The sequence below is a fragment of the Paenibacillus sp. MSJ-34 genome (genome assembly GCF_018918005.1).
Lineage (GTDB): Bacteria > Bacillota > Bacilli > Paenibacillales > Paenibacillaceae > MSJ-34.
In genome coordinates this window covers 1-57,671 of the sequence record NZ_JAHLPR010000040.1, presented here as the reverse complement: position 1 = coordinate 57,671, position 57,671 = coordinate 1, and the positions used below count along the sequence as shown (strand labels likewise).

General features: G+C 50.3%; 46 protein-coding genes and 1 other annotated feature (1 of these 47 running past the window's edge). Of the genes, 6 read left to right on the top strand and 40 right to left on the bottom strand.

The features are described from left to right. From KQI79_RS20025 to KQI79_RS20015, 3 genes are all read right to left on the bottom strand, one after another. Positions 1–18, bottom strand: partial view of a phage head-tail connector protein gene (locus KQI79_RS20025; RefSeq protein ID WP_483311402.1) — the beginning only. Its footprint begins 546 nt before the window's first position; only the first 18 of its 564 coding nucleotides appear in the window; the start codon lies at positions 16–18; its stop codon lies off the left edge, out of view. Positions 19–256: 238 nt separating this feature from the next. Continuing rightward, complete coding sequence (locus tag KQI79_RS20020) at positions 257–1,114, bottom strand: MurR/RpiR family transcriptional regulator (RefSeq protein WP_216540073.1); 858 nt, start codon at positions 1,112–1,114, stop codon at positions 257–259. A gap of 103 nt (positions 1,115–1,217) precedes the next feature. Then, positions 1,218–2,411 (bottom strand): anhydro-N-acetylmuramic acid kinase, encoded by a 1,194-nt coding sequence (locus tag KQI79_RS20015; protein ID WP_216540072.1) that lies wholly within the window; start codon positions 2,409–2,411, stop codon positions 1,218–1,220. A gap of 212 nt (positions 2,412–2,623) precedes the next feature. Here KQI79_RS20015 and murQ point away from each other — a divergent pair, with 212 nt between their 5' ends. Beyond that, a complete protein-coding gene (murQ, locus tag KQI79_RS20010) occupies positions 2,624–3,589 on the top strand; it encodes an N-acetylmuramic acid 6-phosphate etherase (RefSeq protein WP_216540071.1) in 966 nt (321 codons plus the stop codon). A 108-nt stretch (positions 3,590–3,697) separates the two neighbouring features. Here the strand turns inward: murQ and KQI79_RS20005 are convergent, their stop codons facing one another. The 6 genes from KQI79_RS20005 to gpr form a co-directional block, all read right to left on the bottom strand. Further along, entirely contained in the window at positions 3,698–9,373 is a 5,676-nt protein-coding gene (locus KQI79_RS20005) for a family 10 glycosylhydrolase (protein ID WP_216540070.1), read from the bottom strand. A gap of 920 nt (positions 9,374–10,293) precedes the next feature. Continuing rightward, positions 10,294–11,496, bottom strand: a complete 1,203-nt coding sequence (gene hemW, locus KQI79_RS20000; protein ID WP_216540069.1) for a radical SAM family heme chaperone HemW — start codon at positions 11,494–11,496, stop codon at positions 10,294–10,296. 48 nt (positions 11,497–11,544) lie between these two features. Beyond that, positions 11,545–13,362, bottom strand: a complete 1,818-nt coding sequence (gene lepA / locus KQI79_RS19995; protein ID WP_216540068.1) for a translation elongation factor 4 — start codon at positions 13,360–13,362, stop codon at positions 11,545–11,547. 102 nt (positions 13,363–13,464) lie between these two features. Next, complete coding sequence (locus tag KQI79_RS19990) at positions 13,465–13,944, bottom strand: hypothetical protein (protein WP_216540067.1); 480 nt, start codon at positions 13,942–13,944, stop codon at positions 13,465–13,467. A 7-nt stretch (positions 13,945–13,951) separates the two neighbouring features. After that, positions 13,952–15,199 carry a stage II sporulation protein P gene (locus tag KQI79_RS19985; protein WP_216540066.1) on the bottom strand — a complete coding sequence of 416 codons (1,248 nt, stop codon included), beginning with the start codon at positions 15,197–15,199 and terminating at the stop codon, positions 13,952–13,954. A gap of 235 nt (positions 15,200–15,434) precedes the next feature. Continuing rightward, entirely contained in the window at positions 15,435–16,436 is a 1,002-nt protein-coding gene (gene gpr / locus KQI79_RS19980; RefSeq protein WP_216540065.1) for a GPR endopeptidase, read from the bottom strand. A 196-nt stretch (positions 16,437–16,632) separates the two neighbouring features. On the opposite strand from gpr, the gene rpsT reads away from it, so the two are divergent. Continuing rightward, entirely contained in the window at positions 16,633–16,905 is a 273-nt protein-coding gene (gene rpsT, locus KQI79_RS19975; protein ID WP_216540064.1) for a 30S ribosomal protein S20, read from the top strand. A gap of 65 nt (positions 16,906–16,970) precedes the next feature. On the opposite strand, the gene holA is transcribed toward rpsT, so the two are convergent. The 6 genes from holA to KQI79_RS19945 all read right to left on the bottom strand — a co-directional run bounded on the left by holA (position 16,971) and on the right by KQI79_RS19945 (position 23,940). Then, positions 16,971–17,990, bottom strand: a complete 1,020-nt coding sequence (gene holA, locus KQI79_RS19970; RefSeq protein WP_216540063.1) for a DNA polymerase III subunit delta — start codon at positions 17,988–17,990, stop codon at positions 16,971–16,973. 246 nt (positions 17,991–18,236) lie between these two features. Further along, the gene (locus tag KQI79_RS19965; protein ID WP_301287951.1) at positions 18,237–19,262 is read right to left on the bottom strand and encodes a zf-HC2 domain-containing protein; all 1,026 of its coding nucleotides are present in this window, start codon (positions 19,260–19,262) and stop codon (positions 18,237–18,239) included. A 14-nt stretch (positions 19,263–19,276) separates the two neighbouring features. Next, positions 19,277–19,825, bottom strand: coding sequence for an RNA polymerase sigma factor (locus KQI79_RS19960; RefSeq protein WP_216540061.1), 549 nt, complete (start codon positions 19,823–19,825; stop codon positions 19,277–19,279). Positions 19,826–20,017: 192 nt separating this feature from the next. Continuing rightward, positions 20,018–22,612, bottom strand: coding sequence for a ComEC/Rec2 family competence protein (locus KQI79_RS19955; protein ID WP_216540060.1), 2,595 nt, complete (start codon positions 22,610–22,612; stop codon positions 20,018–20,020). Positions 22,613–22,740: 128 nt separating this feature from the next. Then, a complete protein-coding gene (locus KQI79_RS19950) occupies positions 22,741–23,247 on the bottom strand; it encodes a deoxycytidylate deaminase (RefSeq protein ID WP_216540059.1) in 507 nt (168 codons plus the stop codon). A gap of 108 nt (positions 23,248–23,355) precedes the next feature. Further along, positions 23,356–23,940, bottom strand: a complete 585-nt coding sequence (locus KQI79_RS19945; RefSeq protein ID WP_230192388.1) for a ComEA family DNA-binding protein — start codon at positions 23,938–23,940, stop codon at positions 23,356–23,358. Positions 23,941–24,130: 190 nt separating this feature from the next. On the opposite strand from KQI79_RS19945, the gene comER reads away from it, so the two are divergent. After that, positions 24,131–24,976 carry a late competence protein ComER gene (comER, locus tag KQI79_RS19940; RefSeq protein ID WP_216540057.1) on the top strand — a complete coding sequence of 282 codons (846 nt, stop codon included), beginning with the start codon at positions 24,131–24,133 and terminating at the stop codon, positions 24,974–24,976. On the opposite strand, the gene leuS is transcribed toward comER, so the two are convergent. The 18 genes from leuS to KQI79_RS19850 all read right to left on the bottom strand — a co-directional run bounded on the left by leuS (position 24,957) and on the right by KQI79_RS19850 (position 42,815). Continuing rightward, a complete protein-coding gene (gene leuS / locus KQI79_RS19935) occupies positions 24,957–27,398 on the bottom strand; it encodes a leucine--tRNA ligase (protein WP_216540056.1) in 2,442 nt (813 codons plus the stop codon). The two genes, comER and leuS, sit on opposite strands and share 20 nt — an antisense overlap. Before the next feature lie 118 nt (positions 27,399–27,516). Continuing rightward, positions 27,517–27,777 (bottom strand) — a binding site (T-box leader). A gap of 107 nt (positions 27,778–27,884) precedes the next feature. Beyond that, entirely contained in the window at positions 27,885–28,664 is a 780-nt protein-coding gene (locus KQI79_RS19930; protein ID WP_216540055.1) for a class I SAM-dependent DNA methyltransferase, read from the bottom strand. Positions 28,665–28,675: 11 nt separating this feature from the next. Beyond that, positions 28,676–29,584, bottom strand: a complete 909-nt coding sequence (locus tag KQI79_RS19925) for a CvfB family protein (RefSeq protein WP_216540054.1) — start codon at positions 29,582–29,584, stop codon at positions 28,676–28,678. Continuing rightward, positions 29,581–29,928, bottom strand: a complete 348-nt coding sequence (rsfS, locus tag KQI79_RS19920) for a ribosome silencing factor (protein ID WP_216540053.1) — start codon at positions 29,926–29,928, stop codon at positions 29,581–29,583. The genes KQI79_RS19925 and rsfS overlap by 4 nt, the downstream gene beginning before the upstream one ends. A gap of 3 nt (positions 29,929–29,931) precedes the next feature. Then, positions 29,932–30,498 (bottom strand): bis(5'-nucleosyl)-tetraphosphatase (symmetrical) YqeK, encoded by a 567-nt coding sequence (yqeK, locus tag KQI79_RS19915; RefSeq protein ID WP_216540052.1) that lies wholly within the window; start codon positions 30,496–30,498, stop codon positions 29,932–29,934. Then, entirely contained in the window at positions 30,476–31,105 is a 630-nt protein-coding gene (gene nadD, locus KQI79_RS19910) for a nicotinate-nucleotide adenylyltransferase (protein WP_216540051.1), read from the bottom strand. Before nadD ends, yqeK begins: the two co-directional genes overlap by 23 nt. A gap of 39 nt (positions 31,106–31,144) precedes the next feature. After that, complete coding sequence (gene yhbY, locus KQI79_RS19905) at positions 31,145–31,435, bottom strand: ribosome assembly RNA-binding protein YhbY (protein WP_216540050.1); 291 nt, start codon at positions 31,433–31,435, stop codon at positions 31,145–31,147. A 45-nt stretch (positions 31,436–31,480) separates the two neighbouring features. Then, positions 31,481–32,335, bottom strand: a complete 855-nt coding sequence (gene aroE / locus KQI79_RS19900) for a shikimate dehydrogenase (RefSeq protein ID WP_216540049.1) — start codon at positions 32,333–32,335, stop codon at positions 31,481–31,483. Positions 32,336–32,362: 27 nt separating this feature from the next. Next, the gene (yqeH, locus tag KQI79_RS19895; RefSeq protein ID WP_216540048.1) at positions 32,363–33,496 is read right to left on the bottom strand and encodes a ribosome biogenesis GTPase YqeH; all 1,134 of its coding nucleotides are present in this window, start codon (positions 33,494–33,496) and stop codon (positions 32,363–32,365) included. A 21-nt stretch (positions 33,497–33,517) separates the two neighbouring features. After that, positions 33,518–34,024: a YqeG family HAD IIIA-type phosphatase gene (locus tag KQI79_RS19890; RefSeq protein WP_483311401.1), complete on the bottom strand. Its 507-nt coding sequence runs from the start codon at positions 34,022–34,024 to the stop codon at positions 33,518–33,520. A 169-nt stretch (positions 34,025–34,193) separates the two neighbouring features. Then, positions 34,194–36,413 carry a transglutaminase TgpA family protein gene (locus KQI79_RS19885; protein ID WP_216540047.1) on the bottom strand — a complete coding sequence of 740 codons (2,220 nt, stop codon included), beginning with the start codon at positions 36,411–36,413 and terminating at the stop codon, positions 34,194–34,196. Between the two features lie 2 nt (positions 36,414–36,415). After that, on the bottom strand, positions 36,416–37,648 hold the full coding sequence (locus KQI79_RS19880; RefSeq protein WP_216540046.1) for a DUF58 domain-containing protein: 1,233 nt from the start codon (positions 37,646–37,648) through the stop codon (positions 36,416–36,418). A 3-nt stretch (positions 37,649–37,651) separates the two neighbouring features. Further along, positions 37,652–38,608: an AAA family ATPase gene (locus KQI79_RS19875; RefSeq protein WP_216540045.1), complete on the bottom strand. Its 957-nt coding sequence runs from the start codon at positions 38,606–38,608 to the stop codon at positions 37,652–37,654. Positions 38,609–38,750: 142 nt separating this feature from the next. Continuing rightward, on the bottom strand, positions 38,751–39,101 hold the full coding sequence (gene spoVAE / locus KQI79_RS19870) for a stage V sporulation protein AE (protein WP_216540044.1): 351 nt from the start codon (positions 39,099–39,101) through the stop codon (positions 38,751–38,753). A 352-nt stretch (positions 39,102–39,453) separates the two neighbouring features. Beyond that, the gene (gene sigK / locus KQI79_RS19865; protein ID WP_216540043.1) at positions 39,454–39,990 is read right to left on the bottom strand and encodes an RNA polymerase sporulation sigma factor SigK; all 537 of its coding nucleotides are present in this window, start codon (positions 39,988–39,990) and stop codon (positions 39,454–39,456) included. Further along, on the bottom strand, positions 39,944–41,587 hold the full coding sequence (locus KQI79_RS19860) for a recombinase family protein (RefSeq protein WP_216540042.1): 1,644 nt from the start codon (positions 41,585–41,587) through the stop codon (positions 39,944–39,946). The genes sigK and KQI79_RS19860 overlap by 47 nt, the downstream gene beginning before the upstream one ends. Before the next feature lie 270 nt (positions 41,588–41,857). After that, positions 41,858–42,619, bottom strand: a complete 762-nt coding sequence (locus KQI79_RS19855) for a hypothetical protein (protein ID WP_216540041.1) — start codon at positions 42,617–42,619, stop codon at positions 41,858–41,860. Positions 42,620–42,641: 22 nt separating this feature from the next. Next, complete coding sequence (locus KQI79_RS19850; protein ID WP_156124784.1) at positions 42,642–42,815, bottom strand: hypothetical protein; 174 nt, start codon at positions 42,813–42,815, stop codon at positions 42,642–42,644. Positions 42,816–42,890: 75 nt separating this feature from the next. Here KQI79_RS19850 and KQI79_RS19845 point away from each other — a divergent pair, with 75 nt between their 5' ends. The 3 genes from KQI79_RS19845 to KQI79_RS19835 are packed head-to-tail and all read left to right on the top strand — an operon-like array spanning position 42,891 to position 46,484. Beyond that, a complete protein-coding gene (locus KQI79_RS19845) occupies positions 42,891–44,408 on the top strand; it encodes a tyrosine-type recombinase/integrase (protein WP_216540040.1) in 1,518 nt (505 codons plus the stop codon). 10 nt (positions 44,409–44,418) lie between these two features. Beyond that, on the top strand, positions 44,419–45,546 hold the full coding sequence (locus KQI79_RS19840; protein ID WP_036715666.1) for a tyrosine-type recombinase/integrase: 1,128 nt from the start codon (positions 44,419–44,421) through the stop codon (positions 45,544–45,546). Next, complete coding sequence (locus tag KQI79_RS19835) at positions 45,543–46,484, top strand: tyrosine-type recombinase/integrase (RefSeq protein ID WP_216540039.1); 942 nt, start codon at positions 45,543–45,545, stop codon at positions 46,482–46,484. Before KQI79_RS19840 ends, KQI79_RS19835 begins: the two co-directional genes overlap by 4 nt. Positions 46,485–46,782: 298 nt before the next feature. Here the strand turns inward: KQI79_RS19835 and KQI79_RS19830 are convergent, their stop codons facing one another. From KQI79_RS19830 to KQI79_RS19800, 7 genes are all read right to left on the bottom strand, one after another. Next, a complete protein-coding gene (locus KQI79_RS19830) occupies positions 46,783–48,150 on the bottom strand; it encodes a 5-methylcytosine restriction system specificity protein McrC (RefSeq protein ID WP_216540038.1) in 1,368 nt (455 codons plus the stop codon). Further along, positions 48,147–49,940, bottom strand: a complete 1,794-nt coding sequence (locus tag KQI79_RS19825; RefSeq protein ID WP_216540037.1) for an McrB family protein — start codon at positions 49,938–49,940, stop codon at positions 48,147–48,149. Before KQI79_RS19825 ends, KQI79_RS19830 begins: the two co-directional genes overlap by 4 nt. 52 nt (positions 49,941–49,992) lie before the next feature. Next, positions 49,993–50,580, bottom strand: coding sequence for a hypothetical protein (locus tag KQI79_RS19820; RefSeq protein WP_216540036.1), 588 nt, complete (start codon positions 50,578–50,580; stop codon positions 49,993–49,995). 309 nt (positions 50,581–50,889) lie between these two features. Further along, a complete protein-coding gene (locus tag KQI79_RS19815; protein ID WP_216540035.1) occupies positions 50,890–51,351 on the bottom strand; it encodes an NERD domain-containing protein in 462 nt (153 codons plus the stop codon). A gap of 21 nt (positions 51,352–51,372) precedes the next feature. Continuing rightward, the gene (locus tag KQI79_RS19810; RefSeq protein WP_253298279.1) at positions 51,373–53,916 is read right to left on the bottom strand and encodes a DEAD/DEAH box helicase; all 2,544 of its coding nucleotides are present in this window, start codon (positions 53,914–53,916) and stop codon (positions 51,373–51,375) included. Between the two features lie 224 nt (positions 53,917–54,140). After that, on the bottom strand, positions 54,141–56,825 hold the full coding sequence (locus tag KQI79_RS19805) for a DEAD/DEAH box helicase (protein WP_216540033.1): 2,685 nt from the start codon (positions 56,823–56,825) through the stop codon (positions 54,141–54,143). Between the two features lie 234 nt (positions 56,826–57,059). Then, positions 57,060–57,569 (bottom strand): AAA family ATPase, encoded by a 510-nt coding sequence (locus KQI79_RS19800; protein WP_216540032.1) that lies wholly within the window; start codon positions 57,567–57,569, stop codon positions 57,060–57,062. Between the last annotated feature and the right edge of the window lie 102 nt (positions 57,570–57,671).

Genomic DNA, 57,671 nt, shown 5'->3' with positions numbered 1-57,671 from the left:
CGATAGCGTAGTAAGAATCTCGTATCACCTCTTTTTCCGCACGGCAAAAAGGCCGCCTTTTATCTAAAAGACAGCCTTTGCCGTGCATCGTATTTAGGATGGAGCCCAAACGAATCAAACAACCCGATTCCTCTGTGCTCCATTCTCTATGCTATTACAATATCACGATTACGAACAAATGTTCTTATTCTATTCTTTGTTTTCTCTTATATTTTTCTTTGAGCAGGCCCGGGCGGGGCGGACGAGGGCTTAGCATTTACTCGTATCGCTTCGATATTTTTACCGCTTGCCGCGTTTTTTCGAGCGACATAATGTTTTCCTCGTAATTGTTCCGCGCCACGCCGACGAACAGAATATCGATTACGTTCAACTGCGCGATCCGCGAAGCCATCGCTCCGCTGCGGATGCTTTGCTCGAGCGAGCTCGTGAATAACCGGATGTCGGCCAGTTCCGACACGGGATTGCTGCCGAATTTGGTAAGCGAAACAATCGTCGTGCCCGATTCCTTGGCGATCGTTAGCGATTGGACGATATCTTCCGTCCGCCCCGAATACGAAATGCCGAACGCGACATCCCCTTCCCGCAAATTGGCGGCGATGGTCGCTTGCGAATCAAAGTCGTACGCGCTCTCGCACCAACGGTTGATCCGCGTCAGCTTCTGTTTGAAATCTTGCGCGATGACGGCGGAAGCGCCTACGCCGAACAAGGCGATTTTGCCCGCATGCGTCAAATGTTCGATCGCCCGTTCCACCTGATCCGCTTGCAAGACCGACAGCGTGTCTTGAATCGACCGCATATTGTTATGCGAAACCGAGTCGATCAAGGAAGCGACCGGCCCTTCCATTTGTATTTCTTGGTACGTATCTTTCAATTCCTTATTGCGGGCCAAATCCGCCGCGATTTTCAGCTTCAATTCCTGAAAACCTCTGTAATGCAGAGATTGAGCCAGCCGTACGATCGTCGCTTCGCTGACCTCGGCCAACTCTGCCAATTTCTGCACGGATAGATGAACGACTTCGCTCGGATGCTGCAATATGTATTCCGCGACTTTCCGTTCCATCGGTTTCAACGATTGGAGCGCTTCGCGCAAACTGACGATTCCACCGGCAATCATGGATTCACCTCTTCAAATATTGTGAAAGCGTTGCGAAACTCGGCTTTCCAATATTATATCAATACGCCTCAGGCTTCTGCTAGGTTTTTCATGATATGCCCCGTCAATTCGGCAGCGCCAGCTTTCCCATCACGATATCGCGCGAGGCCCCCGTTGCGGAAGACAAATGATTCGGCAGCCCGAACATATAATGATCGGCAAACACCGCAAACGCAATCGCTTCCTTCGCATCGCCGTCGATCCCCCATTCTTCGGACGCCGTAAGTTTGCATCCTGCCGGCAGTTCCTCCTCGATCATCTTCATTAGCGTGCGGTTATGAGCTCCGCCCCCGGAAACGATAATTTCTTCAATGCGATAAGAGGGAAAAATAAAATCGCGATAATTGCGAACGATGGATTGTGCGGTAAAGGCGGTAAACGTTGCGACAATATCTTCGGGAGCAAGCGCGGCGGACTGAGCTTCTTCAAGCCATTGCTCGGCATAGAAAGCGCCGAACGCTTCTCTTCCCGTCGTCTTGGGCGGACGGATTGCAAAAAAGGGATGCTCCAACATGCGGTCGAGCAAAACTTGATTCGCCTTCCCTCGCTCCGCCCAAGCGCCGCCTTCGTCGTAACTCCGCTCGCCGCCCGACAGCCTGTATACCGCCTGATCGATCAGCATATTGCCCGGACCCGTATCGAAAGCGAAAATCCCGTTGGACGAAGCGCCGGCGGGAATAACGGTGCAGTTGCCGATTCCCCCGATATTTTGCGCAATTCTCCCTTTGGACGGATGCCGCAGAAACATATAATCGAAATAAGGAACGAGCGGCGCTCCCTGCCCGCCGACGGCCATATCCGCCGTTCGGAAATCGCCGACGACCGGAATGCCCGTTTCTTTGGCGATCACCGATATATCGCCAATCTGCAGCGTTGAAGGAACTTCCCACCACCTCTCCTCGCTCGCGGCAGGAATATGCCACACCGTCTGGCCGTGCGAGCCGATCAAATCGATTTCGTCCGGCGCAATGCCGGCCAGTGCAGCCAACCGGCGCACGGCATCGGCAAACAAGCGGCCCAAATAAAAATTTATTCCGCATAACATCGCCGCGCTGGAATGCTCGAGACTGCAAGCCTGTTTCAATTTCTCGCGGACTTCGCCGCTATACGGAACGGTTGTAAAAGCCGCCAACTCGATGTCCGCGTCAAGCCCCTGTCCGCCAATCCGCACAAGGGCGGCGTCGATGCCGTCGAGCGACGTTCCGGACATTAAACCGACGACGAAACGGCTATTTTTATGAATATACGTTTCCAACATGCTATCCTCTCCCGCTATAAAGTAACTTTCTTTCATTATTTCAATTCATATGCAGTAAGCGCTTCATCATTTTCGACCTATTATACCGTTTTTGAAATAAAATTTCAATTAAATATCAAATTACTTAAATTTTATTTTACAAATAATCGTTTATGCTTTATACTTAAAAGTGGAAAATAGTGGGATAAATACTGAAAAAGGAGAGAGACGTCATGCTGAATTTGTTGGGCGAATTAACGACAGAACAGTTGAATCCGCGCACAGCGCATATTGACGGGCTGGAAACCGAACAGATTATTCGCTTGATCCACGAAGAAGATCGGCAAATCGCCGATTCCATCCGCGCAGCAATTCCGCAAATCGCGGCCGGCGCCGATATGATCGTCCATTCGCTGCAAAACGGAGGCAGACTGTTCTATGTCGGTGCGGGAACGAGCGGTCGGCTCGGTATCCTTGACGCCTCCGAATGTCCGCCGACATACGGGATCAATCCCTCGCAGGTCCAGGGCATCATTGCGGGAGGCATGCGGGCGGTAACGGAATCGGTCGAAAGCGCCGAAGACGACGAGCAATTGGGCATTCGCGATATCGAAGAGCGGGACGTATGCGCCCAAGATTGCGTCATCGGCATCGCGGCGAGCGGCCGAACTCCATACGTGCTCGCCGCCATGAAGCGTTCGGCGGAGCTCGGGGCAAGCGTGATCGGTTTATGCAATAACCGGAACACGCCGATGAAGCAATTCGCCCGGCTCGTTATCGAAGCGGTTACCGGACCGGAAGTCATCCTCGGCTCGACGAGAATGAAGGCCGGCACATCGCAGAAACAAATCCTGAATATGTTGACGACGACCGCGATGATTCGCCTGGGCAAAGTATTCGGCAATTTAATGGTGGATTTGCAGCCTTCCAACGAGAAACTGCTCCATCGCGCCAAGCGGATCGTTCAAATCGCCACGAGCGGCACCGATGCCGAAGTGAACGAAGCGTTCGCCGCTTCCGGCGGCAATGTGAAGCTCGCCATCGTCATGATGCTGGCCGGACTGGACCGCGGCGCCGCGGAACAATTGCTCGCACAGTCGAACGGATTCGTCCGCGAGGCGTTAAGGAGGGCAGGCAGCGATGCCGATTCGCTTCAAGCCGGCGATTCCGAAGCTGCGGCAGCAGACGGTCCGGCGTAACGCGATATGTATCGCCCGCGGATGCAATTATCCATCATATCCTTGTTAACGGGAGCATCCCGTCCCACGATATCCGTGAGACGGGATGCTTTTTGTGTTCGCCCGATTCTAATGGTTCTCGTAATCCAACAACGCCAAGATCAACACGACCGCTTCGGCGCGGGTGGTGAAATCGTTCGGCGCGAACGAATTGCCTCCTCGGCCTTTCATCAGCCCCGCTTCTGCGGCAGCCGCAATATAGCCGCGCGACCACTTCGGCGCGCTGTCGGCATCGGCAAACGTCAAGGCCGCATCGGGATCCGGCTGCAGCGAGACGGCGCGAACGGCCATCGCGGCGATTTCCGCGCGGGAAATCCGCTGTTTCGGACGGAACGTATTGTCGTCATAGCCGGTGACGATGCCCGCCTCGACCGCTTGCATGACAAAGCTTCGAGCCCATGCCGGAATGCTCGCCGAATCGGCAAAATCGATCTCCCCGCCCGCTCCGGCCGCGAGATCCGCTTGCGCGAGCGCGCGCATCAGCATGGTCACAAACTCGGCGCGGGTTACTTGGCCTTGCGGCCTGAACGTGCCGTCCTCGTAACCGGTGACGAAACCGAGTTCGACGGCTCGCAGTATCGCGTCTTTGGCCCAATGTTCGGATATATCCGTCAGTTGCACGGCAGGCGCCGGCTTCTCGCCCGGCTTCCGGCCCGGCTCTTCTCCGCCGCCGTCCGGTTCTTCAGGCTTCTTGTCATCCGGCTTCTTCTCGCCGACGGGACTCGTGACGCTTCCACCGCCGCCTCCTCCGCCGCCGCTGCCCGGGCCGGTCGACGCCCGCTTCACCACGAGACGGTAGTCGGCCGTTAAATTGCCGACCGTCGCCGTAATAACGGTTTCGCCGGCCGCTCGCGCCGTAACGGCGCCTTGCTCGTCAACGGCCGCCACGGAATCGTCGCTGCTAAGGAAGCCGATGCCCGCCTTCAGTTCCGCAGTGTCGCCATTGCTGTATTTTCCATATACGCGCACTTGGTCTTTCCCGCCGACCGGCAGTTCCCCGGCTCCCGCAATCGACAGGCTCGTTACGACAGGAGCGTCCAAATCCGCAATGCTCATATCGGCATAATAAGCGTTCAATATTCGATCGTATGCCCAGCCTTCCTTCGCCAGCATTTGCGCACCGTACTGGCTCATGCCGACGCCATGCCCGTTGCCGCCGCCGTAGAAGGTGACACGCTCGATGTCGCCCGCTTCCCCTTTCTCGATATCGAACGTGAAGAACGCGGAATAGAGAATGCTCGGATTTTTCAACGTCTGCGCAAGATCGTAATCGCTCGATCCGCCTTTCGCGCGGTAAGCGAGAATATCGGTTTCGCTGCCTGTATCGGTTTTATTCGGACGAATCGTAAACCGGATGTTGAATTCCTTGACCAGCTTATAAGTGCCTGTGCTGCCCTCTACGATCAATTCGGTCATGTTGCCGCCCGCTCCGCGTTTGGCGACGACGAGGTTTTGCAGCGTCCCGATTCCTTCGTCCGGTATCGGCAGATTGGCGAAGCTGCCGTCAGCCTGTTTCGTCAAAATAAAATTCGGATCGGCCGCATGCCGCAGCTTAATATTTTTACTAATCGTCTTTTCCAATTCGGCGCGGCTTAATCCTACTTTCCAACGGAAGTACAGCGAATCGGAATCGTATCCCGTCAGCGACAAATCGCGATAGAACGCCGCGACGGCTTGTTCGTCGGCCGTATCGATTTCAAGCATGCTGCCGCTGTTGTTCGGATCGTACGTATAGCTTCGCGCCGTTAAATACGGAACCGCCGTTCCAGGGAATCGTTGCGTTTCCGCATCCGACCATACTTCATGCTTGGACGCTCCGTAGCCGCCCGACGTCGAGTAGAATCTGGCGTCTACCAGCAAGCCGCCGCTAAGCATGATCTTGCCCGCGGTCTCGTCGACCGCTTGATGGGTCAAACTATTCTCCGCTTGGTTGTTGTACACCTGGCTAAGCGTGCTGTCGTCGATATGAAAGCCTTCATCGGCGAAACGGCTGATGAAATAATCGCTGAGCGCGTACGTCCGGGCTGCGACCGCCTGCGCTTTCAACGCCTCCAAGCCGAAGGAAGCCGGCATTTCGCTAGGAACGACTTGGTATAAATATTGCTCGATTCCGACCTCATTGATCAAGCGCAGCGTGCCCGGAACGGGGGATAGGAACACTTCGAACTCGCCGCGATATTTCGGCACCCCATGCGCTCGCTTGAGCGAAGAGATTTCCAGTAACGAGCTTGCATTGCTCGGGGCTACATAAATGCGGTTCGTCGTCCGGTACAGTTCCTCGCCGTTCTGCTCGATGCGAATCCGTCCGTCCGCTGCCGTCAGCGCGATCGCAGCGTTCCGCGCGATATCGAACTGCTTGCCGCCGATTTTATCGGTAAGACGAAACGGCTGATCGGAACGGATCTCGATCCGGTTATGGTTCAGCTGCGTCATATCCGTAATATCGGCGATATCGTAACGTATGCCGACGCGCATCCGATCGCGCGGCGTCTCGCCGTTCAACACGATCTTTGCTATTTCGCCGCTGCCGTTCAGATGAATGTCCGCGTTGTTTGCGCCGACCATCACTTCATTAAGCGTTCGCTGGACGATGCGGCCGTCCAAATCTTGCTCTACCGTCAAGTTGTCCGCCAGTCTCAATACGCCCGCGTATTCCAGCTCCAGCGTTCGGTCGGCGGCGTTTTTGGCCATGATCTTCTCGGTCAGCAAGTTGCCGGGGCCTTCGCTGTCCGCTGTCATCGCATTGCTCGGAGCGCTCTCGTTATGCACCCGATCGACTGCCGTGACAACATAGGTATATGCTTGCCCGCGAAGCGCCGTCCGGTCAACGTAAGATTGCTGCGCTTCGCCTTGCGTTTTTCGGACCGTCGTCAATAATTGGGCCGGGTCGGACATATCCGGCGCGTCTTTCCCCTCATGACGGTAAATCGCATAATAGGCCGCGTCTTCGTTCTGTGAGGCGTCCTCCCACCGCAATTCGACTCCGTCTGCCCGGGCCGATACGGCAAACTTCAATACCGGCGCGCTTGGAGCTTCATTATCCAGCCACGTGAGCGCTGGCGGCAAAGCCGGATAGCGGTAGAAATCAGACGCCAGTCTGTCCTTCATGCCTCTCGGATTCGAGAGCACATCCTTGGCGCTGAAAAACATGCTGCCGCCAACCGCAGATGCGAAATTGCGATTATATGTTACCTGATTTGCCAGTTCCTCAGGATCGGACCATTCGTTTACGCGATAGACCGCCTGCCCGATGTAAAGATGCACATCGCTCCCTTCCGTTACCTTTTTCCACCAATCAAGCACCTTCTCATAAGCGGCAGGTCCGTTTCCGAAGTGCCAATAAATTTGCGGCGCGATATAGTCGAGCCATTCTTCTTCCACCCATTTCTTCGTATCGGCGTACAAAGCGTCGTAACTTTGCAGGCCGTTCGTATCCGAACCGGCCGGATCGGTTCCCTTGTTGCGCCAAATGCCGAACGGGCTGATGCCGAATTGGACATAAGGCTTGCTCGCTTTGATTTTGTGCGACAAGGTCTCGATCAGCGTATCGACGTTATTTCTGCGCCAATCTTCTTTTTTCGCAAAGCCCGCTCCGTACTTCCGGAATTCCTCCTCATCGGGAAAATCCACACCGGTCACCGGATACGGATAGAAATAATCGTCGAAATGAACGGCGTCGATATCGTAGCGATCCACCACTTCCATGACGCTGCCGATGAAGAAATCTCTCGCTTCCGGCACGCCGGGGTTGTAATACAGCTTACCTCCATATTCTTCCACCCAATCGGGATGCAGCTTCGCCGGATGATTAGCCACTAATTTGTCTTTATCATTATGCATGCTGATCCGATACGGGTTGAACCACGCATGGAACTCCATATTGCGCTTATGCGCTTCCTCAAGCATAAATGCAAGCGGATCGTATCCCGGGTCTTTCCCTTGCACCCCGGTCAGCCATTCCGACCACGGGCCGTAATCGGACGGATAGAACGCGTCCGCCGTCGGTTTAATTTGGACGATGACCGCATTGATGCCCGTCGCTTCCAGTTCGTCCAATAAAGCGACGAAATCTTTCTTTTGCTGTTCGGCGGTCGTCACGCCTCTTTGCGGCCAGTCGATATTTTCGACCGAGGCGATCCACGCCGCGCGCAACTCGCGTTTGGGCGGCTGCGATTGCGGCGAATGAACAATGAGCAAATAATCGACGAGCTTGCCTTCGAAAGTCGCCCTGATTTTCGCCGTACCGGCCGCTTTAGCCGTCACCAACCCGCTCGCGCTTACTTCGGCCACGCCCGGATCGCTGCTCTGGAACGCGGCCGTCTCGGTCACGTCCTGCTCTTCCGTCAGCAGCGTATACGTCGCAAGCACGCGCGCCTGCTTCTCTTCGCCTACCGTCATCGGCGCCAAGTCCGCGATGCGGATGCTCTGCAGTACCGGAACCGGCTTGACGACCGTTAACGTATAAGAGAACGATTTGCCTTCATACGAGGCAGCAATGATCGTCTCTCCTTCGCTGAGCGCCGTAACGACTCCGTCATTCGCAATCGCGGCGACTTCCGGTTTGCTGCTGCTAAATTCGACGCCCGACTCGATCGCTGACGGCTCCGAACTCCCCTCATAGAACGCCAATGCCTTCACCCGTTCCTGTGAGCCGACATCCAATCCTGTGCTGCCCTCAAGCTCGATGGCGGCTATTTCCGCCGCCGCATCCCCTACCGTCAATTCATATACTGCCTCCCAGACGCCGTATTGCGCCGTAATTGTCGTCATGCCTCCCGCGACGGCTCGCACTAGACCGGTTTCGTCAACCGAGGCGATCTCCGCGGAACTGCTGGTGAACGTAGAGCCGGCGGTCACGTCCTGCACGTCCGTGCTTCCGCTATTGGTAGCGAACACCTTGGCTTGCAAGCTGTCGCCTGCCCGCATCTGTCTAAGCCCGGTAATTTCAACGTTCGCCGGATCGGAGCTTGTGTAAATCGCAGATATCTGGTCGAAATATACCGTCCCGCCGTTTTTGTTATTATCGCTCGCTTCCACGATATAGATTTGATTTAACTTGATCGGAGTCTGCAAACCGTTCGGTACCGAAGCGGTCACATACTTCCAACCGACCCAATTGAATGCGCCGGAATTCGTGAAATCAAGTGTCGGCTTCGTTCCCGCCGCATCCTGCAATTGTCCGCGCAGCCAATGATTATTGCCGTCGCCGTACACCCATGCGCCTATTTTCTTCGGATATCCTTCCAGCAAACGTCCCTGCGCTCCGCCGGCATCCTTGAAGTTCATATAAGCCGCCGAAGTGCCGGATGTCCCGGTAAAATCGTAAGTGAGTTTGCCCGAAGCATGTCCGTATTTCACCGGTCCGGGTCTGACATTCCTTTCGAGCTTGGTGGAGCCCGGCACCGTGCGAATTTCGGAAACTTGAATATCCGAAATATCTTCAAAATCTTCGATTAACTTCGCAAATGACGATGCCAACGCGTCCGCAACGGGAAAATCCATCTCTTGCGGTACGGGCGGATCCGGCAATCCCGGCTCGCCGTACACGTCATCCGTTACATTGCCGGCATTCTCCTCCTCGCCAAACACCGGTACATCGCCGTCCTTCGTGCCGCTATTTTCTGCGTAAGCATACTGTGAAGCGCTTTCAATACTAATAAAACTTGTAAATAGCGTTCCCAACAAAACGATGATCGCAATGATTGCAGCCGCGCTTTTTCTAACTCTGTGTATACGACGGAACACGGTTCTCACTTCCTTTTGCCAGTTTTAATCGATTCGCGATCTGAAACTTCTTGCGCAAGGCAACACCACCCTTTTCTTTTTCTTCTGAACGATTGATTTGAGCGCCACTGCGGATAAAACTTCAACTCAGTGTTTGAAATATTATTTCATACACTTCCAATTTCAGAGTATAAATTTTTCACAGGGATTTGTATATCATGCAAATAGTCCTGATTTTTCACGACCAAAAAAGAATCCTAACGGACTAGCCTGCGACAAAATCAGGCATCGTTTTCTAAGTGGAAAGTCCTGCCTATTCCTATCCATGCATCCGATTATGCATCCTTTTGTCGAAATCCCGTTCGTTCAGGTTAGAGATGATTGATCTTGAGCATATTGTACACGCGCCTCTTAAAGGCTTTCGACATCAGAATGGTTAGTAGGAAATTCGCACCGGTCATCGGCGATCGATCGTTGGTGTACAATGACTTCGATGTGACGGATCCAATGGGTCAAAGCGAAATCTAATGCAGACATGCACGTGATATAACTGCAAAAATCCAGTTGCATCACCCGATTTGGAGGGATATTGCCTTACTAACTGCAGTTCTCCATTTACTCCTGCCTGAATAGCTCCAAAATGAGAAAAACGAGCTTTATTAAATGGATTTTTGCAGTTATATTGCTTACAAAAGCCGGTTTTGCGCGAAATAGATGGATTTTTGTGGTTACTGCGAGGGGGAACTGGAAACAACGTCTAATCTTACTTGGTTATTAGTAACTTTGGGATGAATGGGAAATTCTGGTGGCGCAAAAAAAGCTTCCCTCTGGGAAGCGAATTGATTATGATTTTTATTCAATTTCCCACTGAACGAGAGGGATATCGACAAAAGGAACGAAGGAGCGGAGAAGCCGCCCTCGCTCTCCATTCCGAGCGCTGCTTACTCTATGATCTCCCCGGATACTGTCATTGCGCCGATAAATTCACCAAATACGTCGTTTCCGAACAAGATGCCGCGTTCGCTAAGGCGGTAGCCATGCTCGGTCGCCGTCAAAAAGCCGGCCTGCACCAATTTGCGCAGCGGAGCGGCGAACACATCGTCCATCTCGGCGCCGAACTGTTCGCGGAATCGGGCGCGGCTCGCGCCTTCAAGCATGCGAAGGCCTACCATCATAAAATCTTCCATCGCTTCCTCACGGCTGACCTCATAGCTTTCCAGCCGCGGCAGCCCTTTGCCGGCAGCCGTATTGTACGGTTGAACTCCCTTAATGTTCGCATGCCTCGTCCGGTTCGCATACCCGTGCGCGCCCGCGCCCAAACCGTAATAATCTTCATTGCGCCAGTACGTCATATTGTGCCGGCTGGCAAATCCGGGCTTGGCGAAATTGCTGATTTCATACTGCTCGTATCCGGCTTGTTTCATGCGCGACATAATATGCAAATACATCTCCAGCTCATCGTCCTCATGCGGCAGCGGGAGCTCGTTTTTTTGGTACATCGTATGGAAGAGCGTATTCTCCTCCACTTTCAGGCTGTAGATCGAATAATGCGGCAAGTCGAGCTCCAGCGCCTTCGTGACGCTATGGGCCAGCATTTCCGTCGTTTGATTCGGCAGCCCGAACATCAGGTCGATCGAGATGTTGTCGAATCCCGCCTTGCGGGCGTTCTCGATGCTGCGGTACACATCGTCGGTGTCATGAATCCGTCCGATCCCTTTCAGCAGATCGTTGTTGAACGATTGGACCCCGAAGCTGATCCGGTTCACGCCGCCCTCTCTCATGACGTGCAGCTTTTCCAAATCGGTCGTGCCCGGATTGGCTTCCATCGAGAATTCGATTTGCGCATGGCGATTAGGGAAATAGGTGCGGATCGACCGCAAAAAATAGTCCATCTGATCGGGCAGCAGCACCGTCGGCGTTCCGCCGCCCACAAAAATCGTATCGATTCTCTCCGGCGGATGAAGCTTCACCGTCTGTTCCATTTCCCGCTCCAATGCTTGCAAATACTCCATCACCGGCTGGCCTTTGAGCACATACGAATTGAAGTCGCAGTAAAAACATTTATTCGTGCAAAAAGGGATATGAATATAAACCGCCTTCGGCGCCCGAATCGTTGCCGCCGTCTCCCGTTCCCGTCCTGTCATCGTCGCTTCTCCCCCCTCTATGCGAAAAGGAAGCGCAAGGCTTCCTTGTTAATTGTCGTCGATTTTCAATACGGCCATAAAGGCTTCTTGCGGCACTTCCACGCTGCCGACCTGCTTCATCCGCTTCTTGCCTTCCTTCTGTTTCTCAAGAAGCTTGCGCTTCCGGCTAATATCGCCGCCGTAACATTTGGCGAGTACGTTCTTGCGCATCGCCTTCACCGTTTCGCGCGCGATGACTTTCGTCCCGATCGACGCTTGTACCGGCACCTCGAACATTTGGCGCGGAATCAATTCGCGCAATTTCTCGCAGATGAGGCGGCCGCGATGATACGCGCGTTCCCGGTGGACGATGAAGGAAAGCGCATCGACCTGCTCGCCGTTAAGCAGAATGTCCATCTTGACGAGGTTCGATTTGCGGTAGCCGGACAATTCGTAATCGAACGAAGCGTATCCTTTCGTGCTCGATTTCAATTGATCGAAGAAATCGTACACGATTTCCGCCAGCGGAATATTGTAAATAATGGTCACCCGATTCGTATCCAAATATTCCATATTCACGAATTCGCCGCGCTTGTTCTGGCATAATTCCATGATCGCGCCGACATAATCGTTCGGTACGATAATCGATGCCTTCACATACGGCTCTTCGACAAAGTCGATTTTGCCCACTTCCGGATAGTTCGACGGGTTATCGATTTCGATAACTTCTCCGTTCGTCAGCGTCACTTTATAGATAACGCTCGGCGCCGTCGTAATCAGCGGAATGTTGAATTCCCGCTCGATCCGCTCCTGGATGATCTCCATATGCAGCAAGCCGAGAAAACCGCAGCGGAAACCGAAGCCGAGCGCGCTCGACGTCTCCGGTTCGAAACGCAAAGAGGCGTCGTTCAATTCCAGCTTTTCCAGCGCTTCGCGCAAATCGTTGTAATCGGACGTATCGATCGGGTATAAGCCGCAGAATACCATCGGATTAATTTTGCGATAGCCAGGGAGCGGTTCCGGCGTCGGACGTTTCGCATCGGTCACCGTATCCCCGACGCGCGTATCCTTGACGTTTTTAATTCCCGCGACGATAAAGCCGACATCGCCGACCGTAAGCTCGTCCACGATGGTCATGCGCGGTTTGAACGCTCCTACCTCAATGACTTCGAACGTCTTGTCCGTCGCCATCATTTTAATTTTCGAACCGGCTTTGATCGTTCCGTCGACGACGCGTACGTAGACGATTACGCCTTTGTACGGATCGTAATGCGAATCGAATATAAGCGCCTTTAACGGCTGGTCCGGATCGCCGTTCGGAGCGGGCACTTTCTGCACGACCTGCTCCAAAATTTCTTTAATGCCGATGCCCGCTTTCGCCGACGCAAGCACCGCTTCGCTGGCGTCAAGACCGATGACGTCTTCGATCTCCTGCTTCACCCGCTCCGGCTCGGCGCTCGGCAAATCGATCTTGTTGATGACCGGCAATATTTCCAAATTATTGTCCAATGCCAAATAAACGTTTGCAAGCGTCTGCGCTTCGATGCCTTGAGCCGCGTCGACGACGAGCAGCGCGCCCTCGCAAGCCGCGAGGCTGCGGGAAACTTCGTACGTAAAGTCGACATGTCCCGGCGTATCGATCAAATTAAGCAAATATTCTTCGCCGTCGTCGGCGCGATACGTTAAACGAACGGCTTGCAGCTTAATCGTAATGCCGCGTTCGCGTTCCAGGTCCATCTTATCAAGCACCTGATCCTGCATTTCACGCGAAGTCAGGGCGCCCGTATACTCCAAAATGCGATCCGCGAGTGTCGATTTCCCGTGATCTATATGAGCGATAATGCTGAAATTGCGTATTTTCTTTTGTCGAGCATGAATATCCGTCATTCCTTACCCCCACCACGATTGCCAAAATGAAAACCAATAATTAATTATATCAGTTGTTAGATAAGGCTTCAATGCTCGAACGCGAATCCGGGCGAATCTTTGTTATTCGGCGATCGATCCGAACAGCGATACGACAAAACGAATGCCGCCGCGCGACAAAGTTTGCAGCAGGCCTGCCGTCTTGTCAGCCAGCCTGTCGACGGGCGCCTGTTTCACCGGAACATCGAGAACCGGCTGGAACGGCTGCTCCGATTGCGGCACCGGAACGTATGCCCACGGCGATTGAACAGGCTGCTGTACTCCCGTCTGCGGCCACCCCCATTGCGGCGTCTGCGCTTGCTGCGGCATTTGCTGCGGTTGCTCGCCCGTCTGCGGCGCTTGTCCGTACTGCGGATACGTTGGCTGCTGCGGATATTGCAATTGCTGCGGCGGGATCGTTTGCGTCCAGACGGGGGGCGCCGTTTGGCCTTGCACCGGCCCTTGAATCCGTTCGATGCCCGACGAAGCCAAGTCCAGCGCGTACATGATGCCAAGCGTAATGAAAGCGCCGATAATCAATATTCTTTTCATTAGTTTCGACATGGCTTCGTCACTCCGTTTCTTGCGGATCGGCATCTGCGCTCGCCTTCTCCGCGTCCCAATACAGCTCGGCAATCAAGCCGGCCAGCACATCCGCCGTACGATACGATTCCTCAAGCGTGTTGTCGATGCCGCCCACTTCGATCAAAATGCTGTTGCTCGATAAAGATTGGTTATATTCTCCGTTGCCGGTCTTGGCCGATTTCCCCCATATGCCGCGGGATAAGCCGGGATAGCGCTTCTCCAGTTCCGTATGAATTTCGTTAGCCAATTTTTCGTTTTCGCGCCAATTCTCGTTGCCGTGCCCGATAATGAAATAGACTTGCGCGTACGATTTGCCGTCGATCGTTACGGTCGTTTTGTCATGCCGCTGCGAATCCCGGTGAATATCGATAAAATATTGCAAATCTTTATGGACCGCCATCGCTTCTTTCACGGTCGTGCGCGAATATTTGTACGAATAATTCCAATTATAATTTTTGACCGTCGATGCGTAGTCTTGATCCGAATGAACGACACCTACGCCGAGTTGCTCCAGTTTCGACGCCATCCGTTTGCCGACGAGCGTAATATTTTTCGTGGCGCTGGAAGGGTCCTTCACGTCTTTTTGCAGCACCGGGTTCCACGACTCGCGGTTATGCGAATGATAGATGAACACCGACTTTTTATCGGCGTTTGGCGTTTCCGCCGGCTTGTTCCCCGGATTGTCTTCCGGATGTTCGGCCGTATGATCGGAGCCGTTATTCGGTTCGCCTTCCGGTACCGCCTCGCCGTTCGGATCCGGCTCCCCGCCCGGCGCCGGCAATCCCGGGCCCTGATGGTAATCTTCCGGGGCCGTCAGCGCCTCGTTGCCTTTGCCGACCCGCAGCGGAACCGCTTCATCGCCGCCCAAACCGGGCACTTCGCTGGCGACCAGCGTTTTCGGATCGAGCGGATTGACGCCGGTCAACATCCGGAATAGAAACATTCCGACATTCTGCCGCGCAAATTCGGAATGAGGCGCGGAAACGTTCAAATGCGGCACCTCCATTCCTATCATATCCATAAAGAAGTAGCTTGAAACGGCGGCGGCCAATCCTTTCATCGAAGCAACCGGCGATGTGTTCACGTTTTTTTGCACCATTCCGCCGAGCCCGAGCAATATAAAAAAGAACATCGAACATAACGCGAGAATGACGAACATTCTCCCTGTCGCTAAACCGTGTAACAATTTTTGTTTCATTCTAGGCACGTGAATCGCCTGAAACGTCGCTTTCATGGATCGTCCTCCCCATCGTTCGTATAGACGGAACTTGAGCTGCGCTGCTTCGCTTTCGGTGTCCCGCCTCTTAATCTATGTATTTCAAATCTATGAGGACAATCTAGTAAATAGAACCAAAACATAATTGAACATTTTAGTAGGATCAGCCTAAAAGGCGCCCCCCGACGACGGCCAAACAGCAAAAAACGCCCCTAAGCCAATGTTCTTGACTTGGGGCGGGCCCTAGACGCGGTCAATGCGTATAAGCGGCGACATTATCCGTGTCGATCGCTTCGTGCAAAGCGGCGTTTAAACCGCTGGCGATAATGTTGGCGATATCTTCGATAAATTCGTCGATTTCTTTCGGCGTTACGATCAAATCATGGCCCAGCGGCTGCAAAATTTCTCTGACCAGCGCGAGCCGGTCCTGTTCATGGATATCGTCCAGCAATCCCATAATTTGCTTCGTTTCGGTCGTTTCCTTCGCGAAATGCTCCCGCATCAGTTCGATCGCGTTGTTGACGATCGTCGAGGCGTAACAAACGGTCGGGACGCCGATAGCGAGGCACGGAACTCCCAGCGTCTCCTTCGTTAGTCCTTTGCGTTTGTTGCCGATTCCGGAGCCGGGATGAATGCCGATATCGGCGATTTGGATCGTCGTGTTAATCCTCTCCAGCGCTTTCGATGCCAGCGCGTCGATGGCGATAATCAGATCCGGCTTCGTCTTCTCTACGATGCCTTGCACGATCTCGCTCGATTCAATGCCGGTAATGCCCAGCACGCCGGGAGCTACGGCGCTGACTTGCCGGTAGCCGGGATTCACTTGATCGGGCATAATTTCGAAATAATGGCGGGTCACCATAATATTTTCCACTACAATCGGCCCCAAGGCGTCGGGCGTTACATTCCAGTTGCCGAGTCCGACGACGAGTGCCTTGGCAACCCGGCTGACGCCGATTTTTTCCAGGAAAGCTTCGAATTCCTTGGCAAACTTGGTCGCAACGCGGTCCTGCAAATCGGAATCCTTCTTCCGGAGCTGCGGCACCTCCAGCGTGACGTAATGCCCTTGAATGCGGCCGAGCGCTCTCGCCCCTTCCTCCGTTTCCACGTCGATCCGCGTAATTTTAATCCCATCCTCTTCTTCGACGTTTTCCGCCACGCCGGGGATCGCTCCGCCATGGACAGCCTCGGCCATCTCCTTCGCTTCCAGAGCCAAATCCGTTCGCACCGAATAGCGCTGCAAATCCAGTTCCATTCTGCAAAACTCCTTCCAAACCGCTTTTTTGTATATTGTGCGAGACGTGCCTCCCGTTTATGCAGGCGGCTTTCGAAAAGTGGCCGAAAAGCAATTGTCTTGCAATTTGCCTAGTCACATGATAGAATATTTTAAGTTGTGGGATCTATATCGATTCTAGTTATGCAATACTTATGCCTTACAGGAGGTGAATGCAATGCCGAATATTAAATCCGCTGTGAAACGTGTAAAAACGAACGAAAAACGCCGTTTATTAAACGCATCCCAAAAATCTGCGCTTCGTACAGCCGTTAAAGCCGCAGATGTCGCGATCGCTAATAACGAAGTGGAAACTGCGAAGGCCGCTTTGATCGTTGCTTCCAAAAAGCTGGACAAAGCCGTAACGAAAGGTTTGCTCCACAAAAATGCAGCAGCCCGCAAAAAATCTCGTTTGGCGAAAAAATTAAACGCTCTTACCGCGCAAGCGTAAGCAAGCGCTTATACATGAAACAAAGTCCTGAGCTATGGAAGCTTCAGGACTTTTTGTTATGCGCATCAAGCGGCCAGCCGCAGCAGGAACAGCTCGATGCCCAATATTTTGTCGACGCGACCGCTTTTCATTTCATAATCCAATTGAGCCAGATCGGCCAAAATCCGGCTAAGACGGCCCGCGTCGAATTGCTTCGCCTGTTCCGCCGCCAGCTTCACCGCATAGGGATGCAATCCCAGCGAGGACGCCATCTGCTGCTGCGAATAGCTTTGCCGCGCCAATTCCTTCACCTGCAGCATAATCCGGAATTGCCGCGCGATTAAAGCGACGATTTTAATCGGCTCCTCCCGCTGCTTCAACAGGTCGTAGAAAATGCCCAGCGCCTTTTCCAATTTCAATTGCGCGATTTGCTCGATCAAAACGAATATATTTTGCTCGCTGCTCCGGGCGACGAGCTGTTCCACCGTTTCCGGTTCGATGACGCCGCCATCCCCGGCAAACAAGCAAAGTTTCTCGATTTCCGACGCCAGCGTCTGCAAATTCGTCCCCGCGCAGGCAACGAGCGCCTCCGCAGTGCCGGCGGCAAGATCGCAGCGGCGTTCGCGCGCTTGCTTCTTAATCCATTGCAGCAATTCCTCGGCGCCGAGCGGCGCAAACGAAATGACCGCTCCGCATTCCTTCGCTTTTTTCACCGTTTTTTTGCGCTCGTCCAGCTTCTCGTTCTGCACGAAAAAGACGATCACGCTGTAATCGGCGGGATTATCCATATATTTCAGCAGCCGGTCCGTTTTATGATCGATTTTGTTCGTATCTTTGCCTGCCGCGAACACCGTGGAATCGCTAACTAGGATCACTTTGCGCGGCACAAGAAACGGAAGCGTCTCCGCTTCTTCGACGACCGCTTCGATCGGCGTTTCGTTCAAGTCGAATTTCGTCAACGCCAAATCGCGGTTTTCCTGCCCGATCACATGGGAAGATAAAAAGTGGATAAATTCCCGGATACGGTATTTTTCCGTCCCATAGCAGACGTAAATCGGTTTCACCATACCTTTTTGTATTTCTTTGGCAGCCGTTTTATAATCCACATTCGTCCCTCCTTCGCTGTATTCGATTGTAGCAAAATCGGGGCGCGGCAACAACAAAAAGACTGCGCACCCGCGCGCAGCCTTTTTGTTTGAACATCTATATAAACATCCGCGAAGAAGTCCTAGGCTCTTCTCGCGGACGGTCATCCGACGCAAGGGGCGTCGATGACTTCTCGTTTATATAATATACGATCGCATGCGTCAATGTGTGCATGCGTTCGTGCCCCGACTTTCGTCTGCCGCCGCCTATTTCTTGGCGAATTCGCTGGCAGCGACGGTCTCCGTCACCGTCTCGCCGCCGTCTTGCGACCATTCGTAAGTCAGCGTCTTGCCGTCTTGGGACCATTCGATTCGATGAACCGAACCGTTCGGCAGTTCCTTCTCGTATACCACTTTGTTGTCGGTATCCGTGACCTTCAATAGGCCGGATTCAAAAAACGCAGTGAAGCGAAGATCGGGCGAAGGCGATTCAAGGCGAGTCGTCTTCGCGATTCCCATTCTCATATCCATGGCAGGATCTTCTACACCCGCCTCAGGACTCGCTGCTTCCCCTTGGGAAGCAATGCCTGCATTCTCGGGAGCGAATCCTTGCGCAATGTTATCCTGAGAACCGGTCCCTTCGTTTGCGTCGCCGGACTTATGCACTTCTTGCGGCGCTGCTCCCGCCGCCGGCTCGTCTCCTTTGTTGCTCGCGGGCGCTTCCTTCTCCTTCGGACCGTTTGCTTCCGGTTTTGAATCCGCCTTCTTGTCGGGTTGCGCGCTTTCCGTCGTTACTTTGGACATGTCCTTCGCTTCGTCCCCGGGCATATCCGCCGCGAACGTATCCTGCGATGCCGCAACTCCCGCTTGATTCGCGGTAGACATCAGTTCCATATCCGCTTGCTGCGACACTTCCGGTTTATACAACACCATAAACAAACCGACAACGAAGCCGGCTGCCACAACGCCGCCGATCGCCCGGAGAGGAAAGCGCTCGCGCCAACTCCGCTTCACGGGCGCTGCCGTGATGGAGGCAGCCCCGCCTTCAAGCTGTCCGTCCTCCGGCGATTGTTCCTTCGCGGCAGCCAGATCGATGTTTTCCAATTGCGGCAGAATGGTATCTACGATGCTGAATTTCGGCATGACTTTCGGCAAACTTTCCAGCTCGGCGGACAAACGCTTCAACCGCTCGAACATGACTTGACATGAAGAGCATTCCCGCAAATGCTCGTTCAGGTGGTTGATTTCGCTCTCGCTCAGATCGTGATCCATATATCTGTTCATTAATTCCATCACCTCTGGACATGTCATCCTCGAACACCACCCTTCTGATAATCTTGAAGTAACGTTTGCAGTTGCTGTCTCGCTCGAAACAGATACGATTTCACCGTATTGAGCGGCAAGTTTAGCGAATCTGCAATTTCATTATAGGAAAAATCCTGTAAATATCTCAAAACGACTACGGCCCGATGATGGTCGGGAAGTTTATCGATCGCTTCATGAATATCTTGCGCCACATAAGTTGCCATAACCTCGTTCTCCACACTATGATCCCCCGTAAAAACGAGATTATGTTCCTCGATGGAAACGGAAGGTTTATTGCGGCGAAACTTATCGATGCAAATATTGGTAACGATTCTTTGCACCCATGTTTTAAATTGCGCTTTTTCCTCGTATGATTGAATTTTCGAATAAATCCGAATGAGCGCCTCTTGCGAAGCGTCTAACGCATCTTGTTCGTTATTCAACAAATAAAAGGCCGTACGGTAAACATGGGTTTCAATTTTACGCAACAGAGATATTAGAGCGTCGCGATCGCCCGATTGAGCAGCTCTTATGAGTTCTTGCTCTACCACCAGGATCCCCCTCTCTTGCAACATTACAGACGTGATTTCCCGTTATTTTGTTGCACTGATTATTATATTAAATTAGACTGTTCTTTCCATAGAAAATTGACACGGACAAATGCTCTTGTTTTAGAATACCAGAAAAAAAATAGACCGTATACCTGAAACTTCTGAGAAAGCGATGCCATGAAAAAGATAGTTTCACATCGCTTCCTCTATAAGCTTCGTACGAACATAAATCCCGTCGCGGCGCACCTGCATCTGTACTTCTCCGTTCTTGTCGGTGCGCAGCGTCGATACTCCGAACGCTTTGAGCCGATCCAGCACTTGCGCGGTCGGATGGCCGTAGAAGTTCGCGGCGCCGACGGAAATGACGGCCGTTTTCGGCTGCCACAGCCGCAGCCAATCGTCGGTCGTCGACGTCTTGCTGCCATGATGCGCCACTTTCATGACGTCCACCGGACGAAAGGCGTCCGTTCGCGCATATTTGTCGACGACCGCAAGTTCCGCCTTGCGCTCCATATCTCCTGTGAATAAAAAGGTCGATTCCTTCATTTTCATGACAAATGCGACAGAGCGGTCGTTTTGTTCTTTCGTAATCGTTATACGCGGTTGCTGCGAAAATGTCGCAGACGGATAGATAAATTTTATTTCGGTATCTTTATCCAGCGTTAGCGTTTGGCCGTCGACCGCCGCGTATAGCGGAATCCGCTTTTCATTCGCCGTGCGAAACAGCTTCGCCGCCGCATCGCCCGGTTTCAGCGTTCCGTTGAAAATGACCGCTCGCGTCGGAATTTGTTCGAGCACCGCTTGCAATCCGCCGATATGATCTTGATCCTGATGGGTCGCAATCACAGCGTCAAGCTTATGCACGCCGCGCTGCTTCAACAGCGGAACAAGCAATTTTTGCCCGACTTCGAACGGATCTTTCCGCTCCTTCCATTCGTCGCCCGGCTTGCGGAACCGTACCGTTCCTCCTCCATCGACCAATAGCGTCTTGCCGTGCGGGGTACGGATCAGAATGCTGTCGCCCTGGCCGACGTCCAAAAATTGGACCGACCCGTTGCGATCCCATAATGCGGGTTGATACATGTGGGCAAGCAGTCCGCCCCATAAGCAGAAGACGGCGCATAACGGGATCCATCTGCGAAGCGGGAGCGATCCGGCAGCGCTGCCGCCGCCCGCGAAGCCGGCCAAAGGAACGGTCTCGTCTTCGTCGGGGCCCCCCGCGGATCGCGCCGCGGCCTCGCCCGCCGCATGCCGGCGCGAATGGAGTTGTCCGGCCAAATAGGCGAACGCGACGAGCAGGGCATAGTACAGCATGACTTGCCAAATCGCCGGCTTGGGCCAAATCAATAGGAAAGCGTCCGGCCCGTTCATCCATGAAACGATGCGGAAAACCGGCTCGGTCAATCGCTCGGCCGTCCATGCCGCGAATTGCCCGAGAGGCGTGTAGATGATGCCGAGCGATAAGGTTGCCATGCCGAGCGGCAAGATGATTAGGCTGATGAATGAGACAAGCACGATATTGGCCGCAATCGACAATAAAGAATATTGATGAAAGTAATAGATCGACATCGGAAACGAAACGAGTTCGGCGACGGCATTCAGGCTGATCAAAGCCGCGGCCTTCTTCGACCGGAGCGGGAGCCATCTCTGCATGCGGGGCACGCCGAGAATTAATCCCGCCGTCACGATAAACGACAACTGAAAGCTGACGTTCACCAAATAATAAGGATCCCACCATAACATCAGAAGCGCGGCGATGCACAATATATGCAGCCCGTCCTTCAGCACCTGTTGACGCGCGGCGTACAACGCGACGATCGCCATCATTCCGGCGCGGACGACGGAAGGCGACGCTCCCGACAGCAGCACGTAGAACGGAATCAACGCCATAACAAGCAGTTGGCTCGTTTCTTTCGTCAGTCCGAGCTTGCGGAATATCCAGAAGAAACAACCGATAAACACGGCGACATGAAGCCCGGAAATGGCCAGAACATGCGTCAGCCCCAATTTGGCGAACTCGCGAAACCGCTCGGGGTCCAAATCGTCGCGCATGCCGATGACAAGCCCCTTCATAAATCCCGCATAACGTTCCGCAAACAATTCGTCCAGTTTGTCCCCCAGCTTCGCGCGCAGCCTGTCGTTCCAGCGCAGCAGATGCCCCCGGTTCCATCGCTTTCGCCCCTCCGGCTTGACGACGACCGAATCCGTTCCTTTTACGGCTGCGATCCAATGAATGCGCTGCGTACGCAAATATGCGCCGTAATCGAAGGCGCCGAAATTCCGCGCGCCGGCGGGCCGCTTCAACATTCCTTCCAATTCGACCCGGTCTCCCCGCTCCCATCGTCCCGCAATTTGCTGCCCGCTCTTTTCCGTCAATCGCACTTGAACAAGCAATGTCTCGTTGATCGAAATATGCTCATTCGTATCGGCAAATCGCACCCATTGGCCGCGCAAGCGAAAATCGGCGCGATCCCCGTCCACGTCGACCGGCGAATCGATCGTCCCGGCCAGCCGCACTTCGCGCTCGTCCAGGTTGCGCATGTCATCCGCCAAGCCGCTCGCATTGCGCATATCATTCCAATGCCAATACAGGGCAGCCGCACAAAAAGCAGCCCAACACAACAGCGCCAACCTAACCGATACGGCGCGATAATAGACGAGAATCGGTATGAAGCATAATGCCGCGGCGCAGAGCGCCGGCAAATGAATTCCGTTCCACAGGCATGCGGCGCCGCTGCCCGCGATCCAACTGATTGCAAACCATACGACCGGCCGTCGATCCGCCATCCGTTCATCCCCCTTATTCCATACAAAAAAACCTCTGCCGTTCCATCGATAGTGGATTGCAGAGGTTCTTCCTCATTTCCCGAACGATTCGATCATCCGGTTGTCTATTCGGTTATTAGACTTAACAATTAATCGGTAACGTCCATGATCGTCTCCCGCGGAGGCTGATAGCTCTCCAAACGGCGGAATACGATTCCTTTCTGCCGCATCATCGCTTCGACCTTCTCGCTATCCTTCGGATAAGGCCTGTCGTATACGATTTCGGCGATTCCGCTGTTGGCAAGCATATTCGCACATGTCCAACAAGGCTGATCGGTAACGTACACGGTCGAGCCTTCGCGGTCGATCCGATCGGTAAACAGCAGCAAATTTTGTTCCGCATGGATCGTGCGCACGCAGCGCTGCTTTTTGACCATTTCCTCGCGCCCGTCCACAATCGTCATTTCATATTCCTCCGCGACCATACAGCCTGCGTCCGTACAGTCGTCCACCCCCATCGGCGCGCCGTTGTATGCGGTACCGAGCAGTTTCTTCCCTTGCACCAGCACCGCTCCCACATGGCGGCGCGGACAACGCGAGCGGGTTGACGCCATATAAGCGATATCCATAAAATACGTATCCCAATCTTTGCGCACCGTACACTCATCTCCATCAGTTATCGTTTCTTTTTATTGTACCACGCCGGGTCAATGATACGGAAATATGCGCGGAATCACTATGACGCGCTCCATGCTCGTTTCATATTATAAAGCAACCTTGCTGCGCATTTTTTCCAATATTTTCGGGCCGATTCCTTTTACTTTCGTCAAGTCGGAGACGGATTTGAATTTCCCGTTCCGTTCCCGGTATGCAATAATCGCCTTCGCCTTCGCTTCGCCAATCCCCGGCAGCTCCATCAGCCTGTCGATCCCCGCTTCGTTCACGTTAATTTTCCCGGATTGGTCCGCATCGCCCGCAACTGCCGTACCGCCGGCGGCCGCATTGTCCCCATTGCCGCCGTCTTCCAATAAAGCCGAAGCTGCAACTTGTCGTTCCGAATCCGGAGTTTGCGGCACATCGGCCGTTGTATTGACGGCTGCGGTTTCGATATCGCCGGCCCCTTGCTCTTGAACGGAAAGACGGTCGTTTTGCGCCGGGCCTCCCCCGGATGCGCCTTCGATCTCGTCGAGAGCCTGCTGCATCGATTCGTTTAATTTCGTCCAACCCGGAAGTTCCGCTTGACCGGGGGAGCGGGCGACCATCACGACGACGGCAAGCAGCCCGGCGCATGCCGTTATATACACGAGCGATTTCTGCATCGACCATAGTTCCCTAAGCTTACTTATCATACCGAATGCTCCTTTGCAAACATATTCGGGCCTTATCGCCCGGGGAGAATCTTGCTGCTTGCAAAACATATGGAAAAATCCGAATATTGGGCAAACCGTTGCGCATATACTGGGGAGAAATGTTTTTGACATCAGGCTTCACTACTTTACTGCATTGCAAACTATTTTGAATCGAGTGGGAGGGATCACGATGACGGTTGGATTTATAGGAACGGGAAGCATGGGAAGTATCTTGATCGAATCGTTCATCCAATCAGGCAGTCTTGAACCGGGGCAAATTATCGCCAGTAATCGAACCATGCAGAAGGTTCGTCAATTGGCAACGAGATATCCGGGGCTTAGGGTCGCATCCTCCAATACGGAGACGGCCAGGGAAAGCGATCTCATATTCATCTGTGTGAAACCGTCTGAATTCAAAACGGTAGTGGACGAGATCGAACCGTTCGTCGCCGCTACGCAAATCGTCGTCTCGATTACAAGTCCGGTGCAAATCAGGCATTTGGAAAGCCGGCTTGGATGCAAAGTGGCCAAAATTATTCCGAGCATTACCAACTATGTATGCAGCGGACCATCGCTATGCATATACGGAAGCCGCATCAATAGAGAAGACCGGCTGCTGCTGGAAGATTTGATGGGATCGGTCAGCCGCCCGATTGAAATCAAGGAACGATTCACTCGGGTAACTTCCGATATTTCCAGCTGCGGACCGGCCTTTATCGCTTTTTTCTTGCAAAAATTCATTGACGCTGCCGTTGAAGAGACCGGAATCAACCGCGATCATGCCGCCCGTCTCGGGTGCGAAATGTTATTCGGCACGGGCAAGCTGCTGACCGAGGGCGAACTGACGCTGGAACAGCTTCAGCGCCGTGTGTCCGTACCCGGCGGAATTACCGCCGAAGGTCTGCGCATTCTCGGCGCCGAGCTCGACGGCGTGTTCCACCAGTTAATTCGTACGACGCATGCCAAATACGAGGAAGATCTCGATAAGTTGGATCTGCTGTTTGGCAGCGAAAAGGTTAACCCGCAACAATATTGACCAGTTTGCCTTTCACGGCGATGACTTTGCGGACGGTTTTGCCGGCCATCGCCGCTTGAACGCCCGGCAAGGACAGCGCTTTGTCCCGCATCGCCTCTTCGTCCAAATCGGCGGCAATCATGGTGCGCTCTACGATTTTCCCGTTCACCTGGACGACGATCTCCACTTCGGCGTCGACGGTCAGCGCTTCGTCGTAAGTCGGCCATGGCACATAGGTGATCGATTGTTGACGGCCGAGACGCTCCCATAATTCTTCGGCCAAATGCGGAGCGAGCGGCGAGAGCATTTGCACGAAGTTCTCCATCGCCTCGCGCGGCAATTGATCCGCTTTATACGCATCGTTGACGAAGATCATCAACTGGCTGATCGCCGTATTGAAGCGCAAATGTTCGAAATCGTCGGTCACTTTTTTGATCGTTCTATGCCATGTTCTCAGAAAATCTCCCTCAGCCGGCGCTTCCGTAATTTTCGGGTTCAGCGCCCCTTCTTCGGTAATAAACAAGCGCCAAATGCGGGACAAGAAGCGGTACGTTCCTTCCACGCCGTTCGTATTCCACGGCTTCGTAGCTTCGAGCGGCCCCATGAACATTTCGTACATGCGCAGCGTATCCGCGCCGAACTCGTTCACGATATCGTCCGGATTAATGACATTGCCGCGGGATTTGCTCATTTTCTCGTTGTTCGTGCCGAGAATCATGCCCTGGTTGACAAGCTTGTGGAAAGGTTCTTTCGTCGATACAACGCCGAGATCGTACAATACTTTATGCCAGAAGCGGGCGTACAGCAAATGGAGCACCGCATGCTCCGCTCCGCCGATATACAAGTCGACAGGCAGCCACTCCGCTTGTTTTTCCTTCGAGCAAATTTCCTTGTCGTTCTTCGGATCGATGAAACGCAAATAGTACCAGCAGCTTCCCGCCCATTGCGGCATCGTATTCGTTTCGCGGCGCGCCGGTTTGCCCGTCTCCGGATCGACCGTATTCACCCAGTCGGTGACATTGGCGAGCGGAGACTCCCCCGTACCCGACGGCTTAATATGATCGACGTCAGGCAGGACAAGCGGCAATTGATCTTCGGGCACCGTCTTCATCGTCCCGTCCTCCAGATGCAGGATCGGAATCGGCTCGCCCCAATAGCGCTGTCTGCTGAACAGCCAGTCGCGCAAACGGTACGTTACTTTTCCTTGCCCTTTGCCGTTTTGTTCCAGCCATTCGATCATGCGCGCGATGGCCTGTTCGTTGTTTAAGCCGTTCAGCAGGTCCGAATTAACGTGCTCGCCGTCGCCGGCATAAGCTTCCTTAGCCAAATCCCCGCCTTTTACGACTTCCAGAATCGGCAAATCGAACTGTTTGGCGAATTCCCAGTCGCGCTGATCGTGACCCGGAACGGCCATAATCGCGCCGGTGCCGTAACCGGCCAACACATAATCCGCGATCCAGATCGGCGTCTTCTTACCGTTAACCGGGTTAACGGCATAGGCTCCCGTAAATACCCCCGTCTTTTCCTTGGCCAGATCCGTGCGTTCCAGATCGCTCTTGCGCGCCGCCTTCTCTCTGTAATCTTCCACCGACTTCCGCCGGTCTTCCGTCGTAATTCGATCCACCAATTCATGCTCCGGCGCCAAGACGCAATAAGTCGCTCCGAACAACGTGTCGGGCCGGGTCGTAAATACGGTCAATTCCGCATCATGCCCGTCAATCGCAAAACGGACTTCGGCGCCCTTCGATTTGCCGATCCAGTTCCGCTGCATATCTTTAATGCTCTCGGACCAGTCCAGTTCCTCCAAGTCTTCCAGCAAACGTTCCGCGTATTCCGTAATTTTCAGCACCCATTGGCGCATCGGCTTGCGGATGACCGGATGGCCGCCGCGCTCGCTTTTGCCGTCAATGACTTCTTCGTTGGCGAGCACCGTGCCGAGTGCGGGACACCAGTTGACAGGCACCTCGGCCACGTAAGCGAGTCCTTTCTTATACAATTGGATGAAGATCCATTGCGTCCATTTGTAATAATCGGGATCGGTCGTGCTGAATTCGCGGTCCCAATCGTAAGAAAATCCGAGCGATTTGATTTGACGGCGGAAATTGTCGATGTTCTTGAACGTAATGTCGCGCGGATGCTCGCCCGTATCGAGCGCATGCTGCTCCGCGGGCAAGCCGAACGCGTCCCATCCCATCGGGTGAAGGACGTTATATCCGCGCATCCGCTTATAGCGGGACACGATATCGGTCGCCGTATACCCTTCCGGATGGCCGACATGCAAGCCTGCGCCGGACGGATAAGGAAACATGTCCAATGCGTAAAACTTCGGCTTATCCTTGTCTTCGGTCGTTTTGAACGTTTTATGCTCGTCCCAGTATCGTTGCCATTTCGGTTCGATGACGAGCGGGTTGTAACCTTGCTGTTGACGTGTTGCGTCTGCCATCAATGATCCTCCTTAGGGCGGCATTCTATAGGGTCCGCCTCGTTTCGTATTCGTTTGAATGAGAAAACTTATAAAATCAATGGTGCCAAAAAAACCTCCCATCCATAGCGTAAATATCGCTAGGGACGAGAGGTTCGCTTCCCGTGGTACCACCCTAGTTAGCGAGAGGCATGCTTTGCCTTCGCTCCCTTTGGACCCTTAACGCGGGCAAGACGTTGCGATTTCAATTCGCCGGCGGAATCGCTTCCTCCGATCCGCGAGCCAAGTTCATCGCAATACTCCGAGGCGAGTTCGTTCGCAAGTGACGATCGGCTTGCACCTTCCGCCGATTCTCTGATTACGCCCATAGCAAACTACTATTCCTCATCAACGCGCTTTTTCGTATATCGTCTTTACTTATTGATTATAAAAACTGCGGCCCCGGATGTCAAGAAAGCTCGAATGCCCGGATGCCCGAATGTTCGAACATTTTTCCCTTATCCGGCTTTATTTGATCGCGACATAAAACAAGCGGCTCGTGTCGTCTTGCGGAGGCTCCCATTTGAAGTCGCCGTATATTTGAACGTCCGCAAAGCCGGCAGCTTTTAATTGGGCATACAGCCAATCCGGATGATAGGCCCGTTGAACATGGACTTCTTCAAAGCGCTCGAACAGCTCTTCCGACAGCGAAGCGCCTTCCGCCCGCGTGAAGAATGTAATATGATGCTCGATCTCGCTGCGAACTTCGTCCAGCTCGCATGTCCATATGTATGCCACCGATTTTTCGTTTAAAACGAACGGCTGCTCTTCCGCGTATTTGGCGAATTGCGCCGGTTGATGCACGTCGAACATAAACGTGCCGCCCGCCTTCAACCCTTGATAAGTATGGCGGAACGCTTGCTTGATGTCCTCTTCTTCCAGCAAATAATTGAAACAATCGCAAAACGAAACGACCGAATCGACCTGCCCGGGCAATTCCCAAGTCCGTATGTCTTGCTGCAGAAAAAGCACGCCGCCTTCCCGGTACATACGGTTTGCGTACGGCGATTGATCCATCTTCCGTCTGGCGATGGCAAGCATGTCGGAGGATAAATCGATGCCGGTGACCTGAAATCCGGAATTCGCTAGCGGAACCGTAATGCTGCCGGTGCCGCAACCGAGATCGACGACCGTTTTGGGCATGCCGTACTTTTCCCAGCCCGTTCGCGCGAACCGAAGCCACTCCGGATACGGCATATCCTCCATTAACCTATCGTATACATGCGCGAATCGTTTGTAAGATCTCATGCTGCATCACATCACTTTCGTTCGTTCGGACTCCGCTGCGCGTCGCTCGATTGCAAATATGTCCAATTTTCCTTCTGATAGACGAGCCCGTCCTTCATCAGCTTCCCGAGCGCGCGTTTGAAAGCGGCTTTGCTAATGCCGAAACGCTGCTTAATCAAATCGGGAGGCGTCTGGTCGGAATACGGCATTGCGCCGTTCGGACGTTCCTTAAGAAACGCAAGCAACCGGTCGGCGTCTTCCACGCGTCCGACCTCCTTGCGCGGAGCCATCGCCAAGTTGACTCTGCCGTCTTCCCGCACGAAACTGATACGAACGTTTACCCGCTCGCCCAATCTAAGCAATCGCGTCCGTTCCGACGAATGGATCATGCCGATCGCGCCGAAGCCGAGCACGCCGCCGTCGACGAGCACGAATGTCCCCATTTGCAGCGGCTTGTATACCGTTCCTTCTTTCCATTCGCCAAGCCAAGCGGACGGCGCCCGGAACGCGAGCGGCTCCAAATCTTTCTCGCCTGCAAGCTTCGCCTTGAGCCTTCCCTGCTTGTCATGCTCCATGATGACGAATACTTTATCGCCGACCTGCGGATGCAGTTCCTTCATCTCGGGCAGTTCGCGAATCGGCAGAAGCAGCTGCCGCCCAAGACCCATTTCCAGAAAACAACCCAGCCGGGGATGAACGTCGGCCACCTCGAGCAAAGCAAGCTCCCCCAACGTAAGATAAGGTTTCCGCATCGTAGCCGCCAGGCGGTCTTCCGTATCGTAGTACAGGAATACTTCCACCTCTTGGCCCGGCTCCACCGTTCCGGCGAGTTCCGTATAATGCAGCAATACGTCCTGCGTTCCGTTCGTCAGGAAAAATCCGTAAGGCGAAACTTCGCGCGCAACCGGTAAAGTTACGATCGTACCGGCAATCAAACTCATACGCTTTTCACGACCTTCGCATCCGACCAGAGCCGTTCGATGCTGTAATACTCCCGCTCGTCGCGGTGAAAGACGTGAACGACCACATCCCCTAAATCGATCAACACCCAGCGCGCCGAATCAATCCCTTCAATGCCGCGTACCGTGCCGCCGCTTTCCTGCACGCGTTTGCGAATTTCGGTCGTAATCGCCTGGACTTGCGTATCCGAATTGCCGTGGCAAATGACGAAATAATCGGCGATGAGCGATATGCCTTGCAGATCGAGCGCGACGATATTCATTCCTTTTTTATCGTCCGCCGCCTCTACGGCTAAATTCATTACATCCTTTGAGCTTAAAGTCATTCATTAACCTCCATTTTGTTGGATTAGTGCGTTTCTGGCTAAGACGGTTAGCGGATAAATCCGTTTCTTACGGGTCAGCAAAAAGTGAATCGTCGAATCAAAGCCTGCCACAAGCGCTTCGTCAAGGCTATGTTTGGCCAGTTCCCGAATATTATTCACATTCGGAAAATCTCTTCCCGGCTCGATATAATCCGCCAAACAAACAACTTTGTCCAATAGCGTCATCTGTTCCCGCCCGGACGTATGATATCGGATCGCGTCCAGAACGTCCCTGTCCTTGATGCCGTAATCGCGTTCCGCGACGAACGCTCCGACCGGGGCATGCCATAACTGTTTGTCGTGCTCCAGCAAGTCGGCAGGCAATCGATGTTCGCGAATAATGCGCTCCATCCGTTCGGTCGGCCAATATTTCGCTACATCATGCAAAATGGCCGCCAAGTCCGCCTTCACCGGGTCGGCGCCGAATCGCTCCGCCAGAATGACGGCCGTGTCCATCACGCCTTGCGTATGTTCCCAACGCCGCGCCGGCATCTGCTCTCGCACCTTGTCAATCAATATCGCTCGGTCCATGAACTTCTCCCCCATCTATCGATTCGTACAGCCGATTCGCTTGAATATATTGCCGTATCTCTTCCGGCACCATGTAACGGATAGATTGCCCGGCTGCCGTGCGTGTGCGGATTTGGGTCGAGGAAATCTCGAATTGCGGCATTTCCGCAAGCGCGAGGCGGGCCTGCAAGTAATCCGGAAGCCGGTCTAGACGCAGCGCCGTGCCCGGCCGTTTTACTCCGATGAATGATATGTCGCGGGCTAATTGTTCGATATCCCGCCATTGCGGCAACATATTGATCATATCCGCGCCGATAATAAAATAAAACGAATGCTCCGGATACGATTGCCGCAATTGCCGCATCGTATCGACCGTATACGACACGCCTCCCCGTTTCAACTCGACGTCGAGCGGGCGAAAATGCGGGTTCGACCGCAGCGCGAGACATACCATGTCCCAGCGCTGCTCCGCGTTTGCGCCGGGCGAGCCCGGTTTATGCGGCGGACGGAACGACGGCATAAACCATATTTCGTCCAGCCCCATTCGTTCGCGCACGCTTTCCGCCGCAAGCAAATGGCCGTTATGAACGGGATCGAACGTCCCCCCCATAATTCCGATTTTTTTCATATCGCTTCGTCCTCCAAACAACGAGAGGTGCGCCGGAGGCTACGGCAACTCGATCTGTTTATTTTCCCGCGACTCTTTATATAGCACGATCGTTTTCCCGATGACCTGCACCAGCTCGGCTCCGGATTTGTCCGCCAACTCCGGCGCGATTTCATGCGGATCTTCCGTACTGTTGTTCAGCACCGAAACTTTGATCAATTCTCTCGCTTCCAGCGCTTCTTCGATGTGCCGCACCAATTGATCGTTCGTGCCGCCTTTGCCGACTTGGAAAATCGGATTCAAATGATGGGCAAGCGATCTTAAATATCTTTTTTGTTTACCGGTAAGCATATTCGGTATTGTCCTCCTCAAACTGTTGTCGAATTTCCCTGGCCATTACTCCAATAGTGCGCCGCGCATCGTTTCGATCGGAGCGGGCAGCCCGGTCCAATATTCGAAGGCGTATGCCCCCTGGTATATAAACATGCCCAAACCGCCGTGAATTCGGCAGCCGCGCCGTTCCGCCTCGTTCAGCAGCTTCGTCCGGAGCGGGTTGTAGATCAAATCGCTGACCGTCATATCCGGACGCAGCCAATCCGGGTCGAGCGCAATGGCGTCGACATGCGGATGCATGCCGACCGACGTCGTATTGATAACGATGTCGATCTCCCCATGCAACGATCCGATGTCGTCCATGCCGATTCCGGCAAGCGGTCCGAACGCTTGAAAATCCGCCGCCAATTCCCGCGCCTTCTCCGCCGTGCGGTTCGCGATCCAAATGCCGTCCGGTTTCTCCTTCGCGAGCGCATACACGATTCCGCGTGCGGCGCCGCCCGCTCCGATGACGAGAATCCGTTTGCCCGCTATGTTCGGCTCGGCTTCTTCCTTAAGCGAGCGGACGTAGCCGATTCCGTCCGTGTTGTATCCGGTCAATTTGCCGTTGTCGTTCACGATCGTGTTGACGGCCCCGATCAAACGCGCGTCCTCGTCGATTTCGTCCAGCAGAGACATTACGTTCACTTTATGCGGAATCGTCACGTTCACCCCGCGGAACCCCATCGCCCGTACGCCTGCAATCGCGTCCCGAAGCGCTTCGGGTTTGATATGCAGCGCCGTGTATACGCCGTTTACCCCTTTCGCCCGCAAAGCGCGATTATGCATATGCGGCGATTTGGAATGGCGGATCGGATCGCCCATCACGCCGAACAATATCGTATCGCTGTCGATATGAACCGTTGTATCCTTGCTCATCGCTAGCGTCTCTCCCCTTATGCGATATTATATTAACGAATCGCGCAGCAGCACCTTTACCCCTTTCGGCGCGTGAACGCTCAACAAAGCGCCGCTGTCCCCGTTTACTTTAATCCATCCAAGCCCCGAGACGAACACATCGCAGCGGGCGCCGCGCGGTACGCGAATATCATGCTTCGTCCACGGCGGCAATTCGTCCGCATGCTTGCGGCTTGGGGGGGCAAGCAAACCGCCCCGATGCTCGGCGTACAGCTCGTCGGCTTTTTCCAGCTTCGTTCGGTGAATGCCAAGCGCGTTGGACAGGTAGCATGTGAACGACTGGCGCTCCCCTTGCACGAAATCGAACCGGGCCATAGCGCCGAAGAACAAAGTTTGTCCGGCGTTCAGTTGATATACGGAAGGCTTCAACGGCCGATCCGGCATAATAACGCCCAAATCTTGGCGCGTAACCAGTTCGCTCAACCGGGACGGATAGACGATTCCCGGCGTATCGATAATATACTTTCCGTCGTCCAGCGGAATGTGCACCAGATCGAGCGTCGTGCCCGGATATCGCGAGGTCGTCAGTTCCCGGTCCAGATCGCTGTAATCGCGTATCAACCGGTTAATCAGAGTCGACTTGCCCACATTGGTAGCGCCGACGACATAGATGTCGCGTCCGCGCCGGTGCTCGCCGATTTTGGCCAATAGCCGTTCGAAGCCTTGATTTTTTCGGGCACTGACAAGCGCAATATCTACAACCTTCAAACCCTGCTCCTTCGCCTGTTTCTGCACCCAATTCGTAACCCGGTTGAAGTTGGTCACTTTGGGCAACAGGTCGACTTTATTGACGACCAGCATGACCGGATTATTGCCGACAAACCGCTGCAATCCGGAAATCAGGCTGCCTTCGAAATCGAACAAGTCGACGATATGGATAATAAACGATGAATCGGCGGATGATCCGATTCGGCTCAACATGCGCAGAAAATCGTCTTGATCGATCGCCACCGACGCCGCATCGTTATAATTGCGAATGCGGAAGCATCGCTGGCATATTGCCGGCTCACGCTCCAACGCTTTGGCGGGTATGTATCCGGGACGGTCCGGCGCTTCGGTTTGCAGCGCGGCGCCGCAGCCGGCGCATGAGTTAACGGGTGTTCGTTCTTGTTGTTCCGTCAAACGATAACTCCTCCTTCCATGTTACCAATCTCCTTTTTTGCGCAAACGACCGACGATCGCTTTCTCCATCCGACGATTGACCCGCGTCCCGAATCCTTCGTCGCGGATCGATATCGGCTGTACCAATATCGTAAACAATCCGGCCCGATTGCCTCCAAGTACGTCGGTCATCAGTTGGTCGCCGATGACGACCGTCTCTTGCGGCTCGAGCTTCATTAACGCCAGCGCTTTGCGGAAGGGCATAACCTTCGGCTTGCGGGCGGAATAAACGAAAGGAATACTAAGCGGCTCCGTAAACAGATGGACGCGTTCGCGCACATTGTTGGATACGATCACCGTTTGAAATCCGATCCGCTTCGCCTTAGCCAACCATTCGATCAATTCCGGCGTCGCATGGGGCTCCTTGGCCCCGACGAGCGTATTGTCCAAATCGGTAATGATTCCGCGGAACCCGCGGTCGTAGAGCGATTGCAAATCGATATCGTATACGGTCTTCACCCTCAAATCGGGCATAAACTTTCTTAACAATCACGTCACCTCGGTTTCATACGACAAACTATATCATATTCTTTCTTTTTCGTGCAAAAATTGCCGCCGCCTCCGATTTTTTTCGCGCAGCAGAGGCGGCGGACAAAATATATCGCAGCAAACGGATTCATTAGGCGCTAATGAGAATGCAATCCGTTGTTCTTTCCCATTATAATCGCTGTTTTAAATGTTTGATCTCGGATTGCGCCAGCGCCAATTCCTGCTCCGTAATCGATTCGGGACTGTATTTGGCCTTTTCGAACAATTGCAACAGCACCGACCAAGTTTTCGCGAGCGAGCTTCGCTCTTTGCTCCATCGGCCGACGGCTTCCCTGACCGTCTCGTGATCCGCCCTTTGCAGCCCTTTGCGCCGGCAGTAGCGAAGCCATCTTTCCGTTTCGACGATCAGCATTTGATCCCTTGTCAGCTTTTTGCCATACGCGATTCTTAGCATGAAGCTTCGAAGTCCGGAACGGTAACGCCACAGCAAGAGTCCCGCGCCAATCGCCAGGACGGCGCTAAGCGCGATGATCCATATCACGCCCTTCAAGCCGGAGGAAACCGGGGCATTTGTTGCCGTCTCCGTCTCGGCCGTTTCCGGAACGAGCGGAATGGAAGTCTCGACGTCCGGTTGTTCTAAGTCATAATACGCCGGCAGCACGAAACCGGGAGTCGCTTCTACCGGAATCCAGCCATAGCTAGGAAAATATACTTCCGCCCAGGAGTGTGCGTCCGCGTTCGTAACCGTATACGTCCCCGAATCGTCGATCGTTTCGTCCATCATTTGCGGCATCGACATTTCCGGACGGTATCCTTCCCGTACGCCGGGAGCGTACCCTTTGACCCAGCGGGCGGGAATGCCCAATGAGCGGGCCATCATCACCATCGCGGTGGAATAATAGTCGCAATAGCCTTGCTTAATTTCGAAGAGAAAACTTTCCACGAAATCGTCGCTCACTTTCAAGCTCGTATCCGGCGAATTCGAATAGATGAACGACATCCGCAAATATTGCTCCAGCGCTTTGACTTTATCGTAAGGTCCTGCAGCCTCCTCCGTGACGGAGACGGCCAGTTCTTTTACCCGTTCCGGAAAATTGTCGGGCAGCTGCAAATAATCCGAAAGTTCGTATTGTTCGCTGCGGATTTGCTGAAACGTCACCTGACGCAAGTCGTTCTCGTTCATGATCGGAACTTGAGAGACGATCGTATACGTTCTCGGATAGGCCGGGCCGGAGCCTTGCCTTGCCCAGCGCAGCTCCATATCTTTAGGCTGCCAGCGCACGCGGCGCATTTCCGCCTCGCCGTCGATCTCCATCACCTTGGCGATCGGAAACGCCCCGAACAGGACGGGAAACTGCTGATCGGCAATCATCGTTACAGTTTGGGTTAATTCCCGCGTTTTCACCAGCGAGTTATTCCCTGTCAACGGCAACTCCATATTCGATATCACCGGGACTGAAGACCGCCCTTCTTCCGCATTTTCCCAGCCTTTTCCCGTATACAGCGACTTCGTTTCCCCCCGCCAGTAGCTGGAGCCCGTCGTCTGCACTTTCATAATCGGATCGAAGCTGTATTCGAAACCGCCGCCAAGCTCGGAGTCCTCCCGGCTATAGCCGGAGGAGGCGTTGCGCGATATCGAGACCGCCTCTCCCTTGCCGTTAATAAAGACAGGCACTTCCTCGCCTTTCATCGTTTTCCACGCCGTATAAGGGTCCATCAGCAGCGGTCTGGCTTCCGGCATGAATATGCCGGATAGTATGACGGCCGTGAAGATGAGTATGACCGTCATAATCAGCCTAAGCGGATAGCTGGCGACATAATTCCAGCCCTCCGGATATTTCGCCTTGAACCGGTTGAAATGTTCGGCGGCGAGCCACCCTAAGCCGGCGATAACGGTCAAGGCGACTTCCTCCCACAGCATCGCCATCGTAAAGGAATCCAATATGCCCAAGCAGACGATGTCCACAACCAGAAAAGCGATAATTCTTCCTTTGCCGACAACGATATGATTAATGAATTCATATAAAAACCAGATCAGAAGGGCAAACCATAAGTAAGGGAGGATATCGAGACCAAATTGGACGAGCCGCTCGTGAAACTTCCCGTCTATGGAATGCAGCAATCCGTACCGGTTCAGTACGAAACCGTGAATGGCGACGACAAGGACGGCAATGATGGTCCTGCGCGCAGCGATATGAATCGGCATCAAGGCATGTACCGCGAAAACGGCGATTAACGAAAGGCGGCAGATGTCCAACGTTTCATTATACCAGACAGGTTCGACCATCGCCTGCCATTGCCATAAAATAATGACGATAAATAATTGCGAGAGCTTAGATTGCCATTCCAATGCAAGCAAACGAACGAAGCGGGAATTTGCAAGTTTCATGATCAACCTCCCAATACCTTCGGCAAGTCTTCCAATGCGGAGACGGAGTAGCCAAGATGTCCTTGTGAGCGAATCATTGGAAGCCAGCCGCTCGTTCCGTGCGAACCGTCAATGTGAAGATGGCACGGAACGAGCTGCATGCGCTGCGCCCAACGGAGCAATTGCAGCATGGCATCGTCCGCCCTTGGGCTGACGATGGCATACACGGACCCGTTTCCAAGCGATCTTGCATCGCTTTGCAAGCGCGGGAGCAACGGTTCGTCCCCGTCGGCTTCGGCCTCGAGTAAATGTTCGAGAATTTGTTTCCGGTTTTGCGGCGTCTGGACCGCTTGGAACATTTGAATCGATTTGCCGTACGAGTACAATCCCATCGGAATGTTTCGCTTGGCACCGTACTCGATCAGCGAAGCGGTCACGGATACGGCAAGCTCGAATTGCTCCGCGTCCGCGTAATTGTCCTTGTTCCGGTCAAACACGATGATCGTTACGGGCAACGACTCCCGCTCGAACTCTTTCGATTTCCATTCGCCCGTTTTCGCCGTGGCGTTCCAATGGATGCGCGAAATGCGGTCGCCGTATATATATTCCCGGACCCCGTTAATTTGGGTCGTTTCTTTGAAGGAACGGTTGAGCAGCGCCTGCCGTGCGTATCCGGCTCTTCGCCGGTCGAACAATTTCCAATTCCGGATTTCCACCGTTTGCGGAAAGACGGAAAAGTGGCCGGGCACCTTAAACACGCCTTTATGTTCGAATAGCCCGAATATGTCCTCGGTTACGCATTCCGTCTCCCCGAACGTGTAGATCCCCCTTCGAAGCGGCGGCGTCACGTATTCCATGCTTCCGCTTCGATTCCAATGGGATAGCAGCAGCGTTTCGAATTCCAATGTCTCCCCGTTCCGGCGAAAGAGCCGGTCTTTCAGCACGACGTAAGGCGTCGTCCATAAGCCGGGGATTTGGACATGAAGCTTTGCCTTCAATTGTTCGCCCGAGTGAAATACGTTGCGCGGGATGCCGCCCTGCTCCAACACTCTCGTTCCGCGCGCGCGCGATATGCCGCTCCAGTAGCCCATCGTTAAATAGACGGTGAGAACGCTTGCCATGCCGAGAAGCATAAAGGCCGTTTTGCCGCCCTGAAAAAGCAAATAGAACAACGAGCCTAGCCAAAAAGCGAGAATAATCCAAAACCGTTTGGAAAATGTATATAATTTAGAAGTTGAGGACATTTTGCTTCGCATCGGTTAACGCTCCAATCGAATCGGGACGTTCACCTGCTCTAATACGGACTGAATCAACGCGTGCGGCGTCATGCCGTTCATTCTCGCCTCGGGGCGAATCAAGACGCGATGGGCGAGAACGTACGGAGCCAAATATTTCACGTCGTCCGGCATGACATAATCCCGTCCTTGAATAAAGGCATGCGCCTTGGACGCCGTCATGAGCGCCATCGACGCGCGCGGGCTCGCTCCGAGCATGGAAGCCGAATGGTCGCGCGTTTTGCGGATAATATGTACCAAGTAGTCTCCGACTACAAGATCCATATGCACTTGCCGCACTTCGGACTGAATAAGGCCGATTTCCTTCATATCGGTTACGGACTGAACCGAGTCGATTAACTGGCCTTGATGTTGCGAAAAAATCAATCGCTTCTCGGTTTCCTCATCCGGATATCCTAGCGTCATCTTCATCATAAAGCGGTCCAACTGGGCTTCCGGCAGCATATACGTTCCTTCGAAATCTATCGGATTTTGCGTAGCGATCAACATAAAAGGATGCGGCAAAGGATGGGTCTCCCCGTCTACCGTAACATGGCGCTCCTCCATCGCTTCAAGCAAGGCGGATTGCGTCTTCGTCGTTGCGCGGTTAATTTCGTCCGCGAGCATAATGTTCGTCATAATCGGTCCGGGGCGAAAAATAAACCGGTCTTCCTTCGGATGAAAGATGGAAACGCCGGTAATATCGCTCGGCAATAAGTCGGGATTGCATTGGATTCTGCGGAATTGGCCGTCCATCGTTTTCGCGACGGCTTTGACGAGTTGAGTCTTCCCTGTGCCCGGCACATCTTCGATTAGAACGTGGCCTCCTGCCAAAACGGCGGTTAAGAGGAGTTGAATTTCTTCGGTTTTCCCGAATATGCAAGCTTCCAACTGCGCGCGAATGGCTGAAACGGCTTGTAAAGACTCCTGGCGTATAGTCAAATGAAAACCCCTCCTATACAGTAAATAATGCATCTTTCTTTTATTTTACATGAATGGAAGGGGGGAGTATATAGTAGAGTTGCATAGCCTTAGGTGGCATTTCTTACAAAAAACCCCCAAGCCGAAGGCTTGAGGGCGTTAGCTACCCTTTCGGTTTGACGAGCAGCGCCGCCAAAAACGAAAAAATGATCGCCGACGATATCCCGGCGCTCGTTACTTCGAATATGCCCGTTATGACGCCTACCCAACCGTCCCGCTGCAGCTCGGTTAACGCGCCGTGCACGAGGGAGTTGCCGAAGCTGGTAATCGGCACGGTCGCGCCGGCGCCGGCGAATTTAATGAGCGGCTCGTACAATCCGATTCCGTCCACCACCGCTCCCGCAACGACCAACGTCGTCATCGTATGGGCCGGAGTCATTTTTGCCACGTCAAACATGAGCTGTCCAATGACACAAATGATTCCTCCAACAATAAACGCCCATAAAAACTGCATACTGCATGTCCTCCTCTAATGTCAAACTTATCGATTTCATTATTTGCCAAACCGTGTCCCCTTATGTACGGGCGACCGCGCTTATCGCTAGAAAAATGAAAAGAAACCCCGCATTGGCTGCGAGGCTTCTTTCATCGGCATGGCTACATGAAACAAAGCAAAATGATGACCAAAAGGATAAAGAGCACTAAAATGATAAGCAGGTTCCTATACTTGTTCGACATCGCGCTCTCCTTTCCGGGAGGAGAAAAATTAGTCACCTGCTACATAGTATGTAGATTGCCGGCAATGGTGCGAAGGGTGGAGCGTTTGCGTCATGCGAAACGATATGGATACCGCCTGCAGGTTTAGATTACCTTCGCGACTTGTAAAACTCATGATACAACTTCATCAGCGCTCTTTTCTCGATCCGGGACACATAGGAACGCGAGATGCCGAGCTCCTTCGCGATTTCGCGCTGCGTCCGCTCCTCTCCCCCTTGTTCAAGGCCGAATCTGCCGATCACGACTTCCTTCTCGCGGTCGTCGAGGATGTCCAAATTTCTGTATATTTTACTTTTTTCGATTTTCAACTGAACTTTATCGATCACTTCATCCGAATCTGTTCCCAAAATGTCAATTAATGTAATTTCATTTCCTTCCTTATCCGTGCCGATGGGATCGTGCAAAGAGACGTCTTTGCGGGTTTTTTTCAAACTGCGTAAATGCATCAGGATCTCGTTTTCAATACAACGGGCCGCAAATGTCGCCAGCTTCGTCCCTTTGTTCGGCTGAAAGCTCTCGATCGCTTTAATCAGCCCGATTGTGCCAATCGAGATGAGATCTTCCAAATCCTCGCCGGTATTATCGAATTTCTTGAGGTTGTGAACACGAACCGATGTCATCCTCATGCTGAATAAATTGTTGGCGTTTTAACTCATCTAGTGCTCCGACTGCAGTAATCTGTACTTCGTTCCCGTCGTAGCGAATAATAACTTCATCAACCAGGGTCTCCAGGATATGTCGCTTCTCCTCAAGGGTAAGCTCGTCGCCGGCGCTCTCGATAAAGTTTCGGACAGCCTTGGAGACCTCGGCAATCCGATTGGCCGATATTTCCTTCTCCGCTTGTTCTGACAACTGCTTTTCGTACCCGGCAAGCTCTTGCTCCAACGACTTTAGTCCGGCATTAATCTTTTGCATTTCGGTAAGCATCTCCTGCTCATCAATGACCTCCCGCTTGAACATGATTTTGATTTTTTCCTTTTCCTTCTCCTTCTGCTCCAGCTGACGTTTGATGTGGTCCGCGGCGGATTGAAGTTCCAGGTTAATTTCATTCGATTTGCTTTGCAGCCTTTCCATATAATCATCGGGATCCGACAATGTCTCCAAGATCAGCTTCCAGACGTAATGGTCCAGCATATCGGCGCGTAACGTTTGAGTCGGGCACTTCTCAACTCCTTCACCGTACTTCTTCGGGAATAGGTTCGGACACCTGTAGCAGGTATAACGGATCTTTTCTCCCGTTTCTTTATTTACTCGGCCTGTATAAGTAGTTGCTTGCCACATTCTGCCGCAATGCCCACACCGGATCATGGATTTTAACAAATACTCATATTTTACATTCCCTGACCGTTTCATGTTTTTCTCTTTCTGCACCTGGGCTAATTCGAACAGATTCGGGTCAATGATACTTGGCACGGTAACCTCGATCCAATCCTTCTCCTCGCGAAAGGAATATGTTTTTTTCGGTGTACCGTTCTTGGTTTTCTCCCCGCGAATCTTCCGGGTTTCTCTACGATTGTAATAGAATTTGCCGATGTATACCTCTGAAGTAAGGACCCTTCGAATAGAACTGGCGCTCCAGTTCCTGCTTTCCCCCCGTTTGGGTACCGCCCCTAAGGAATAGAGTCGATCCCCGATTTCACGAAGCGTATAGTTCTCATGAACATACCAGTGGTATATCTTCCGGACAAATTCGGCTTCCTGCTCATTGATAATCAAAGTATTTTCATGAAGGTCATATCCATAGGGAGCCACACGCATGGGCATGATCTTCTTATCTTTTTCCACCGCTTTAAGTCTTCCACGTACCGTCCGCTTCTTGATTAAGGACAGCTCATATTGAGCAATCGAGCTCATGAGATTGAAAAACAGCTGCCCTTCCGGCGTATTCCGATATTCCGTGTCCACGAACACCAATTCAACCTGGTTCCGCTCCAGCTCTCGGCAGAGGATTAATTTATCGGTTAAGTCCCTTGTCAATCGATCGGGATGGGTAACAATCAATCGAGCGATCTTTCCCTGTGCGACGTCTTGTCTCAATTCATTCATCGCCGGACGGTCGATGTCCTCACCCGTAAAACCCTCTTCGCGATAAATTTTCAGATTGGCTTTCGGGATTCCCAAATCCTTGGCTTTCCGAATACATAATTCTACTTGCGCATCCAGGCTGGTGCCCTCTGATGCTTGCATCCCTGTAGAGACCCGTGGATATATGGCCGTATACATGGAGTATCACCACTCTCCTTTCTTACTGCTAATACTTCCCAGTATGGACAAAGGGAGAAACAAAAAAACCGGCTTATTCAGTCGGTTTCAAGATCAAACGCTTTAAGATGTAATCTATAACGGCATTTTTGGCTTCTGCAGCGGATAAGGTGTTTGAGATTTGTGCTGTATCACTGCATAAAGTATGAGGCACATATACGATTTTGATTGTCGGCATTCGCTCCATACTTTTCACCTCAATACACCTTATTCCGTCTGCGGTTTGTCCTATCACAAGCGCATGGTGTTTTGGATATACTTGAACTCCGTTTCCATGATTCGAACAATAGCCGATTCATTATCCGCCCCAATGAATGTCCAGTACCGGTGCCCAGGTACAACGGATTGACTAATAGATCCTGACCATTTGAAGGAAGTGGTTTTTAGAGTAGTCATTAGATGATCCAAACTTAATAAGTCACCATGATAAAGATCTACGACGATCACATCCGCTCGTGATTCTAATCGGATAAAACGTTCTTGATCCGTATTTGGCTGAAGAACATATCCATTTACATCTCTGCTACGATCCTTAGCCAGTCTCAATAACGGAACTATGTCTTCCATACAAGTTAAAACTGTCCCGCTAAAATCAAAATTTTTAAAATCCCATCGTTCCATTACAAGCCCATCCTTATATACCCAATCAAAAGGCACGCGGTGGATAATGCCAAATTTGGCCAGCAATTCATTGCTGAATCTTCTTCTATATTTCACTGGATGATATAGGTCAGAAATAGTTGAAGAAGATTCCGAAAAATCCCCCAGCAAGAGTGTTCTTAACTCCGATGTCCTTAAATCAAATGCCTGTATCAATGCTTTTCGACGATTAGGCAAGGAAAGTTTCCGTAGCAGAATACCGAAAGTTATTGGGTCGGTAGCTGCCAGTTCTTTCACCTCATACCAGTCTCGATCGTGCCTGCTGATATAAGTGATTTCGTCTATTTCATCATGGATGAATTTAAAAGCTAGTTGAAGAAGATCGTCCTTCAACTAAGCTTTACACTCCATCATCTTAATCCCGTATCAATGCATCCATCATCAACTCTCCACAAATGGAGCAGATTCTTGTTTCTTTCGACCAAAATCCTCGCACAACCCGAAAATCAACGTGTTTTTGCTCCAAATGTGGAGCAACCGGGACAGAAGTCAAAGCAAATGATACCTTTACATCAATGATGTGGACCATCGGGCCCCACCTCCTTTCTAAGCAAAAACTGCGGTCTGAACGGTCGATGAAACAGAATCTGAGGGAGAGATGTAGATGGATAACGTTCAGAATATTAGAGATATCGATATTTTGGGATTCATGAATTCATGTCATTGGAAGCAAAATGCGAAAACTACTTCAGAGAATGCTTCTTATGAGAACTCTACTTCGCAAGAATGTTTACAAACCGCCCCAAATGGCAATCATGATATCAAGAGCTTAAGTTGGGAGAAGGTGCTGTTGTTCTTGAATACAATGTATGCATTTCGTTGGCCTGAAGAGGACGTCGAGATATGTTCACCAGAAAGTGGTTCTCTTGCATTAAATGAATGGATCTTTTCAACCCAGATTCAAGGCAAAATCTTTGCCCCCGTGCTACTGGATTACCTTGATAATAAAAAGTCGATCAAATCCACCAGCTACTTTTCTTTGATGGAATACGCACTAGAGATCATTGATTTTTTTAAAACCCGTTATGGGCTTGATGCTAGATCCATTCAAAACAAAGAATTGGCAAATAAAGATGCACTTATTAATTTCATTGAGCATTCTTCCTACAATTTCGTTCAACGTGACATGATTCTAGCAATAGCTCGCAAATTAATCTCTAATGGGTTCGAATTAAAGAAATCAACAAACGGTATTTCTACAAAAAAGAGGACTCAAGATATAAATCATCCCGCTATCACTGCGCATATTAAAGATTTACACCGTTCAGGAGTCAAGGAAAAAAGCGTTAACGGTAAATATAAAATCAGTTACGCCCTATTTTTAAACTGGTTGAATAAAACATACGTTCAGTTCCAGAGCACTTCATGCGACGAATTACCATTGTCATTAGTTACTGAGGAGCATTTACTCGAATTCAAGCAATATTTACTCCGTTTGGAAAATAAAGGGATATATACCAAGCAAACGGTTAGCAATTGTTTTTACGATATCCGATTTCTTCTGGCTAACCTCTATAAATTGGGCTGGCTTGCTAAAGACATAACAATGGATGTTACAGGAATCCCGTACGAGAGATACTATTATCGCGAGTTACCAACAGATGCTAAACTCCAGTGTTTTTTTCATAATATCCAACTCTATTCTGATCATCCCACATTGGAACTGGCAGCCTTTGGGTTGATGCTTTGTCTCGGTTTGCGAATTCATGAAGTTGCTAACATTCGCTATCAGGATATCAATGTCGAGAATAGAACCATCTCTGTCTTCGGAAAAAACGAGAAATCGGCCATTCTACCCTTACCTGATCCGCTACAGAATTACTTTCAAAAGCTTGTTGTCAACAAAGGTCAAGATGTCCATCTGTTTGGAAACAACAGCCAATCAACTATTCGCAAATTAAGGGCACAGTACAAACTTTATTCTTTTGTCTCGGGATGGAAATATCCAGGGGGGCCCCATTTACTGAGGCACACTTTCATCAGCAGGTTGTCGGAACGTACAGATTGCCCGTCACAATTGCTTATGTACTTGGCAAGGCATGATCGGCCAGAAAATACTGCACGATACGTCCACCGGAGCCCCAATCAATTAACAAGTGCTGTAAACAAAATCAATTACTGAGGAGGTTCCCATGCCTAAAGTAATCAACGATACAAAGTATACCGAACTTAAAGAACAACTGAATCAGCTGTTATGTCTTTATGGTCCAGAGAAAATGCGGCAAGTTATGGAAACCTTGCCTGTCCAGACACAGCCAAAACCTAATATGCCCCCGGCAGTGCGGAACGTTTCATTTCTCGAAGCCGTTGATGCTTTCTATCAAAGCAGCAAGTTTTCTGGACTTAGCCGGACCACGCAAACAACGTATCGGTCAGAGATGAAACTTTTCCAGCAACATGTGAAGGAAAAGTTTGGCAACGATCCGCAGTTTGAAAAGGTATCAAACGGCGAATTCTTGTCCGACTATATTAAGCTTAATGAGGATCCTAATACAAAAGCCAAGAAGTCTTCCTTTCTTCGAACCTTCATAAAGACCACATACAAAATATTCTTTGGTCATCAGGATCTCGGGGACTTGAAGACTATACTACGCGTTCGATGGTCAAACGATGACGCACCAAAAGCCTTTACTAAAGTGCAGATCGCGGAAATCTTGCAGATCGCTCAAGCTCGTAACCACGATAGCCTTTACACTGCAATTATCTGGACTTTCCTTGGGAGTGGAATTCGCATAAACGAGCTCTGCCATCTAAGGATCGGTGATATCACTCCTGATACTCAAACAATCAAGGTAACACCCAAAGGGGCTGAGAATACCAAGAAAGTCCGAAAAATCAACGAGCTCGCCCTAATGATGCTCACAGATTTTATAGAGAAAAAATACAGTCGCGCTCGCGAGGTGATGCCAGATTCCGATTATCAGAGGCTCTATATCTTCTCAAGCACTGCCGGGGATAAACCCATTACATCTAGAGCCATTCAGCAATTTATGAAACGTATTATTCGCGAGTCTCGGTCGATAAAAGAGGAAGACAAAGATCGTTTAGGTCCTCACTCTTTTCGTCATTCTTTTGCCGTTCAAGGCCTTGAAGCGGGAATCGATATCTATACTCTTGCAAAGCTTCTCGGTCATGAATCGCTCGACAGTACGATGAAGTACTTGAGACTTTTCGACGATCAACTGCGAGACGCCATAAACAAACACCCATTCGCTCAAGAGGTTGTTCAGAAAATAAGAGAAAGGCTGGAGAACAAATGAACCGTTTATTATTGGATTCCACATACTATGCCAACTGGAAGAAGCATACTCACCTCAAGGATTCAGCAATTTACACATATAGCCGCCAGTTCATGAAGTTTGAACAATATCTGAGCTTAGACTTTGAGGGAGAATTGGATTTCGACAAATTTTACTACGACACGGAATCTGAGACCTATCGACCTATTGATGCTGATTGCATTGATGGTTATATTCAGTTCCTGAAGCAAAATTTTCAGGCATCAAAGAATACCATTTTCAATAACATTGTTTACCTGAAACACTTCTTCACGTTACTCCACGGTCTTGGGATGATTAAAAATAACCCCATGAAAAACTATCCGAATCCGTATTATGAACGCCGAATAATAGATCGTTCCCTCTCCATTGGTGAATGTCAACGATTATTTCAAGCAGCGCTTAAAGCCGATCCATTTGTCCGGAAGTTCTACATCCTCATATTGCTAATGTCAACGACCGCTCTTCGAAACAGGGAGATTATACAGCTATCGTACGAACAGATTGATTTTGAGCGCAAGGTTATTCTGGTGAACAAAGGGCAGAAAACCTCCTCCGAAGTCGTTTATATGCCCGATTCCCTCGTTGTTGAGTTGGAGCGTTATTTGCATCATCCGGTTGTAGAAGAATGGCGGAATTCCGGACATTCCGAGGTTTTCTTTGAAAACAATCGACCACTAACAAAAGCAGCATTAAACCGAATCATCAAGAATCTTTGCCTAGAGGCCGGCATACAAAAGACAGTCACTGCCCATAGTTTTCGACATACAACGGCATACTTGATGCAGAGCAGTGGGATTGACATTATCGCTATAAAACGACAACTACGCCATAAGCAGTTATCAACAACTTTGCGATATGTTCCTCCAGTTGACGCTGCGAAGCTGCTGAATGACGCGTATTCCGATCTTCTTCAATAACCAACAAAAAGAACCCGAAGAAAGCAAAGAAAAAATGCTTCATTCGGGTTCATTATTTGAACAATTATAGTACACAAGGACAGACTACTCCCGTGTTGTAATTAATCACCATAAAGGGAATTGGATACCGAAAGCACCTGGCTCGAGGAAATGGTATCAATCAACTGTCCCGCGAGGACATGATTTGGGCCAGAGGATGGCCACTCATTAGGCTTCCGTTGGGAACAGAAGCGATAGAAAGAATAATTACATTATAAATCTAGTAATGATTAATTTCAATGTGTAGTGTCCAATCGATTCACTCGTCCCAAATCCCATTATTTAAATTCCCCATCAGCAATTCTCGAATTCCCATGCAGAATCGCTCCTCGGATGGGGTCAACCCGTTATCCGAATTCTCTTCGCCTAATTCACCATTAACCCCATAAAAATAAAGATTGCTTTTCAGTTGAGATGAAAACCACGGATTCCCTTGTTGATATCGCCGAATTTCAGCATCGTTTTCATCCGGATATACCAGAACACCCGGAGCCGAAGAACCCTGATTGGAGAAAGCATCCATGTATGCATGAATCTGATATAAATCATTTTGTTCCAAACCCGTTGGTTTTGATAAAGTTACAAAAGTGTGTTTATATTTTGCATCGACTACCGCTAACACTTGTTTCGAAGATGGCCTCCGTATAATAAAATCCGGCTTTTGAGCAGCAATCTTCTTGCCGTTCCCGTTTACAAACAAATGGCCAACGGCTTCTCTAACTCGTCCAGTATGGATCACCTCTACCCCTACAAGAGCATTTCTTAGAAGATGATAAACATAAAGCTCCCAAATTTCAGCCATATCCAGGAGGGTTCCTGTTACTTCTTGGGCCCCTTTCAAAGAGACCCCGAATGATTTTTGTTGCAAGATTCTTAAAGTTAAATCAACAACTGGACGATAAGATTCAAGGATGGGGGTATATTTAATTTTGGGAATCTTATAAATGGTCTTATAGCTTTTACATCCTTCGGATTGGAGTAAAAGGCTTATGATTTCCCTTCCTCTGTCGGACAACCAGTTATGTGCATTTCGATGCCCCAATTCCTTTTTAATTCTTCGATAACCGTTACTGAGTATGTACGCAATGTCAGGATGAATAACCTTGCACCTGGATAGACTTGCAAGTCGATTCGTCCCCTTGCCTACCTCCAGAGCCGTTTCCATCACTTTCATACGACCGCGCAGCGATGGAGCCTTCAATGTTTCTTCCATTCGAGTATACGGTAACCCATGCTTTGCTCCACGGATAAGCTGCTCACCCCAAATTCGGGCGATTAGCTCCCACAGCCACATATTCGCGTTACGATAGGAGCCCTTGCTTTGAATCATGCGCACTCCCCAAATGGTGCTAATCCAACGATGAAAGGAGCTTTCATAACGTGGTGTTATACGCAGGGTCCTCCCCATATATTGGATTTCTCCAACATACCTTCCCGCATACCAGCGTCCGTGGCGAAACTCGATTACCGGCTCATCCTCCGATTTGTCAGTGAGACGAATTGTGAACAGTTCTTTATCGAGATAACGGCACAAATTCTGCAACCATATCTTCTCATCATCATTTATTAATTCGATCTCAGATAAGTCATTTGCAATGATTTCTGTTCTTCCTTGTGCGGACCTCATACCTTCCCCCACAGGAAAGTGCTTTTCGCTTGTTCCATAAATTGCTTTCTTTCGTATGAATCGGCCCCGGACAAATACTGTTCCAATAACGGAGCCAACGAATAATTCCACAAAGCAGTTACAGGCCCACGAGCTTGCTTATTCCGGTTCCATAGTACTTGCTGAACGCCCGGTTGTGAATAAATATACTTCTGGGCAAATGAAACCACGTCACTGAAATAGGTATGACCAATGACATAAAGCGGTCCCATATGTTCATGCCCAGCTATTAAATGATTCAACTGGACGCAACGGTCCGCTAGAAGTTCAAATTCATCCTCCACACGGTTCCATTTACGTGGTTTTCCATACTTCTGCGGCCAACGTTCCCATTTTCCCTTCAGTAAAGTGACTAGATCATTACGATCAAACCCACGGAAAAACCAGAGAAATCTGCGGCGAAGTGCAAAATCGACTTGTTCCAGCGATTGGTCAATTAAATTCATAGTTCCAATAATATACAGATTCTCGGGTACAGTTAGCGGATATGGTTGGCCATCCTGGCCGGCAAGCAGAACAGCACTTTCACGATCCTCCATTAAGGAAAAGCACTCTCCCAACACCTTGCTGAGATCCGCCCGGTTCATTTCATCGAGAATGAGGACATAAGGCAAGCCTTTACCGTTTCCGCCTTCCGCTGCTTCAATTTCCTCTAAGACCTGTAGAAATACGCCTTTTTTATAAATGGTCCGATTCTGTTCAAGCTGCATCCCCCGTATAAAATCTTCGTATCCATAGCCCGGATGGAATTGTACACGGCGAATCCTCTGCTCTACTAGCTTGTTCACATCCTCTTGCTTTTTAAAGAATTCCCCCGCTCCCCACAGGCGTAACGTCTCTTGGCGAATAAACTGTCCGGCTAATTGCTTTGCTTCATGGGTTTTCCCGGTTCCCGGAGGTCCATACAAAACAATCTGCTTCTTGATTTGCAGCCCTTGAATGGTGAGAACCTCCGAATCATGGTCACTATAATCCCAACATTCAACGAGTGGACTTCGATAGAAATCAAGATCCTTTTCTCCAAGAATGTCTTCGAGCTTTGTTCGAATAGCCAGGATGCGATCATCAATATCTTCAGGCACGGAGTCTTCATCCAGAATTTCCAGGAAGGCCTCAACAATCTGTTGCTTATGACCCTGACTAGCCATTCTTTCATATTGATCAGGGTATAGGAGGTGCAAAATAATATGTCGGGATAGCGGGTTCGTGTCCTCCTTTATAGTATCGAGCATATTTCGTACCTTGATATGGTCGGATAAAAACATAATCCGGTCATTTTCAGGTTTCTGCAGAACCGCATCTGCGAACATAGCTATATAACGTATTTCATAATAACGTCTTGTATTGTAGGCGATACCCGGTCCGCCTATGCCATGCTCCAATGCTGTCAGTGCCTCATTCTGATCGTCCAGTGTAAGTCCAGCAAATGATGCAATCGTATTTAAAAGTTCCTTTTTTCTTCGAAATGTAATCGTGGAGGGAAACAGCAAGTAGAGATAGACGAGTTCGCATGCAAGCTGAACAACCTCTTGCTTCTGACCCTTCAGTTGTCCTTGCAGTTTGTTCTCAAAGATCTCTGATGATTCATCTACGTTCTCTATGAAGCAAGCCTTAAATGCATTCAAATTCGCTGTGGTCCAAATTTGTTCAGGCGGCCAAAGCAATGATGTTCCTTCAACAAGACTTTTCTCTTTCCATTGATTCGCGTAATGGTAAATAGCGGCTGTATCCCATTCTTTAAATTGTGCCATAAACCTATACTTCCTTTCATTGTTGTTTAAAGGCGAGCTCCGCCAAGGGATGCTACTCCGGTAACTTTAACAATGATTCAAATATATTAGTTTTAATCGAAGCAGAGTCACAAACTGTAGTTAGGGGGATTGTCTTGCCAATTGCCTGCTTAAGCCCCCAGTAACGATGGATCGATTTTTCTTTTGTCTTACATCTCCATAAACCATCTGTTTCTTCAATTGAGAAATGATTATCTAGACGATAGGGGTCATGAAAAAGCCAGTGATCCGAAATGGCGGGCATTCGTTCCCACTTCGTCAGATCATATTGAAATCGTGACAATGTTATCTCCGGATAAGCTTCTTCACCCTCTAAATCAATCTCAACGACAAATACATCCCCATCTCTCAAGTCCTGAACCATTTCATTACCGGCAGAGCCGCCTTCCATTTGGTATACCTTGATAAAGTTACTAAGCAACCAGCCATCCTCGTAGCTGTCTGATTTCCAACGAAGGAATTTGGGATTCAGAGGAATGAAGCCTTGTTCTTTACCAATGACGTCCATTTCGTTTAAGAGCAGATTTATATTTTTATACGTTTCTCGCAGCACTCTTACTGATAGACTAATATTTCCACCAAACTCATTTGCTGAAGACATATTTACCCTCCTGTACTGAAATATGCACTGGCCAATGCATAGTTCGTTGTTCATGTGATTTTCCATTGAATGAATATGCATTTTCATGAATTGTTAATTTTTCGATACCGTTGAGAAACCCCTTGAATCGTTCAAAGCCTTTTTTAATGAGAAGATCGGTGAGATCTTTGATTATCAGCTGCTGCCCCATATCCAAAGAGGTTATTTCGATATTTTTCAGTTGTTCTAATACGTTTTGCCAAGCTAAGAAGCCTAACGAGATATCTGGAGATATTATGGATCGACCGATCAATTCTGCTTCAACGGGAATCAGAATATCGCAGGGAGCCAGAAATATAAGATAAGCCTGGCGTCCTTGTCGATATCTTCAAGCAACCTGGAGTATCGCGCTAACTGGTGGCAGCTTTCTTCGGGAGTAGCGATTTCCTCTGTATCCTCATCGTTAGATGAAAGTCCACTATAATATTTCACTTCGATCCCAATAACAACTCTGGGATGATCTATGACCAGATCAATTTCTCCTTCCGCATGGCGAAACCAAAAATGCATTTTATATTCGTAATCTTCGATTAAACCAAGTATCTTCCACCATAATAAATCCGAGTTTTGCACATCATTCCGGAAGCGAACAGCTTGCAATACATGCTTCAAACCGAATTGAAAAGGTAAATAACGAATGGTTCCAAAAAAATCTCCGGTTAATTGGTCTTCAAGGCGATCTGACAAATTGCTTCCGGACCTTGAAATTTTGTTATGAATTTCAGCGATCAAGTTCTTGCTTCCTCCCGCATCTCAGTTATTGTTATTTGGCCGCAATGACCTCTGCAAATCACCCAGCACAATCAAAGCCCCAGCCTTATGCAGCGGCTCATTCTGCTTCTCACAATGAAACAGCTGAATGCAGGATGGGCAGCCGTCCGAACAACCACAGCTGCTAATGATCTGTTGGGCTTTCTCCAAGAGAACCTCGAATTTTTCCGCAACGACCTCGACTATACCTGAACCGCCTCCTGCTTGGCTGTCGTAGAAGAACATTCCGGGCATTCCAAACAATGCTGAGCCAGAATAAAAAGAGGTGTGCTGAAAATCAGCCATACTGCACCTTACAACGGCCGGTATCGCCGAAGCTATGGCATGTTCAACCGCATGAAGGCTTCCCTCAGCCATGGTCTCCAAGTCAATGGTATCGCGATCCAGTACATCATTGAGCAGACCTTTAAGTTCATCCCTTCCTTGGTGATCCCACATCAGCCAAAACGCCTCGGTTTGGAAACTGACAGGATATGTGTTTGTCAATTGCACGGTTTCGGGAGGCGTTGCGCCGTGATTGTAGATTTTTTTGTAGCCAAATGTGCTTCGTTTTACGATGATGTTTCCAAGATTGGATTTGATCGCCGCGTCACTTCTCAGTGGATTGGTTATGTCATGGATTTCAATGCTATCGCGAACAATTCCGCGGGTATGATAATCCGTTCTTACCGGCTCCACAACCACTTTGCGTTGCTTACCGTTGACCCACTTGACCTTATAGAAGGTACGATTGTCAGGTCCCAGAAATACTGCATCCACGTGATAATCTCTTATTAAGGAACGCTCATCTACACTTTGAAACAAGATGTCCTCATTCCAGCCGTTCTTGGTTACAACCGTATAAGTAGCCCCCATTGTAAACAAAGTTTGATATCTTGGCGTTTCACCATGATAGAGGAGTTTTCCTTCGATCTGCTGCCACTGGTCGCTTGCTTCCGCAACCACCTTGCGAAGCGCCGAAGAGCGAACATAATTCATAGCATTGGTCAACGTTCCCCCCAGTTCGTGAGCTGCGTATGCGAGATGCTCCTTTAATAGCTTGGGATTCGTTGTATTAATCGCTGCTGATTCAGGCGGGAGCTTAAAGAATTCTTCAGGATTGTGGGCAAAGTATTGCTGCAATGGCTCTTCCTGAAGCATCATAATCACCACACCGTCTCTGCTGCGTCCCACTCGTCCAGCCTGCTGCCAAAAGGAAGCCTGGGAGCCAGGGTATCCGAGTAAGATACATACATCCAGACACTTCACATCAATTCCGACCTCTAGGGCGCTAGTAGTGACCACTCCAAGGATCTCGCCTTGCTCAAGTTTTTGTATGGTTCGTTCTTTAACTTCTTGCGTGAGGTACGCATGGTACGGCAGAAAAAACTCATGTGGTTCGTCTGCCGAAAGCCCGCCATGATCATGAAGATGGCTGCGCAATATCATGTTTAATTCACGACTTAAAAGCTGGGCTTGCTGGCGGTTGCTTGTGAAAATGATACTTCTTGGCCATCTTCCATCCTTGTAGATCGTGCGCAGAATCTCATAGAGATCGGAAACAACAGCCCTTTTCTTCTGTTCATCGTCTGATAAGCCAGGATTCCACATCAAAATCGCTTTCTTCTTTACTGGCGCTTGTACACCCGATATTTCATGAAATCCTTTCAGTCCACGCATTCCTGTTAATTCTTCAGCTAGATACTTTGGATTAGCAATGGTAGCCGAGCAGGCAATAAACTGGACGTTTTTATTCCCCAACCTGTCACATAACATTCTTAATCTGCGAAGGACCAAAGAAACCTTTGAACCTAACAAGCCTGAGTATTGATGCAGCTCATCAATAACGACAAACCGAAGATTTTGCAGAAAGCGCAACAGCCCAGGGCCTTTTCCCTTAGGCGAACCTGCACCTTGAAGAATTAAATGCAGATAGTGTACGTTGGCCAGCCAATAGCGCCCCTCAGAGAACACGAAGCTAGATGCCTGATCTTTTCTCATATGCTCTGGAACGTTACGTTGCCCGTGGAGAACCCCAACGGATAATTGCTGTCCATTAACAGAGAATCGAGAAAATCCATTAAGCGAGATTTGATTCCCCTGCTCTTCTACATCATCAGCCCATTTTTTCAAGTGAGCGTACTGGTCCTCGACTAATGCCTTGAACGGGGCCAAATAAAGCGCACAGGCATTCGGATCAGCAACCAATTTTTCGATGATGGGAACATTGTACGCCAATGATTTTCCAGATGCGGTTTTCGTGCAGAGAACGACATTTCTGCCTTCACGGATGTTCTGTATAGCTTCCCCTTGATGCTCATACAGTTTATTAATCCCCAGAGAATGAAGCTTCCGCTGCAGCCAACTGGGCATAAGGATTTGGTCAGCATAAGCGCCTTGGTTGGCGTCAATTTGATGCACGTGGACGTCACTTCGAATACGAGTTCCGAGTTCGAGCAAATTCTGGACGAGTTTTTCACTATCGAATACATGTTGAACAGGAAGTCTTCGGTCTGTGAGCAATTCCATTTCTTCCGGTGTCAGCATGTCGTCCAAGATTGAATGTCTATCATGTGAACAATAAACGCCGGATGGTTTGTTTATATAGGACTCCGTATCGGGTTCAAGGGAGCGCCATTCTGAAACTCGAATCCCGTTTGCCCGTTGATGGATCTTACGGTAATAGCCCTTTGGATCCGCCTTATAGCTGATTTGAATGAAGTCCCCGTAAGGTCTTTGGCCTCCGCAAGCGGAACAGATTACAGGCATTCTTAATCGATCCCTTCTATCAAAATATTCAGCAGCATTTTGGCTCCAGGTTTGAACAATTCAATATTCCCTTTACCTGGGAGCTGCACGCAGCTAGGACATCCTTCGGCACAAGGGCAGCTCTCAATAAGTTCAAGAGCCTTTCGAAGCACTTGCGGAAGTTTCTCATAGATCGCTTCGATGGTCCCGAGACCGGACCCGTTCTCGCCATAGAAGCCGATAACAGGTCTATTGGCAAAAGCCGTCATCCCGCTCGCCGAAAACCCTGTAAAATCATTAGCGTCGCAGATAATGAGGTCAGGAATAACCGAAGTCATAGCGTGACCTGCAGCGTGAAGGGAAGCTTCAGCCAATAAGTCGATGGATCTGCCCTCATCCGCTAACTCCTGAATGCCATTTTTCAATTGGCTCCATTGAGAATCCGTTAGTGTAACCCACATTCCTTCCGGAGTGAATCGGGTGACGGACGGATGATCCAATTGAACCTGCTCAGACTCATGCTTCTGTCCGAAGTAAACTTTTTTATAACCGAAGACACTCCGCTTAATCTCCAGTTCACCATAAGCCATATCGATTCCTTCGATGTGTTGCTTCTGATAAGTCTGCATAATATCGATGATATCGCGATAAGTAGATTGAGTGTAATAGGTTAGTTCCTGAATAGGCAATACAATAATTTCACCTTTTCTGCGATTGATAGAGTCTACTCGATAGCCTTTCTCTCCAGGAGTCCAATAGATCGCGCCTTCATAAAAATCACGAAGAGCACTCCACTCATCCAAACTGTCTACTATCGTTTGATTTTGTCCCCGAATGGTTACGCTGTAATTTTTACCAGACATTGATCGAAGACTAAACTTGTCATCAACGGTCGCCTCATCGTTAGCTGTTGCAGCTACTTGCAGTACAGTCTCAATATAATCTTCGAGTAATCCAGGAAACATGTCCTGCAAGTCTTCCTTCGTGACTTCTCTCCCGAGCTCTTCTCTTAGTAACGGGATGTGCATGGCTAACAACTTGTAATTTGTTGGATTAATCCTAACTACCTCGGGAGCTTTATAGATAAATTCAAGCGGGTTACGCATGTAATACTGCTGAAGCGGTTCATCCTGCCAGATCAGTATGGCAACACCCTCGCCTTTGCGGCCAACACGTCCGATCTGTTGGGAGAATGCCGCTTTCGATCCGGGATAACCAACAAGAACGGCAAGACTCAAATCACCGATATCAATCCCGACTTCAAGGGCATTGGTAGTAATAATGACATGAATGTCGTGGGACTTGAGTCTCTCAATAATCCGTTTCCGAGTATCATTCGGCAGTATTCCGGTATAAAATGCCGCGAGTTTTTCTCCTTCCACTTTCTCTTTTGGTAGTCGGAGAGGCTGGCGCAAGACGTCTTTGATATAACGGGTAAATACCATAGTCTGGCTGCGAGAAGGTTGAAAAATGATGCTCTTAATCACTTTCTGATCAACAGTCATGATCTGTTTCGCCATCGTAATGGCATCGGTAGAAGGCGCGCGGCGGACTTGTTCATCGGCTGACATACCGGGATTCCAGAGGACGATCCCCTTTTTCTGATGGGCGGAACCATCTGTATTGATGAGGGTGAATCCGCTAAGACCTGTAAGATCCTCTGCTAATCTAATAGGATTTTCAATCGTTGCTGAGCTCGTAATAATCTGGATGTTGTGAGTATTACCAAGTTCTCGACAAACCTTAAGCAGGCGTCTGAGTACCAATGCGACATGACTTCCGAATGTACCTCGGTACATATGCATCTCATCAAGCACTATAAATTTGAGGTTCCGCAGATAATTTCGAATGTGGTGTGCGGTCGCGTACTTCACCTTCTGAACTTGCCCGAGAATGGAGTAATGAATCATATCCGGATTCGTCATCCATACCTGTGCTTTTTCCATGATTCGCTGCCGCGGCCCATTCTCGGTATCACCATCCAGCCGGCCGATATGAATCAGGCGATCTCCTAAGTGCAATTGAGTTTCAAACCACTCATCCAAGGAAGAATTATTCTCCGTTCGTTGCATGCCAAAACGTTTAATTTGATCCAACTGATCATTTGCTAACGCTTTTGTTGGAAATATGTATAATCCACGTTCTTCAGGATGGTTATATAAACGACTAAGAATCGGCAGGTTATAGGACAACGTCTTTCCGGATGATGTTGAAGTGACCAAGACAACATTCGACCCAGAATGGACTGCATCGGCTGTTTGTGCTTGGTGAGAATATAACTGCGTAATTCCCATTCGATGTAAGGCGTCCTTGATGGGCTCTGGCGTTGATTCAGGAATATCCGCAAAAGTAGCTTTTTTCGCAGGAAGTGTATGAACATAAATCTCGGCAACTTCTTCCTCGGCCAACTTCTTCAGCTTATCCAGTACATCATCGGATGAAAACTCATGACTTACTACGCCGGGAATTCGGTTATCTTCACATAGAATAAATTCTTCTTTCTCTAGAGGAACGATAGCAAAACAAGAAGGGCAGTAAATTCCCTCTTCGTATCCTCGGAGGTTTTCAATTACAGGAGTCCAGTCTGAGCATTTGATCCCGGTTGGCGAATATTCTAGGAGCCGTTGCTCCCCGACTTGACTGATCTTATTAGAAATTTGAATCGCCTTCAGCATACTCGTGCATGCGGAACATTTCAGAAATGCCATTCCTAATCCCTCCATCGCTAATGTCTGCTGATCATATTAGAACATACTGATTAGACAACATGTTGTCATAGAATATACGTTCTCATGGAATAAAACCCCCTTGCTGCTAATTCGACAATATAGGCAATAAGTCCTGTAAAAATAAGAAAAACCCAAACAAAGTAATAAAGAAACGCTTTGTTTGGGTAAATTGTATTGTATATTTGTTATTGTTAATGGGAAAGGCTCAATCAATCACGATACCTGTGCATGAGGGATCTCACTCTGATCAGCTTCTTCTACTCCCATCATCATTTTATAATGTGCATGATGATTTGTAACTTTGAATATTTTTTCAAATATATTAAGGTATCTAGCGTTTGTATCTAATGGATGTTCAATATACAAATCATCACTTGCAAAATGTGACCCGTCATTTGCCCAGGATAAAAGCGATTTACATATTAACTTTTCCTCTTCATCGAATTTATTCAGTATATCATCTTCACTAAAATTACCAAATACTTTAAAATAGTTTTCTATAATTCTACGAATCAAGTTTTGAACCGTTGTTGAAGAACTACTCTGTGTTGCAAATCTAAGTTCTTGCCACATTAACTCATATGAAGTTTTTATTGGATTTGTATCATAGGATTGAGCCTCAGTAACATTATTAACTTTTCTTATAATCCAGAATGTTTCATCATGTAATTTTCCGCCTTTTGAACGCTTTTTATTAAAAGTTACTTGTTTACGCTGAAGCATAATGCCCGAAAGCTGACGGTATTGCCTGTCCAGGGATTGACGAATATAATGTCCGTATCACAGAAAAGGAAAAGGATGCCTCCATATAGCGTGAGCCTGTTC

What these genes read in the sequence shown, in the direction of transcription:
- KQI79_RS20020 (WP_216540073.1), bottom strand. Translation starts at nt 1,114, where the DNA reads ATGATTGCCGGTGGAATCGTCAGTTTGCGCGAAGCGCTCCAATCGTTG.
- KQI79_RS20015 (WP_216540072.1), bottom strand. Translation starts at nt 2,411, where the DNA reads ATGTTGGAAACGTATATTCATAAAAATAGCCGTTTCGTCGTCGGTTTA.
- murQ (WP_216540071.1), top strand. Translation starts at nt 2,624, where the DNA reads ATGCTGAATTTGTTGGGCGAATTAACGACAGAACAGTTGAATCCGCGC.
- hemW (WP_216540069.1), bottom strand. Translation starts at nt 11,496, where the DNA reads ATGACAGGACGGGAACGGGAGACGGCGGCAACGATTCGGGCGCCGAAG.
- lepA (WP_216540068.1), bottom strand. Translation starts at nt 13,362, where the DNA reads ATGACGGATATTCATGCTCGACAAAAGAAAATACGCAATTTCAGCATT.
- KQI79_RS19990 (WP_216540067.1), bottom strand. Translation starts at nt 13,944, where the DNA reads ATGTCGAAACTAATGAAAAGAATATTGATTATCGGCGCTTTCATTACG.
- KQI79_RS19985 (WP_216540066.1), bottom strand. Translation starts at nt 15,199, where the DNA reads ATGAAAGCGACGTTTCAGGCGATTCACGTGCCTAGAATGAAACAAAAA.
- gpr (WP_216540065.1), bottom strand. Translation starts at nt 16,436, where the DNA reads ATGGAACTGGATTTGCAGCGCTATTCGGTGCGAACGGATTTGGCTCTG.
- rpsT (WP_216540064.1), top strand. Translation starts at nt 16,633, where the DNA reads ATGCCGAATATTAAATCCGCTGTGAAACGTGTAAAAACGAACGAAAAA.
- KQI79_RS19965 (WP_301287951.1), bottom strand. Translation starts at nt 19,262, where the DNA reads ATGGAATTAATGAACAGATATATGGATCACGATCTGAGCGAGAGCGAA.
- KQI79_RS19955 (WP_216540060.1), bottom strand. Translation starts at nt 22,612, where the DNA reads ATGGCGGATCGACGGCCGGTCGTATGGTTTGCAATCAGTTGGATCGCG.
- KQI79_RS19945 (WP_230192388.1), bottom strand. Translation starts at nt 23,940, where the DNA reads ATGATAAGTAAGCTTAGGGAACTATGGTCGATGCAGAAATCGCTCGTG.
- comER (WP_216540057.1), top strand. Translation starts at nt 24,131, where the DNA reads ATGACGGTTGGATTTATAGGAACGGGAAGCATGGGAAGTATCTTGATC.
- leuS (WP_216540056.1), bottom strand. Translation starts at nt 27,398, where the DNA reads ATGGCAGACGCAACACGTCAACAGCAAGGTTACAACCCGCTCGTCATC.
- KQI79_RS19930 (WP_216540055.1), bottom strand. Translation starts at nt 28,664, where the DNA reads ATGAGATCTTACAAACGATTCGCGCATGTATACGATAGGTTAATGGAG.
- KQI79_RS19925 (WP_216540054.1), bottom strand. Translation starts at nt 29,584, where the DNA reads ATGAGTTTGATTGCCGGTACGATCGTAACTTTACCGGTTGCGCGCGAA.
- rsfS (WP_216540053.1), bottom strand. Translation starts at nt 29,928, where the DNA reads ATGACTTTAAGCTCAAAGGATGTAATGAATTTAGCCGTAGAGGCGGCG.
- yqeK (WP_216540052.1), bottom strand. Translation starts at nt 30,498, where the DNA reads ATGGACCGAGCGATATTGATTGACAAGGTGCGAGAGCAGATGCCGGCG.
- nadD (WP_216540051.1), bottom strand. Translation starts at nt 31,105, where the DNA reads ATGAAAAAAATCGGAATTATGGGGGGGACGTTCGATCCCGTTCATAAC.
- yhbY (WP_216540050.1), bottom strand. Translation starts at nt 31,435, where the DNA reads ATGCTTACCGGTAAACAAAAAAGATATTTAAGATCGCTTGCCCATCAT.
- aroE (WP_216540049.1), bottom strand. Translation starts at nt 32,335, where the DNA reads ATGAGCAAGGATACAACGGTTCATATCGACAGCGATACGATATTGTTC.
- KQI79_RS19885 (WP_216540047.1), bottom strand. Translation starts at nt 36,413, where the DNA reads ATGAAACTTGCAAATTCCCGCTTCGTTCGTTTGCTTGCATTGGAATGG.
- KQI79_RS19880 (WP_216540046.1), bottom strand. Translation starts at nt 37,648, where the DNA reads ATGCGAAGCAAAATGTCCTCAACTTCTAAATTATATACATTTTCCAAA.
- spoVAE (WP_216540044.1), bottom strand. Translation starts at nt 39,101, where the DNA reads ATGCAGTTTTTATGGGCGTTTATTGTTGGAGGAATCATTTGTGTCATT.
- sigK (WP_216540043.1), bottom strand. Translation starts at nt 39,990, where the DNA reads ATGAGGATGACATCGGTTCGTGTTCACAACCTCAAGAAATTCGATAAT.
- KQI79_RS19860 (WP_216540042.1), bottom strand. Translation starts at nt 41,587, where the DNA reads ATGTATACGGCCATATATCCACGGGTCTCTACAGGGATGCAAGCATCA.
- KQI79_RS19850 (WP_156124784.1), bottom strand. Translation starts at nt 42,815, where the DNA reads ATGGTCCACATCATTGATGTAAAGGTATCATTTGCTTTGACTTCTGTC.
- KQI79_RS19845 (WP_216540040.1), top strand. Translation starts at nt 42,891, where the DNA reads ATGGATAACGTTCAGAATATTAGAGATATCGATATTTTGGGATTCATG.
- KQI79_RS19840 (WP_036715666.1), top strand. Translation starts at nt 44,419, where the DNA reads ATGCCTAAAGTAATCAACGATACAAAGTATACCGAACTTAAAGAACAA.
- KQI79_RS19835 (WP_216540039.1), top strand. Translation starts at nt 45,543, where the DNA reads ATGAACCGTTTATTATTGGATTCCACATACTATGCCAACTGGAAGAAG.
- KQI79_RS19830 (WP_216540038.1), bottom strand. Translation starts at nt 48,150, where the DNA reads ATGAGGTCCGCACAAGGAAGAACAGAAATCATTGCAAATGACTTATCT.
- KQI79_RS19825 (WP_216540037.1), bottom strand. Translation starts at nt 49,940, where the DNA reads ATGGCACAATTTAAAGAATGGGATACAGCCGCTATTTACCATTACGCG.
- KQI79_RS19820 (WP_216540036.1), bottom strand. Translation starts at nt 50,580, where the DNA reads ATGTCTTCAGCAAATGAGTTTGGTGGAAATATTAGTCTATCAGTAAGA.
- KQI79_RS19810 (WP_253298279.1), bottom strand. Translation starts at nt 53,916, where the DNA reads ATGCTGACACCGGAAGAAATGGAATTGCTCACAGACCGAAGACTTCCT.
- KQI79_RS19805 (WP_216540033.1), bottom strand. Translation starts at nt 56,825, where the DNA reads ATGGCATTTCTGAAATGTTCCGCATGCACGAGTATGCTGAAGGCGATT.
- KQI79_RS19800 (WP_216540032.1), bottom strand. Translation starts at nt 57,569, where the DNA reads ATGCTTCAGCGTAAACAAGTAACTTTTAATAAAAAGCGTTCAAAAGGC.